Annotated in this window: 51 protein-coding genes and 3 pseudogenes; 25 read left to right on the top strand and 29 right to left on the bottom strand. The window is 62.4% G+C overall.

Translation table 11 applies throughout. The annotated features are described in order from the left end of the window. The 3 genes and pseudogenes from GWG65_RS36185 to GWG65_RS36175 all read left to right on the top strand — a co-directional run. A pseudogene (locus tag GWG65_RS36185) lies at positions 1-121 on the top strand (ISAs1 family transposase); the annotation flags it as partial. 56 nt (positions 122-177) lie between these two features. Next, a complete protein-coding gene (locus tag GWG65_RS36180) occupies positions 178-642 on the top strand; it encodes a group II intron maturase-specific domain-containing protein (protein WP_275200215.1) in 465 nt (154 codons plus the stop codon). Positions 643-1,154: 512 nt separating this feature from the next. Next, a complete protein-coding gene (locus GWG65_RS36175; protein ID WP_275200214.1) occupies positions 1,155-1,895 on the top strand; it encodes a methyltransferase domain-containing protein in 741 nt (246 codons plus the stop codon). 284 nt (positions 1,896-2,179) lie between these two features. On the opposite strand, the gene GWG65_RS36170 is transcribed toward GWG65_RS36175, so the two are convergent. From GWG65_RS36170 to GWG65_RS36155, 4 genes are all read right to left on the bottom strand, one after another. Next, positions 2,180-3,175 carry a catalase family peroxidase gene (locus tag GWG65_RS36170; protein WP_275200213.1) on the bottom strand — a complete coding sequence of 332 codons (996 nt, stop codon included), beginning with the start codon at positions 3,173-3,175 and terminating at the stop codon, positions 2,180-2,182. 198 nt (positions 3,176-3,373) lie between these two features. Beyond that, on the bottom strand, positions 3,374-3,964 hold the full coding sequence (locus GWG65_RS36165) for a malonic semialdehyde reductase (protein WP_275200212.1): 591 nt from the start codon (positions 3,962-3,964) through the stop codon (positions 3,374-3,376). A gap of 66 nt (positions 3,965-4,030) precedes the next feature. Continuing rightward, positions 4,031-4,390 (bottom strand): GYD domain-containing protein, encoded by a 360-nt coding sequence (locus GWG65_RS36160; protein WP_275200211.1) that lies wholly within the window; start codon positions 4,388-4,390, stop codon positions 4,031-4,033. An 82-nt stretch (positions 4,391-4,472) separates the two neighbouring features. Then, positions 4,473-4,700 (bottom strand): hypothetical protein, encoded by a 228-nt coding sequence (locus tag GWG65_RS36155; RefSeq protein ID WP_275200210.1) that lies wholly within the window; start codon positions 4,698-4,700, stop codon positions 4,473-4,475. Positions 4,701-5,440: 740 nt separating this feature from the next. Here GWG65_RS36155 and GWG65_RS36150 point away from each other — a divergent pair. Together GWG65_RS36150 and GWG65_RS36145 are read left to right on the top strand one after the other, a co-directional pair. Then, positions 5,441-6,367, top strand: coding sequence for a glutamate cyclase domain-containing protein (locus GWG65_RS36150; RefSeq protein ID WP_275200209.1), 927 nt, complete (start codon positions 5,441-5,443; stop codon positions 6,365-6,367). Between the two features lie 346 nt (positions 6,368-6,713). Then, a complete protein-coding gene (locus tag GWG65_RS36145) occupies positions 6,714-7,199 on the top strand; it encodes an adenosine-specific kinase (RefSeq protein ID WP_275200208.1) in 486 nt (161 codons plus the stop codon). A gap of 147 nt (positions 7,200-7,346) precedes the next feature. Here the strand turns inward: GWG65_RS36145 and GWG65_RS36140 are convergent, their stop codons facing one another. Next, positions 7,347-7,718, bottom strand: a complete 372-nt coding sequence (locus tag GWG65_RS36140; protein ID WP_275200207.1) for a hypothetical protein — start codon at positions 7,716-7,718, stop codon at positions 7,347-7,349. A 172-nt stretch (positions 7,719-7,890) separates the two neighbouring features. Here GWG65_RS36140 and GWG65_RS36135 point away from each other — a divergent pair. Continuing rightward, positions 7,891-8,723, top strand: a pseudogene (locus GWG65_RS36135) (NAD(P)-dependent oxidoreductase). 138 nt (positions 8,724-8,861) lie between these two features. On the opposite strand, the gene GWG65_RS36130 reads toward GWG65_RS36135, so the two are convergent. Then, entirely contained in the window at positions 8,862-9,602 is a 741-nt protein-coding gene (locus GWG65_RS36130) for a YbhB/YbcL family Raf kinase inhibitor-like protein (protein ID WP_275200206.1), read from the bottom strand. 141 nt (positions 9,603-9,743) lie between these two features. Here GWG65_RS36130 and GWG65_RS36125 point away from each other — a divergent pair, with 141 nt between their 5' ends. Further along, complete coding sequence (locus GWG65_RS36125; protein ID WP_275200205.1) at positions 9,744-10,748, top strand: MBL fold metallo-hydrolase; 1,005 nt, start codon at positions 9,744-9,746, stop codon at positions 10,746-10,748. A gap of 94 nt (positions 10,749-10,842) precedes the next feature. Beyond that, positions 10,843-11,919, top strand: a complete 1,077-nt coding sequence (locus tag GWG65_RS36120; protein ID WP_275200204.1) for a CapA family protein — start codon at positions 10,843-10,845, stop codon at positions 11,917-11,919. 406 nt (positions 11,920-12,325) lie between these two features. On the opposite strand, the gene GWG65_RS36115 is transcribed toward GWG65_RS36120, so the two are convergent. Continuing rightward, the gene (locus GWG65_RS36115) at positions 12,326-13,066 is read right to left on the bottom strand and encodes a protein-L-isoaspartate(D-aspartate) O-methyltransferase (protein WP_275200203.1); all 741 of its coding nucleotides are present in this window, start codon (positions 13,064-13,066) and stop codon (positions 12,326-12,328) included. A gap of 302 nt (positions 13,067-13,368) precedes the next feature. Here GWG65_RS36115 and GWG65_RS36110 point away from each other — a divergent pair, with 302 nt between their 5' ends. The 3 genes from GWG65_RS36110 (at position 13,369) to groL (ending at position 16,405) form a co-directional block, all read left to right on the top strand. Beyond that, complete coding sequence (locus tag GWG65_RS36110; RefSeq protein WP_275200202.1) at positions 13,369-14,121, top strand: cupin domain-containing protein; 753 nt, start codon at positions 13,369-13,371, stop codon at positions 14,119-14,121. A gap of 225 nt (positions 14,122-14,346) precedes the next feature. Then, the gene (groES, locus tag GWG65_RS36105) at positions 14,347-14,661 is read left to right on the top strand and encodes a co-chaperone GroES (RefSeq protein WP_275200201.1); all 315 of its coding nucleotides are present in this window, start codon (positions 14,347-14,349) and stop codon (positions 14,659-14,661) included. A gap of 91 nt (positions 14,662-14,752) precedes the next feature. Further along, positions 14,753-16,405 carry a chaperonin GroEL gene (gene groL, locus GWG65_RS36100; protein WP_275200200.1) on the top strand — a complete coding sequence of 551 codons (1,653 nt, stop codon included), beginning with the start codon at positions 14,753-14,755 and terminating at the stop codon, positions 16,403-16,405. A 474-nt stretch (positions 16,406-16,879) separates the two neighbouring features. Here the strand turns inward: groL and GWG65_RS36095 are convergent, their stop codons facing one another. Next, the gene (locus GWG65_RS36095; RefSeq protein WP_275200199.1) at positions 16,880-17,698 is read right to left on the bottom strand and encodes a DUF2066 domain-containing protein; all 819 of its coding nucleotides are present in this window, start codon (positions 17,696-17,698) and stop codon (positions 16,880-16,882) included. 730 nt (positions 17,699-18,428) lie between these two features. On the opposite strand from GWG65_RS36095, the gene GWG65_RS36090 reads away from it, so the two are divergent. Further along, entirely contained in the window at positions 18,429-19,937 is a 1,509-nt protein-coding gene (locus GWG65_RS36090; RefSeq protein ID WP_275200198.1) for an amidohydrolase family protein, read from the top strand. A gap of 549 nt (positions 19,938-20,486) precedes the next feature. Here GWG65_RS36090 and GWG65_RS36085 read toward each other — a convergent pair. The 3 genes from GWG65_RS36085 to GWG65_RS36075 form a co-directional block, all read right to left on the bottom strand. Next, positions 20,487-20,693 carry a hypothetical protein gene (locus GWG65_RS36085; protein ID WP_275200218.1) on the bottom strand — a complete coding sequence of 69 codons (207 nt, stop codon included), beginning with the start codon at positions 20,691-20,693 and terminating at the stop codon, positions 20,487-20,489. 39 nt (positions 20,694-20,732) lie between these two features. Beyond that, positions 20,733-20,942, bottom strand: coding sequence for a response regulator (locus GWG65_RS36080; protein ID WP_275200197.1), 210 nt, complete (start codon positions 20,940-20,942; stop codon positions 20,733-20,735). A 241-nt stretch (positions 20,943-21,183) separates the two neighbouring features. After that, entirely contained in the window at positions 21,184-21,372 is a 189-nt protein-coding gene (locus GWG65_RS36075) for a hypothetical protein (RefSeq protein ID WP_275200196.1), read from the bottom strand. A 139-nt stretch (positions 21,373-21,511) separates the two neighbouring features. Between GWG65_RS36075 and GWG65_RS36070 the strand changes: the two genes are divergently transcribed. Continuing rightward, positions 21,512-21,769 carry a hypothetical protein gene (locus tag GWG65_RS36070; RefSeq protein WP_275200195.1) on the top strand — a complete coding sequence of 86 codons (258 nt, stop codon included), beginning with the start codon at positions 21,512-21,514 and terminating at the stop codon, positions 21,767-21,769. Between the two features lie 662 nt (positions 21,770-22,431). Here the strand turns inward: GWG65_RS36070 and GWG65_RS36065 are convergent. Both GWG65_RS36065 and GWG65_RS36060 read right to left on the bottom strand, forming a co-directional pair. Continuing rightward, entirely contained in the window at positions 22,432-22,854 is a 423-nt protein-coding gene (locus tag GWG65_RS36065) for a TetR/AcrR family transcriptional regulator (RefSeq protein ID WP_275200194.1), read from the bottom strand. A 57-nt stretch (positions 22,855-22,911) separates the two neighbouring features. Continuing rightward, a pseudogene (locus GWG65_RS36060) lies at positions 22,912-22,968 on the bottom strand (hypothetical protein); the annotation flags it as partial. 11 nt (positions 22,969-22,979) lie between these two features. Here GWG65_RS36060 and GWG65_RS36055 point away from each other — a divergent pair. Next, positions 22,980-23,711, top strand: a complete 732-nt coding sequence (locus GWG65_RS36055; protein WP_275200193.1) for an alpha/beta fold hydrolase — start codon at positions 22,980-22,982, stop codon at positions 23,709-23,711. A 121-nt stretch (positions 23,712-23,832) separates the two neighbouring features. Here GWG65_RS36055 and GWG65_RS36050 read toward each other — a convergent pair whose 3' ends face one another. Then, positions 23,833-24,072 carry a hypothetical protein gene (locus GWG65_RS36050; protein WP_187435815.1) on the bottom strand — a complete coding sequence of 80 codons (240 nt, stop codon included), beginning with the start codon at positions 24,070-24,072 and terminating at the stop codon, positions 23,833-23,835. 328 nt (positions 24,073-24,400) lie between these two features. On the opposite strand from GWG65_RS36050, the gene GWG65_RS36045 reads away from it, so the two are divergent. From GWG65_RS36045 to GWG65_RS36035, 3 genes are all read left to right on the top strand, one after another. Further along, complete coding sequence (locus tag GWG65_RS36045; RefSeq protein ID WP_275200192.1) at positions 24,401-25,309, top strand: dihydrodipicolinate synthase family protein; 909 nt, start codon at positions 24,401-24,403, stop codon at positions 25,307-25,309. 145 nt (positions 25,310-25,454) lie between these two features. Continuing rightward, complete coding sequence (locus GWG65_RS36040; protein WP_275200191.1) at positions 25,455-26,426, top strand: SDR family NAD(P)-dependent oxidoreductase; 972 nt, start codon at positions 25,455-25,457, stop codon at positions 26,424-26,426. Between the two features lie 252 nt (positions 26,427-26,678). Beyond that, positions 26,679-27,791 carry an alpha/beta hydrolase gene (locus tag GWG65_RS36035; RefSeq protein ID WP_275200190.1) on the top strand — a complete coding sequence of 371 codons (1,113 nt, stop codon included), beginning with the start codon at positions 26,679-26,681 and terminating at the stop codon, positions 27,789-27,791. A 10-nt stretch (positions 27,792-27,801) separates the two neighbouring features. On the opposite strand, the gene GWG65_RS36030 is transcribed toward GWG65_RS36035, so the two are convergent. Beyond that, complete coding sequence (locus GWG65_RS36030) at positions 27,802-28,308, bottom strand: MarR family transcriptional regulator (protein ID WP_275200189.1); 507 nt, start codon at positions 28,306-28,308, stop codon at positions 27,802-27,804. A 408-nt stretch (positions 28,309-28,716) separates the two neighbouring features. Between GWG65_RS36030 and GWG65_RS36025 the strand changes: the two genes are divergently transcribed. Continuing rightward, entirely contained in the window at positions 28,717-30,195 is a 1,479-nt protein-coding gene (locus tag GWG65_RS36025) for a porin (protein ID WP_275200188.1), read from the top strand. A gap of 275 nt (positions 30,196-30,470) precedes the next feature. On the opposite strand, the gene GWG65_RS36020 is transcribed toward GWG65_RS36025, so the two are convergent. From GWG65_RS36020 to GWG65_RS36010, 3 genes are all read right to left on the bottom strand, one after another. After that, positions 30,471-30,938 (bottom strand): GcrA family cell cycle regulator, encoded by a 468-nt coding sequence (locus GWG65_RS36020; RefSeq protein WP_275200187.1) that lies wholly within the window; start codon positions 30,936-30,938, stop codon positions 30,471-30,473. A 71-nt stretch (positions 30,939-31,009) separates the two neighbouring features. Next, complete coding sequence (locus GWG65_RS36015) at positions 31,010-31,207, bottom strand: hypothetical protein (protein ID WP_275200186.1); 198 nt, start codon at positions 31,205-31,207, stop codon at positions 31,010-31,012. 224 nt (positions 31,208-31,431) lie between these two features. Then, positions 31,432-32,373, bottom strand: a complete 942-nt coding sequence (locus tag GWG65_RS36010; protein WP_275200185.1) for an acetamidase/formamidase family protein — start codon at positions 32,371-32,373, stop codon at positions 31,432-31,434. Between the two features lie 192 nt (positions 32,374-32,565). On the opposite strand from GWG65_RS36010, the gene GWG65_RS36005 reads away from it, so the two are divergent. Genes GWG65_RS36005 through GWG65_RS35995 form a run of 3 tightly spaced genes read left to right on the top strand, consistent with a single transcriptional unit; the run spans position 32,566 to position 35,358 of the window. Beyond that, entirely contained in the window at positions 32,566-33,333 is a 768-nt protein-coding gene (locus tag GWG65_RS36005; protein WP_275200184.1) for a YdcF family protein, read from the top strand. A gap of 54 nt (positions 33,334-33,387) precedes the next feature. Then, complete coding sequence (locus GWG65_RS36000) at positions 33,388-34,170, top strand: DUF169 domain-containing protein (protein WP_275200183.1); 783 nt, start codon at positions 33,388-33,390, stop codon at positions 34,168-34,170. A gap of 9 nt (positions 34,171-34,179) precedes the next feature. Then, the gene (locus GWG65_RS35995; protein ID WP_275200182.1) at positions 34,180-35,358 is read left to right on the top strand and encodes a saccharopine dehydrogenase NADP-binding domain-containing protein; all 1,179 of its coding nucleotides are present in this window, start codon (positions 34,180-34,182) and stop codon (positions 35,356-35,358) included. A gap of 133 nt (positions 35,359-35,491) precedes the next feature. On the opposite strand, the gene GWG65_RS35990 is transcribed toward GWG65_RS35995, so the two are convergent. Next, positions 35,492-36,688, bottom strand: coding sequence for an FAD-dependent monooxygenase (locus GWG65_RS35990; RefSeq protein WP_275200181.1), 1,197 nt, complete (start codon positions 36,686-36,688; stop codon positions 35,492-35,494). 147 nt (positions 36,689-36,835) lie between these two features. Here GWG65_RS35990 and GWG65_RS35985 point away from each other — a divergent pair, with 147 nt between their 5' ends. Continuing rightward, complete coding sequence (locus tag GWG65_RS35985) at positions 36,836-37,306, top strand: MarR family transcriptional regulator (protein WP_275200217.1); 471 nt, start codon at positions 36,836-36,838, stop codon at positions 37,304-37,306. Here GWG65_RS35985 and GWG65_RS35980 read toward each other — a convergent pair. The 3 genes from GWG65_RS35980 to GWG65_RS35970 form a co-directional block, all read right to left on the bottom strand. Further along, positions 37,281-38,534, bottom strand: coding sequence for an O-antigen ligase family protein (locus tag GWG65_RS35980; protein WP_275200180.1), 1,254 nt, complete (start codon positions 38,532-38,534; stop codon positions 37,281-37,283). The two genes, GWG65_RS35985 and GWG65_RS35980, sit on opposite strands and share 26 nt — an antisense overlap. A 160-nt stretch (positions 38,535-38,694) precedes the next feature. Beyond that, positions 38,695-40,242 (bottom strand): undecaprenyl-phosphate glucose phosphotransferase, encoded by a 1,548-nt coding sequence (locus tag GWG65_RS35975; RefSeq protein ID WP_275200179.1) that lies wholly within the window; start codon positions 40,240-40,242, stop codon positions 38,695-38,697. Between the two features lie 117 nt (positions 40,243-40,359). Continuing rightward, positions 40,360-41,493 (bottom strand): glycosyltransferase family 4 protein, encoded by a 1,134-nt coding sequence (locus GWG65_RS35970; protein WP_275200178.1) that lies wholly within the window; start codon positions 41,491-41,493, stop codon positions 40,360-40,362. Between the two features lie 202 nt (positions 41,494-41,695). Here GWG65_RS35970 and GWG65_RS35965 point away from each other — a divergent pair, with 202 nt between their 5' ends. Then, entirely contained in the window at positions 41,696-43,939 is a 2,244-nt protein-coding gene (locus tag GWG65_RS35965) for an exopolysaccharide transport family protein (RefSeq protein ID WP_275200177.1), read from the top strand. A gap of 189 nt (positions 43,940-44,128) precedes the next feature. Here the strand turns inward: GWG65_RS35965 and GWG65_RS35960 are convergent, their stop codons facing one another. Then, positions 44,129-45,310, bottom strand: coding sequence for a GNAT family N-acetyltransferase (locus tag GWG65_RS35960; RefSeq protein WP_275200176.1), 1,182 nt, complete (start codon positions 45,308-45,310; stop codon positions 44,129-44,131). 131 nt (positions 45,311-45,441) lie between these two features. Here GWG65_RS35960 and GWG65_RS35955 point away from each other — a divergent pair, with 131 nt between their 5' ends. Beyond that, complete coding sequence (locus GWG65_RS35955) at positions 45,442-46,485, top strand: polysaccharide deacetylase family protein (protein WP_275200175.1); 1,044 nt, start codon at positions 45,442-45,444, stop codon at positions 46,483-46,485. Here GWG65_RS35955 and GWG65_RS35950 read toward each other — a convergent pair. After that, entirely contained in the window at positions 46,475-46,696 is a 222-nt protein-coding gene (locus tag GWG65_RS35950; protein ID WP_027529931.1) for a DUF2842 domain-containing protein, read from the bottom strand. The genes GWG65_RS35955 and GWG65_RS35950 overlap by 11 nt on opposite strands. 124 nt (positions 46,697-46,820) lie before the next feature. On the opposite strand from GWG65_RS35950, the gene GWG65_RS35945 reads away from it, so the two are divergent. Continuing rightward, positions 46,821-47,903, top strand: coding sequence for a COX15/CtaA family protein (locus GWG65_RS35945; protein ID WP_275200174.1), 1,083 nt, complete (start codon positions 46,821-46,823; stop codon positions 47,901-47,903). 24 nt (positions 47,904-47,927) lie between these two features. Here the strand turns inward: GWG65_RS35945 and GWG65_RS35940 are convergent, their stop codons facing one another. From GWG65_RS35940 to GWG65_RS35920, 5 genes are all read right to left on the bottom strand, one after another. Beyond that, positions 47,928-48,782 carry a DUF3800 domain-containing protein gene (locus GWG65_RS35940; RefSeq protein ID WP_275200173.1) on the bottom strand — a complete coding sequence of 285 codons (855 nt, stop codon included), beginning with the start codon at positions 48,780-48,782 and terminating at the stop codon, positions 47,928-47,930. A gap of 101 nt (positions 48,783-48,883) precedes the next feature. Next, positions 48,884-49,225 (bottom strand): hypothetical protein, encoded by a 342-nt coding sequence (locus GWG65_RS35935; RefSeq protein WP_275200172.1) that lies wholly within the window; start codon positions 49,223-49,225, stop codon positions 48,884-48,886. A 111-nt stretch (positions 49,226-49,336) separates the two neighbouring features. Further along, entirely contained in the window at positions 49,337-50,617 is a 1,281-nt protein-coding gene (locus tag GWG65_RS35930; protein WP_275200171.1) for an O-acetylhomoserine aminocarboxypropyltransferase, read from the bottom strand. A gap of 138 nt (positions 50,618-50,755) precedes the next feature. Beyond that, positions 50,756-51,340: a CoA-binding protein gene (locus tag GWG65_RS35925; RefSeq protein WP_275200170.1), complete on the bottom strand. Its 585-nt coding sequence runs from the start codon at positions 51,338-51,340 to the stop codon at positions 50,756-50,758. Positions 51,341-51,446: 106 nt separating this feature from the next. Then, positions 51,447-52,250 (bottom strand): enoyl-CoA hydratase, encoded by an 804-nt coding sequence (locus tag GWG65_RS35920; protein WP_275200216.1) that lies wholly within the window; start codon positions 52,248-52,250, stop codon positions 51,447-51,449. Positions 52,251-52,255 lie beyond the last annotated feature (5 nt).

Raw genomic sequence — 52,255 nt, 5'->3', positions numbered from 1 at the left:
CCGACTTGCCCTCAATATTGCTCGCGCTCATCCCGACACAAAAACCTCTTTGCGGGGCAAGCTCAAACGGGCCGCTTGGGACGACAGCTTCCTCGTCGACATGCTTCTGAACATGCGATAGCCCTGCTGTGCAGGCGGGGCAAGGCTGAAGAAGCCTTGCGACAATTGCGCGTGATCATGGGAAAGCTGAAGCTGACGGTCAATGAGGAGAAGACACGAATCTGTAAGGTGCCGGAAGGAGAGTTTGACTTCCTGGGATACTCGTTCGGGCGGATGTACTCAGCGAGAACCGGCCAGGCGCGCCTGGGGTACCGGCCATCGAAGAAAAGCATCAAGCGCATGGTGGAAACCATTCATGTGCTGACGGCCCGAACCGGATCAGGGCAAGACACCACAGAGCTGGTGGCGAAGTTGAACCGCACGCTGCGCGGATGGGCGAACTACTTCAATGTGGGCACCGTCATCAAAGCGTATCGGGCGATCGACAACTACACCGCTGTGCGGTTGCGCCGGTGGTTGCGCATCAAGCACAAGGTCAGGCGACGCAGGGGCGGGACCTATCCACTCTCGCACCTCTACGGGCATTTCGGGCTTGTACGCCTAACCGCGCTTGGGCGCGACCTGCCGTGGGTGAAGGCGTGAGGTCTTGTCCGAGAGCCGGATGCGGGAGATCTGCCTGTCCGGTTCGACGAGCGGGATGTGGAAACGGAGTCATGGCTACACCACTAAGGCACCGCCAGACGAAAGAGGCGGAAACAGATATGTGCAGCCTAAAGCCGCCGCGCCACATCTCGACTCCACCACAAACGGTCTTGAACAAGCGATAGTTTAATGTCTGCTGTTCCTTCTCAAGTCGACATACCAAGTTCACAATGGGTCGGCGAGTGGAGGCCTGATGGTACAAGGACAATTCTATCACCAGTTCCGGCAAAGCCCTGAACCGGCGCTATTTCCAAAGGGCAATGTACGTCCTCTCCTGACTGGTTACATTCCAGCATCCTCACTTAAGCTCCGTTGGGTGCTTCAGCGCAAGGCGACTGATGGAGTTGCCTCTGACGTTCAACCTCGTTGACATCACGGTGGGCCCACATCTTGAGCTCACAAAAACTGGACGACCGCGCCTAAACCGGCTGAGAATGCTTGGCAGGCCCGTGATGGCACTGGCCCGTGCAGCGACGCTACTTGTGGCGTTTTCCGCAACTCGCGCATACGCCGCTGACATTGGTTATCTGGCTCCTCCCGGAGTCGCTGCAAACGAGTTTCCCTCACCTCAGCGCCCTGTTGCGCAGATTGTCAGCCCACGCCGCTCCGCCGAAGAGCAGCGCGACGCCCGGAATGAGGCCGGTCAAATTGCCCGTCTTCTTGAACTGAAGCAAGGTATGACGGTCGGCGACATTGGTGCAGGCAGTGGCTACCACACGGTGAGGCTCTCGCACCTCGTCGGGCCCGCCGGCTCTGTCGTTGCCCAGGACGTCACGCGGGATTACCTCATCGAGCTCGCCAGGCGAACAGAACTCCTGAAGTTGACGAACGTCAAATTCGCGCTCGGCGAACCACACGACCCGCGCCTGCCCGCTTCCTCGCTGGATGCCGCAATCCTTGTGCACATGTATCACGAGATAGCCCAACCCTATGCCTTCCTCTACAATCTCGCGCCCGCCTTGAAGCGGGGTGCGCGGGTCGGAATTGTCGACCTTGAGCTTCCGACGTCGAAACATGGCACGCCAATTGAGCTCTTGCGTTGCGAATTGACCGCGGTCGGCTATCGCGCGGTCGCCACATATAAGCTCGCAGGGGATGGCGGATACCTGGCGGTGTTCTCTCCCCCGGAGGGAGCGGGTCGAAAATCTCCCCGCGATATCGTTGCTTGTGGGGATCGTGCCGGCAGGCGCTGACCACCTGATGGGCGCCGGCAGTCCCCCCAAGAAGCCACGATTTGGGACATGAGCGTGGAGGACATGGCTTCAACCTCGGCATTTACAAAGCACGCGTACGAGGCGCAACTCGCCCATATTTATCGTATCCAGAACAAGCAGTTTCGTGACATCGTCCAGGAATTCGTCCGCAACCCCAAAATCGGCCGCGTTCGGGTAACTAGCCACGCAATCATGGTTGGCCTCTCCCGGCAGCGCGTCGAAGAGCCATCATGCCTATCCCGGCGGCCTGTCGGTCCATAGGCCTATTTGGTACGGCGGCCGAACGATTCCGCATAGGCCTCGGCGCGCGTGTTGATGATCGGGTCATCCGAGGCCTCAATGCCGCTGGTCAGATTGGTCGGCAAGAACAGCAACTCGTTCTCGACCTTCTTCGTGTCCAACGCTGTGATGACCGCGATTTCGCCGAGCTCCACCGTCGGCCGGCTGTCCGGCCAGACCTTCGTGGCATCCGTGATTGAATCATCGGCGGCGGCAACCTGCACCAGGAGGCGGAACTTGACTGGCTCTTTTTCGAGCGAGGCCCGCAGGTTGTCGGCTAGTGCATTGGGAGGACGCTTCGCAGCCTCCTCGTCGCTCACGTAGGCGGGCCCGCTCTCGGGCACGATGCGGTAGCGGCCGAACTTGCTTGTTCCTTGCGCATTGGTGAACTTGAACGCGTTGACGCCGAAGAACGGCTGCGCGCCGTAGCTGACCGCCACAGGCCGCGGCGCCGTAACAAAAGCGAGTGCGGCCGGGTGGGTGGACAAGAATTTATCAACCGGCGTCGGCTTGGGCACGTCGGCACCGCTTGCGCCGACCGCCTGGAGCAGAGCCAGAAAGTCTTCGCCGGTCGCCACCGGAAACCCGTTTGCCGATATGCAAACTAGGTCGGCCTCGCTCCCATCCGAGAGACGGAACTTGATTGCCATGCCGCGGATACGGTCGGTCGAAGGGTGGGTGTCGGGTGCGTCCGGTATGCCGCCCGCATTGGAAAAGCGAATGACCAGCGGCGTGGGAGCACCTTTAAGAAAGACAGCCGAGCTGAGCGCATCGGCGCCTTGTGCCGGCGTGAACATGCCTTCGAACACGGCGCCCTTGGCGTGGTTCGCTCGAACGCCAGGATGCGCGCCGTAAAGCGCGTTCATTTGATCGACCAGCCGCACGCCGAGCGGCGCGTCTTCGGCACGGGCGTAGGTCGCGCTTGCCGCCATCAGCGCCGAGAGTGCGATACTCACAGCAATGCTTTGAAACGATCGCATGACCATCCTCCTGCTTTACGAGGGGCGGGCGCATACGGAGCTATTTCAGGCTGTCGAAGAAATCGCGCCCACTGTCATCAATCTAAACTAAAACTCGCCCCCGACGTCCCTTTTGCGCGCCGACACAGGGTCCCACCGCCGATTGACACTCAAACGGGTCTGCATGGTGGCCGCGATCGCGCTGCACACGCAGATCGGTTACACGAACGAGCACACCTCGTTGATATCCGGACGCGGCAGACGCTCAAACAAGCCCGCCGGATCGCCATAGCCGATGGCACAGATAAAGTTCGATTTGATCTGGCCACCGGGGAAGAATTCTCGATCGACGGCCTCATTGTCGAACCCGGACATCGGTCCGCAGTCGAGCCCGATGGCCCGCGCCGCCATGATAAAATAGGCGCCTTGCAGGCTGCTGTTGCGGAAGGCTGTTGTTTCGGCAAAACCGGGCTTGTCGATAAACCAGGATCTGGCATCAACGTGCGGAAACAGGCGCGGCAGCCAGTCGTAGAACCTGGTATCGTAACCGATGATCGCCGTCACCGGCGCGTCTGTCACTTTTTGCCGATTACCCTCAAGGACGAGGGGCTTTAGACGCTCCTTCGCCGCCGGCGTCGTCACGAATACGATGCGCACGGGGAAGCAGTTCGCACTCGTCGGGCCCCAGCGCATCAGATCGTACAGGGCAGCGAGTTGCTCACGCAAAACCGGCTTATCGAACCATTTGTTTTGACTACGCGCTTTGCGAAAGATCGTATCAAGCGCAGAATCATCGAGCGGCGTCACCATAAGATGCCTCCTCGCTCTTAAAGCTATCCTTTTGATTCAAGTTGCAGCTCACTACTCGTCGAGGCGTCACGCGCTGCGATACACGCCAAAGTACGGAACTTCGCTAGGCGGCGGCGTGTATCCTGCGTCCTTGGCCTTCTTGAGAGCATCAAGCCCTTCGTCGAAGGTCACGAGTGGCGTGGTCTTCACGCTCTTGACCGCCCCACCGGCTGAGATCGCCATGGACAGCGCCGTGGCGCTCACATTGTCCGGCAGCTGGCAGATCACCAGCACGTCGTAATCGCCAAATGTCAGCCAGCCGTCGACGACATTGCCGCCGAGCCGTTGAACAACGGGTTTGACGGCCTCCATGCGGTTCTGAGGATCTTTGAGCAGGGCTGCCCACCCGACAGGGGCGTAAGCCGTCTGCAAGGCATAAAGAGCCATGGAGGGTCTCCTTTCAGAGTTTGCCGCCCCCTCGCTCACGCGCAAAACGCATTGCCGCGCTGGGATATCTTAGTCTATCCCCTCACAACGGCACGCTCACGGCACCAGTGTTGATATTGAAAATAGTGTAGCACTTCGCGCGACTCCCGTGAAGCACGCTCGCGCTGGTTACTTGGCTAAACGGCCTCGACGCCATCCAGCGGCGCTGGGGCAGATACGCGTCGAATTTAACCTGCATCCGCTCTTCGGCCCGGTGAAACAGCGTGTCGATTACACCTTCATGGCCACTCCGCGCGCGCTGGCGGATCATCCACGAATTTCACCTTCGTGGACGGCATCGTAACCGAGTTCACCGACATTCGGCCATTTGCTTGACGAACTCTTCCGGGGCGGACCGATGTCTGAAATGGGGTCGGACAGCAAGCAGGTCCCGCCGATGATCCACGAGCATCAGATTGACGAGCAAGATCGGATGACGGTCCTGACCTGATCAAGCTCGGTGATGTTTTGCGCATCCCACCGCGCCGCACTGCAGCATTCTGTTCTCGCAAACCGGCCGGCCCGGTCTCGCGCCTTTTGACGATCAGGGCTATCTTTCTCCCCGATTGTGCTTTCGGCGAACTGCATGAAGCTCGGCCCCGGTGGTGGCTCCTGGGGGCAAGAAATGAGCCGCACGCGTTCGTTGGTGATCAAATGACGCATGGTGGCCAAAAGGGTTTCGGCATGACCAAGCACGGCCGATCAGGACACGCGACTCGATCGCCGCGCTTCCGGTTCCTGCAGAACCTCGAGGCACACAAGAACGATCGCAAGGACCGCTCTCGGATCAAGGATCCGAAACAGTCCGTCGAAGAGCTATTCCATCCCCGCAAGCCAACACGAACCTGACGAACGATCCTTGGATGACTTCCGGGGTAGGCACATTCGGAAATTCGGGTGCTTGTGCTCGGTACGCGAACGGAGCAGAAGGACCGATGCCATTGCAGGGAGACCGGAAAAACCCGCCAGAACCAACCGGCTTCTTCGAGAAGCCAAGTCGAGGTGGATACAGTGAACGAGTCGGTAGCCCGGATCGAGGCGATCATCGGGCGCAAAGTCAAACGCGATATCGACCAGATGACCGAGTGGGCAAAAGGCAATCTTGCCCGCGCCGCAGAGGCCATCATGAACACGCCCAACGCGCATGTCGGCATCGTTACCGGCTTCTACATCCAGCACGCGGAGCCGCCTTCTCCAGAAACGGACGGGCTCGGCGGGATGGCCCACTTAGCCGCTGGCCTCGCAAATGCAGGCATCCCGGTCACGGTCATTACCGATACACCATGTGCAAAGGCGGTATGGGCCGTGGTCGATGCGCTGCCGATGCCCGTCAATCTTGAGGTCGTGTCGACGACGGAGAGTTCGGTTCTCCGCCTGCGGCAGTACCTGGAGACAGGCGATCGGCCGATCACTCATCTGATCGCAATAGAGCGGGTTTCTCCGGCTTCGGATGGAAAGCCCCACAGGGAGCACGGATGGGACATGTCGCACGAAACAGCGCCGCTCCATCTTCTCTTTGACGACCCCGCCGCGAAGCGTCGCTGGTACACGATCGGCATCGGGGACGGGGGCAATGAGATTGGGATGGGATCCCTGCCCAAGGAAATCATCGAAAGCGGAATTCCCAATGGCAGGGCGATCGCCGCGACGACTCCGGTCGATTCGCTCATCGTCGCTGGTGTGTCGAACTGGGGAGGGTATGGGCTCCTTGCTGCAATGGCCTGCACGAAGCCAGCGTTACGGGAAGTTCTCCTGCGTTATTTCAATCGCGACATGGATCACCGGATCCTTTCGGCGGCGGTGGAAACCGGGCAGGCGGTCGATGACAGCCGGGTCGATCATCCCGGGCGACCGCGGATGAGTGTCGACAGCATACCCTGGGAGCAGCACGCGGCTCTTGAGGAGATCTCCGCCGTGGTGACCTCGCAGGGGCGCTGATCGCCTTGAACTGATAGGCCATTCTAGCGATCAAGGGCGAAGCCGTTCCCCTCGAGAGCCTCCGATCGCCGACTCCCCGCCCACGGTCACGCATTCACGTAGAGTGGATCTTTGTCCCAACGAACCATCTTGTAACCCGCCGGTTCTGAAGGAGGCCAAGGCGCTATTGGAGCAGTTCAGGGGTGACGCCTACTGTATGCACTAAGTGGTGCGGAACATCCGCACAGGCCAGCATTGCCGCATCGCCAGCGCTGCTCAACCGGCGAAATGGGCCGCTTCTGGCGACTTGCAATCGCCTTCCGGTGGCCTACCATGTTTTGCGTGTCTACCTTGAAGGAGCGCTGCCATGGAACTCACCGTGGTGCCCATCGTCAAGCCGGACGCCGCCAACTTCATCTTCGGCCAGTCGCATTTCATCAAGACCGTGGAAGACCTCCACGAGGCCCTGGTGGGCGCGGTTCCCGGCATCCGCTTCGGGCTGGCCTTCTGCGAGGCCTCCGGCAAGCGGCTGGTGCGCTGGTCGGGCAATGACGACGCCGCTCTCGCGCTCGCACGCGACAACGCATTGGCCATCAGCGCCGGCCACACTTTCCTGATCTTCCTGGGCGATGGATTCTTTCCCGTCAACGTGCTGGCTGCGGTGCGCGCGGTGCCGGAGGTCTGCCGCATCTACTGCGCGACGGCCAACCCCACACAGGTGATCGTTGCGCAAACGGAGCTCGGCCGCGGCGTGCTCGGCGTGGTGGATGGCGCCTCACCGCTGGGTGTCGAGATCGACGCGGACATCGCGTGGCGGAAAGAGCTGCTAAGAAAGATTGGCTACAAGCTGTAGTGGCTGGATGAAGCGACGAAGCACGCGCCAGGATCGCGGCGAAGATCGCAGAGCGTCAGGTCTGCTTTCAATGATCCTCGAGCAGGCCCTTGAATGAGCTATGCCGGAGGTAGCCTTCCGCAGTGACGTCGCGGTATTCCACGTCCGCTACATATTTCGGCTCGACCACGTTGCCTTCAGCGTTCTCACCGGCTTTGTCAGCGGCGACTTTGCGGTCGTGATCGCGTCGAGCTTCCGACGAATCTCAATCGAGCTCTTGCGTGTGAATCCGGTCCCGGCCTTGCCGGTATAACGCAGCTCGTCGGCCTCGCGCTGGCCCAGGTGCAGGGCCGCGACGCCGGCTGGATCCTTCACGAAGCCGACGATCCGAAACTTCCCTCGTTGCACGCATTTGATCTTCAGCCAGGATTCGTTGTGGCCCGACCGGTTTGGCGCCGCGACGTTCTTGGAGACGATGCCTTCCATCTGCATCACGCAGAGTTTCGGCGGTCGATCGTAGGAACGAATAGTTCGTCTCATGCCCTTCTCCTTCAAGATAAGCGTGCACTAGACTATTATCTATCTCCCCTTGTGGGGTGGTGGGTGAGGGAGGGGATAGTCTTGAGGCCGGCGCTTGTGGTACCTCCCAACCCACCCTCACCCGCAACGGGGAGTGAGCCCAACGCGGCGTGTCCCATACAGGAGTCCTCCGATGTCATCCCTCAAAGGTAAGACGCTGTTTATCTCCGGCGCGAGCCGCGGCATTGGGCTTGCGATCGCGCTGCGCGCCGCACGCGACGGCGCCAACGTCGCGATCGCCGCGAAGACCGCGGAGCCGCATCCGAAGCTGAGGGGCACCATCTTTACCGCCGCCGACGAGGTGCGCGCGGCCGGCGGCAACGCGCTGCCAGTCATCTGCGATATTCGCGATGAGGCCCAGGTGATCGCAGCTGTTGATAAGACCGTCGCCGAATTCGGTGGCATCGATATCTGCGTCAACAACGCCAGCGCCATTAGCTTGACCAACTCCCAAGCAACACCCGCGGCACTTTTATGGTGTCGAAGTATTGTATCCCGCACCTCACGAAGGCCGAAAACCCGCACATCCTGATGCTGTCGCCGCCGCTCGACATGGAGGCGAAATGGTTCGAGCACTCCACCGCCTATACCATGGCGAAGTTCGGCATGAGCATGTGCGTCCTGGGACTATCGGCCGAGCTTAAGAGTGCGGGCGTCGCGGTCAACGCGCTGTGGCCGCGCACTACGATCGCTACCGCCGCGGTCGGCAATCTCCTGGGGGGCGATGCCATGATGCGCGCGAGCCGCACGCCCGAGATCATGGGAGATGCGGCTTATGTGATCTTCACGAAGCCGTCGCGCGAGTTCACCGGGCAGTTCTGTATCGATGACAAGCTGCTCTATGCCAGCGGAGTGCGTGATTTCGACCGCTATCGCGTCGATGCCGCGGTCCCACTGGCGTCGGACTTCTTCGTGCCCGACGATGACGTGCCGCCGCCCGGCGTCACGGTAATGCCCCTCCGCTAGGCCGGCGCGTTTGCCAAGCATCAACGTCGGCTCGGGGTCAAAACCCGACCTCTAGGAGGCAGCCGCTCTCAGCGTCTAGGGGGGACCAGCCGGGATTACGTGCTCCCTTCATGCACCGGTCCCGGCCTTTCGCCGGCCCTATCTCTCATACCAACCGACGAGGATCGCTTCCGCGATGACGTGCTTGCGTGCCTCTCGCTCAATGTCACGGCAGGACGCATTGGCCTTCGCCGGAAGATCCTCCATCGAGAGGGCAAGCACCCGGAAGTGATAGTGATGAGGCCCATGGCCATGCGGTGGACATGGACCGCCATATCCTACTTTCCGAAAATCGTTGACCGCCTGCTTCATTCTGGTGTTCTGCGCGGCGTTGTCCGGGAATTCCGTTACGGCTGGCGGAATATCGTAAACCGCCCAATGATGCCATGTGCCGCCGGGAGCATCGGGATCGTCGCAGAGCAGGGCAAAACTCCGCGATCCCTCCGGCGCGCCGGACCATTGCAGAGGCGGCGAACGATTTTCTCCATCACAGGTAAACCGTCGCGGAATTGCGGCACCATCGGCGAAGGCGCTTGAAACGAGTTTCATGGCTCTCTCCTCAGGCTGCAGGAAACATCGGCTCGGGCTTGACGAGCTCTCCCAAATTCGGCTTGCGGCAGAGAGCATCGATTGCCGCACCTGGTCACGCAGCCAAACGGCGGATCGAATGTCGCTGCCCTTGCGCGCGAGCGGATCGCCGATCTCAATACCAATCGCGCTCTGGCTCTGGCGAGGAACCAATGGTGCTGCGCAATACCGTCCGTGTGCCCTTGATACTGCCTGGCACGAGCCGATCCGATTAGGGTATTCTAGCTCGATCTTGCCCGGTGCGGAATCCATCGACTTTGCCTAGATACGGGAAATCCATCAGGCATTGACCAAAATCAACCTGGTGTACAAAGGGGGGTGGTGCCTCGCGCAGTGAAGGGAGAGTCTTGCCCCAAGATGCGCGAAAGCCTCGTTGCAGCAGAATAGTTTGCCATGCGACCGCTTTTCCATCCGAGCCTAGTCAACGGTCGCTACGGCGACCCGACGGTCTATGTAGAAACGCTCTTCGAAAGGCGAAGTCTGCTGTTCGATGTCGGAGAGATTGCTTCACTGTCGCCGCGGAGGATACGACGCATTGACCAAATCTTTGTCTCGCATGCGCATATCGATCATTTCGTTGGCTTCGACCATCTGCTTCGTTTGCTCGTCGGGCACGAGAAATCGGTGCAGCTCTTCGGTCCGTCCGGCTTTGCCGAGCGCGTCTTTCACAAGCTTCAGGCCTATCGTTGGAACTTGGTCGAAAGCCATCCCTGCGATCTTGTTTTCGTTGTGAGCGAACTCGGAACGACAGATTCCATCTCTACCACGCGGTTCCGACTAAGGACGGCTTTCGCAGCAGAGCCACCAGTCTCTCATAAAACCTTTGCCGGCGTACTCTGCGATGAACCGACCCATCGCGTGTCAGCCGCGATCCTTGAACACGGCACGCCCTGCCTTGCCTTTGCGCTGCAGGAGGCGGCACATGTCAACGTATGGAAGAACCGGCTGTTACAGCGCGGGCTGCCCGTCGGTCCCTGGTTGCACTCGCTCAAGAAGGCGGTCGTCGAGCGTCGCGCGGACGATCATTTAATCCATATCGATGAAGCGGCAACTTCGGATCGCCTCGTTCCACTCGCCAGCCTGCGCGATCTCCTGACGGTCACTGCCGGCCAGAAAATTGCCTATGTGACCGACGTTGCCGACACGCTGGCCAATCGTGCCGCCATCGTGGCGCTGATTCGGAATGCAGACATCCTCTTCATCGAGGCGGCGTTTGCGGGGGCAGACGCCGCATTGGCGAGGGAGCGGGCCCATCTTACAACCACGGTGGCCGGAGAAATCGCGCGGGAAGCCAATGTACGCCGCGTCGAGCCTTTTCACTTCTCTCCGCGCTATGCGGGAGAGCATGAGCGGATTCTGGCCGAGGTGATGGCGGCGTTCAGGGCATCTCACGCCTGACGCAAAGACCTGAGCGGTAAGTCATGGCCGAGGAAAGACATTTGCCGGCTGGGCATCGGAAATCGGTGCGGCTCTTCCTATGCGGAGATGTCATGTGCGGGGCGGCATCGATCAGGTGTTGGTGCACCCTTGCAGCCCCGCGATTTACGAGGATTGCATGCGATCGGCGGGGAGCTACGTGCTGCTCGCTGAGCAGGCGAACGGGCCTATTCCGCGGCGCAACGGGTCGTCCTACGTTTGGGGCGCTGCACTGGACCAATTGGAGCACATGCAGCCGGAGGCGCGCATCATCAATCTCGAAACGGCTGTGACACGCAGCAACGACCGCGCGAACAAGGGCATCAACTACCGCATGAGCCCCGAGAATGCAGAATGTCTCACGGCAGCCAGGATCGACTGCTGTCTATTGGCCAACAACCACGTGCTCGATTGGGGTCGCGCCGGCCTGCTTGAGACGCTGACGACTTTGCAGAAACTCAACGTCAAAGTGGCGGGCGCAGGCCGCAACGATCGCGAAGCGCGCGCACCCGCAGTGCTGAACGTTGCCAACGCCCGGCTCCTGATCTTTTCGTTCGGATCGACATCGAGCGGCATCCCGTTCGAGTGGGCTGCGACATCCGACGCTCCGGGCGTCAACTTGCTGCCTGACCTGTGCGAGGCGAGCGCGTTCGAGGTCGCTGACCAGATCATGGCGGTCAGGAGGCCGAGCGATCTCACTGTCGTTTCAATCCATTGGGGATCCAATTGGGGATATCACATTCCCAATGAGCAGAGGAGTTTTGCCCGGGCCCTGGTCGACAAGGCAGGCGTGTCGATCGTTCACGGGCATTCTTCGCATCATCCGAGAGCGTTCGAAATCTATAGAGACCGACTCATACTCTACGGCTGCGGTGATCTTGTGAACGACTATGAAGGGATCCGTGGTTACGAGCGCTACCACGATGACTTGACGTTGATGTATTTTGCTGACCTGGATCCAACCAGCGGAAGCCTCCGAGCTCTCAAACTGGTTCCCCTGCAGATCAAGAACTTTCGTCTCTCCATTCCATCGCGGCAGGACATTGAATGGATCCGGCGGACACTGGATGGGGAATGTCGGCAGTTCGGAACAAGGGTCATTTTTGATTCCGAACGGCAGCTTGTTGTTATCCTGCCAGGGGCGAGGAGCTAACTCTGCTCACCTCCTCTGGCTCGTTTTTCACACTGGGCGGATATGCGCAACAACAGTGGTTTCAGCTACGGGTCAAGAGCCACATTTGAGGAAAGGTCCGGCAGCGCAAAACGGACATTCAACAGACGACCGACGTCAGCTAAGTGCAAGAAACGAAGCGGCCAGAAAACAGACACTCAGCTTCCCAGCGTGTTAATTGGCGCGGGGTCCCGACGCCGATCGGCGAGCTAAGCTATTGATCTACCGAGCGGTGGAGGGGTTAATCTCGGACGCCTGTTCACAGGTAAGCCGCACAAGCGACGAGAAGTGCCAATTGCCGTCGTTCCAAACGTGCATTCCCGCAAAGCTCCAGCCACCCAGGCGAGCCCCCAGTCCTGCTCTCCAAGAACTGGACCGTTACCGGCTTTTAATCTCGTGAACGCGTAAAGGGCACAAAACGCACGAGGGCGACGGCGCGCGTTGTCGTCTTGTCATGGGCGAGTTTTTCGACGACCGTCAGCTGCTGAGTGGTGTAAGCCGGGCCCACCGGCATGACGAGCCGGCCACCCACTTTAAGCTGCTCAATCAGCGGCGGCGGTAGCTGCCCGAGCGCGGCGGTCACGACGATGGCGTCAAAAGGACCGCATTCGGGCCAGCCATCATAGCCGTCACCACGCCTGACGCTCACGTTGTCATACGCGAGGTCTTTGAGTGTTTTCGCTGCGGCCTCGGCCAATGGCGGGATAATCTCGATGGTGCAGACCTTTCGCGCGAGGCGCGCAAGAATGGCGGCCTGATAGCCCGAACCCGTACCGACTTCGAGCACAACATGATCGGGCGCGACCTCGGCCAGCTGGGTCATCAAGGCCACGATGAACGGCTGCGATATGGTCTGGCCGTGGCCGATCGGAATCGGCCCGTCCGCGTATGCAATGGAGCAAGATCGCTCAGGCTCAGGGATGAACAGATGACGTTTCGTTTGCCCCATGGCCTCAAGGACCCTCTCCGACAGGCCCTGCTGCCCCAAAACACTGGCGTCGGACCGGGCGTAGGCCCGCATGGTTTCGACCATGGCGGCGCGTTCGCGAGCGCATTGTGCGTCCTCCTGTGCAGTCGCTTCCCGCGCGGCGGCAACCATGGAAAGTACGAGCAGCAGCAAGGTCTTCATGATCGTGCGGTCTCGGTTCACGATTTTGCGTCGACCGCTTGAGCGAGGATTCGACCGATCAGCCGTTAAGCGAAACACGGCGTCCAGCGAATGACCGCAATGCGTCAGGCGGTTCTCCAGCAAGTCTTGATACCATGACTGCACCTGCCCGGTAAGCCGATCTCTCCGCGCACATTGCCGCAAGTTCGCTCGGCGTTTGCTCCCGGTTTCCGTCCGTTGGCAACTCGAAGCGACCTGTCATTCCAAGAGGCTTTGGGAGAGCGTATGGTGCTCCGATTATCCGCTGAACCTGGGAGGCAATCATGCAATTCAGGACAACCGGACTACTCTTGCTCGGCGCGATGGCGCTTCCCGCCTCCGGGACCGCACAAACCACCCCCGCTCCACCGGCAATTACGCGAACAGTGATCGCCGCAACCAAACTGCCGACCGTCGCAGACGTGCCGCTCCATTTCAAAGCGGTGAGCATCACTCTTCAGCCGGACGAGAAGAGCAGCGTCTCGGCGGCCAACGGCATCCTCTACCAGATGTCAGGATCGACCGAGGTCTCGCTCGGTGGCGAGGCCAAAATGCTCAATGCCGGAGACGGGCTGTTCATCGCCAGCGGAGAGACGGCGGTGCTAACGGCGGGTAGCGGAGGGCCGTCAACGTTTCTCCACTTCTTCCTGGCCCCCGCTGTGGACTTGGGTCGGCCTGTCGAGACGGCACCTGCCGCCGTGGGAGAGCTCTATCGCACTGCAACTCCAATCCCCGACCTGAAGCCAGGCGGTTATGATCTCAATCTCACGCGGGTCACATTTCCGGCGCAGATGCCCTCCAACCCGCCGCACCATCGGTCAGGCGCGGCTCTGTACTATATTATTTCTGGCACCGGAGCGAACACGGTCGACGGTAAGACGGAAGCGAGGGGACCAGGTTCCCTGATCTATGAACCGTACGCTCTCTTGCACCAATGGGGAAACCCGGGCAACGAGCCGTTGGTATTCCTGGCCTTCAACATCAATCCGGAAGGAGTGGCAGCCGTGCTTCCGGGCGCGCCAGCAAAAAATCAATAGCTGACGCGGGGCGGCCCACCGCCCCGCCGGACGTTCGATTCCAGCATGTGCTAACGGCCCATCCATCCTTCAGTGCAGAAGTTTTCGCAATCCTTCGCGGCTTAATATCGCTCGGCTTTGTCTTGTATGCCGGCCAGGACGGCTTATTTCCGGAGTGATTAGCACTCGCTGGCTTCGACTGCTATTACATCTAACACAACAGCAACTAGAAAATAGGAGGAGAGCATGAAGTTCCGTCCGCTTCACGACCGCGTCGTGGTCAAGCGCATCGACGCAGATGAGAAGACCGCTGGCGGCATCATCATTCCCGACACGGCCAAGGAGAAGCCCTCCCAGGGCGAAGTCATCGCAGTTGGCCCCGGCGGCCGCGATGAGAGCGGCAAGCTGATCCCGATCGACGTTCAGGTCGGCGACCGCGTGCTGTTCGGCAAGTGGTCGGGCACCGAGGTCAAGATCGACGGCCAGGAGCTGTTGATCATGAAGGAGAGCGACATCATGGGCGTTCTCACCGACGCGGCGTCCAAGAAGAAGGCCGCCTAATCCACTGCCCGCACCGCTCACCCCTGAGGAGCGCCTGCCGGGCGCCTCGCCAAGGGTGAGATGAGACCAAGTCAACTCAGGGGAAACCAATATGTCAGCCAAAGAAGTCAAATTCGGCGTAGACGCCCGCGACCGCATGTTGCGCGGTGTCGACATCCTCCACAATGCGGTAAAAGTGACGCTCGGTCCGAAGGGCCGCAACGTCGTCCTCGACAAGTCGTTCGGCGCTCCCCGCATCACCAAGGACGGCGTCACCGTCGCCAAGGAAATCGAGCTCGAGGACAAGTTCGAGAACATGGGCGCGCAGATGGTGCGCGAAGTCGCCTCCAAGTCCGCTGACGCGGCCGGCGACGGCACCACCACCGCAACCGTGCTCGCGGCTGCGATCGTCCGCGAGGGCGCCAAGTCGGTTGCGGCCGGCATGAACCCGATGGATCTGAAGCGCGGTATCGACATGGCTGTGGAAGCCGTGGTCGCCGACCTCGTCAAGAATTCCAAGAAGGTCACCTCGAACGAGGAAATCGCCCAGGTCGGCACGATTTCGGCCAATGGCGATGCTGAGATCGGCAAGTTCATCTCCGACGCCATGAAGAAGGTCGGCAACGAGGGTGTCATCACCGTTGAGGAAGCCAAGTCGCTCGAGACCGAACTCGAGGTCGTCGAAGGCATGCAATTCGACCGCGGCTATATCTCGCCCTACTTCGTCACCAACGCCGACAAGATGCGCGTTGAAATGGAAGATGCCTACGTCCTCATCAATGAGAAAAAGCTATCTCAGTTGAATGAATTGCTTCCATTATTGGAAGCCGTGGTGCAGAGCAGCAAGCCACTTGTGATTATCGCCGAAGACGTCGAAGGCGAAGCGCTCGCTACCCTCGTCGTCAACCGCCTCCGCGGTGGTCTGAAGGTCGCGGCCGTCAAGGCTCCGGGTTTCGGCGACCGCCGCAAGGCCATGCTGCAGGACATCGCGATCCTGACCGGCGGCCAGGCGATCTCGGAAGACCTCGGCATCAAGCTCGAGAACGTCACGCTCAACATGCTCGGTCGCGCCAAGAAGGTGATGATCGACAAGGAGAACACCACGATCGTCAGCGGCGCCGGCAAGAAGGCCGACATCGAGGGGCGCGTGGCCCAAATCAAGGCGCAGATCGAGGAGACCACCTCGGACTACGACCGTGAGAAGCTCCAGGAGCGTCTCGCCAAGCTCGCGGGCGGCGTCGCGGTGATCCGCGTCGGCGGCGCGACCGAGGTTGAGGTCAAGGAGCGCAAGGATCGCGTAGACGACGCGATGCATGCGACCCGTGCGGCGGTTGAAGAAGGCATTCTGCCGGGCGGCGGCGTCGCCCTTCTCCGTGCCTCCGAGCACCTCAAGGGCATTCGCACCAAGAACGACGACCAGAAGACCGGCGTCGAGATCGTGCGCAAGGCGTTGTCCTACCCGGCCCGCCAGATCGCAATCAACGCGGGCGAGGACGGGTCGGTGATCGTCGGCAAGATCCTCGAGAAGGATCAATACGCCTACGGCTTCGACTCGCAGACCGGCGAATACGGCAACCTGGTCTCCAAGGGCATCATCGATCCGACCAAGGTGGTTCGTGTGGCGATCCAGAACGCAGCGTCGGTCGCGGCGCTCCTGATCACCACCGAAGCAATGGTGGCCGAAGTGCCGAAGAAGAACACCGGCGCGAGCGGCATGCCTCCGGGTGGAGGCGGCATGGGTGGCATGGGTGGTATGGACTTTTAAATCCAACATTCAGAGCTCAACAGTAAGAAGGCTCGGCAGCGATGCCGGGCTTTTGCTGATTTCCTGGCGATCAGGGGGCTCCGGGGTCCAACACTGGCGCACCTGGGACGATTTCCCGTCAGCGTGGCTACCCTACAAAAAACGGGGAAGGGGGGCCGACAATCGCGAAGGACGGTCGGTATCCGCATCCCACAAACACTTCTCACCGCAGCCGACGAAGTCGTCGACCGGATTTGTTTTGTTAATCGGCGTGGGGTCCCGACGTCGATCGGCGTTCTAAGCTATTGATTTAGCGAACAGCGGACGGGTCAATCTTGGACGCTTATTCACACTTTTAAGCAATATTGGCTAAGCTGGGCCGCCACGTGTGCGTCCGCCCTGCGTAGACCAGCGGCCTTTGTGATCGCGAGGCAGTAGGTGAGCCGGTTATAGAACGCGCATACGCGCGGCCCACTATCCGGGCAGTCTGTCCGCCTATCCTGGATCGCCGTTGCCTGAGAGGATTTGGGCGGCGCCGCCGATGCCGCGTCGGAAGGCCTCATCAAACGTAACGCCGCGAAGCTGCCATCGGTGCGTGCGGCCATGATGGTCCATCCGCCACTCCGTGGCCCATCCGAGCTCAGAGTCGTCCCACTTTAGCCGCCCGACCAGGACGACTTCGCCACCCTGCTCGGCCGCCAAGGACGCCAATCTCCGGGGTGGCGTCGTCAAGAGCTCCGCAGCATTGATGTTCGCTTTCGCCAATGCTGCGACATCAGGCAGCACGATCGTCGTACCCCACTTTAAGGCTGCGGCGAGCAGTGAGTCACGCTGCAGGTCGGATTGCTTTGCATCTGACGTTGCGATGTATTGCCTTGAGCCCTGCTCCATCCTGACAAAAACGGCAAGGACCGGGCGGCGCGAAAGCCAGGGCTTGAGGCCGAATGACTTAAGAATGTCGTCGATCTTCTTGTCATCGAAGTCGACAACCAAATCGTACGGTCGATCGCGGGTGCCCTGCTCATCGCGCTTCGGTGTGCCGGACATCTGGTCGTGGTAGCTATAGCCACTTACGAAATCAGCCGAGCGCGATTTGTACACATCCAATCGAGGATCGCCTGTGAGCTTCAGCGCACCGGACGCCTTGATGAGAACGTCCTCGAGACAAGCGGCGAAGCCGATGATGCGGTTGGCCTCACCCTGGCCCGTCACGATTGCCTGCGCGCGATAGAGACTGTCCGCCGCGGCGGTAAGCGTGCCGGCCCAGCACGCCAGCGCGGCAATCAGCGATATCCTGATGACGGGGGTGGCCATACCTGGACCTATCAAGTGCCGCAGGCGTTTTGTCATATGCCGAGTAAGCACAATCATGTCCCGATTCCCCGATCTCAACGAAACGCAGTTCCGGTAGCAGGATCAAGCCCAGACAGTGTACGCTGCGCCGGGGTAGTGGCGGCGGCATGTACACAAGGAAAGCGTACGCGACACGGGAAGCCCGATGGCGCGGTCAGCGATGACCAAGCGAACGCCCGCGAGGGACAGGTCGGGCGCCATGGGGTGGCGGCGAGGTTCGTATTACCGCTGAAGCCGGGTAACGCCAGGGGAGGGAAGGAACCTCAGTTCAAGACAGACGCAACAAGTGGTGAGGGATTTGGAGATTGGGCAACCTATCAACTCCGAAACTGTTCAGAAACTGCAGAAGGCGTTGCACGCGAAAGCGAAGGCAGAAGCCGGCTATCGCTTTTGCGCGCTGTACGATTCGGACAGCGTGACTGTCGGATTGCATCGCTTGCGCCAATGGAAGTTTGAGCATTGAATTCGGCGAAGAGACGCCACTACCGCAAGTGGTTTTTCTAGTGTGCCTGCGTCTCGCGGGATAAAGCGATGAAGAGAGTCGCTTGGGCGTGAGGCGAGTGTGATGGCTTCATCCGTAGCTAAACAGGAAGGTACGTCTCGTTGTCCGCCTAACTGATCGGGAGTGGCCAATCTCGCACCCTCATGCGCGCACCGACCAGCACCGTCGACGCCAAAAAGGAGGAGAACAATGAGCACTTGGCTTAGTGAGCGAGAACAGCGTCTCGTCGCGGGCGCGGAGGCGGCATCGGCGGCAATGCCGATTCCCACTCAGATCGTTTCCAACGGCGAGTATCTCCCGCCCCCGCAGAGCGCTACGCAGAAGAAGGTCGAGGCACGGATCAACGAGCTCGCCGACGTGAACGGCAAGCGCCTCGGCTTGAGCCGCAGGCAGTTCCTGCACACGAGCTGCGGCATGGCGGCGGCATTTCTCGCAATGAACGACATCTACGGCCATGTTTTCCAGGTCGCGCCCGCGGAGGCCCGGGAGCCCGAATTGATGCTGGCGCGCGCGCAAGGTCTCGCGGACCAGTTCATCTTCGACGTCCAGACCCATTTCGTGCGCGACGACTTCGATCACAAGGAGCTCTTGGGGCTGGCGGACTTTGCGAGCCAGCACTGGAATCCCAAGATGAAGGAGGAAGGCGTCTCCTCCCTCGCGCGCTACAAGTTCCAGAACTATGTGAAAGAGGTCTACTACGACAGCGACACCAACATGGCGTTACTGAGCGGCGCGCCGTTCGACGACCCGAGCTGGTGGCTCCTGTCCAACGAACAGATCGTCAAGGCGCGCCAGATGATCAACGACTTCGCGGGCTCGCGCCGCCTGCTGGCGCACAGCGTCATCACCCCCAAACAGCCTGGCTGGATGGAGGAAGTCGACAAGGCAATCGCGGTCTACAAGCCGGATTCCTGGAAGTCCTACACGATTGGCGATCCCCTGGCGCCCTCCAAGTTCCCATGGCGGCTCGACGACGAGCAGGTGATGTATCCGTTCTACGAAAAGGCGGCGAAGGCCGGCATCAACACGCTGTGTATCCACAAGGGGCTGCTGCCGCCTGATTACGAGAAGTCGTTCGCCGGCGTGTGGGAATACGCAACTGCGTGGGACATCGGAAAGGCTGCCAAGGATTGGCCGCAAATGAACTTCGTGATCTATCACTCGGCGCTACGACCGTTCCTCGAACTGCCGGACAAGGCGTGGGCGGAGTTCGAGCAGACCGGCCGCATTCAGTGGGCCTCGGATCTCGCGGAAATCCCGCAGAAGTTCGGCGTCACGAATGTCTATGCTGAGCTCGGCACGTCCTTTGCCAACTCGGCGGTGGCGCATCCGAAATTTTGCGCCGCTCTCGTCGGCACGTTGATCAAGGGCATGGGGGTCGACCACTTGATGTGGGGTACTGACTCGGTCTGGTACGGCTCACCGCAGTGGCAGATCGAGGCGCTGCGCCGGCTCGAAATCCCGGAGGACATGCAGAAGAAATACGGCTTTGCTCCGCTTGGCGACGCCAACAGCGCTACCAAGCAGTTGATCTTCGCGGGCAACGCAACCAGGTTTTACAAGATTAAGCTGAAGGCGGCCGAGAACACCAGGATGCCGACCTTTTCCGAGGACCGCCTCGCCGCGCTCAAGAACCAGTACACACAAGCTGCGAAGCAACCCTCGAACCTCCGGTATGGTTACGTTCGCGCCGCCTAAGTGCCGACCGCTGCGCGGCGCACCGGCCAAGTTTCGCCGGCGCAGCGAACGCCGCGAAATCTGCGGCACATCTTGATAGGAAAGCCCGCCGAGCAGCGCCGGCGGGCCAGTTCAATGCGATTGTCCTCCTAACCGTCATCATTCACTGACGCGTTGCCGCCTACTTTTCTTGCGGCTTTCCGAGCGGACCAACGCGCTCGCAACCGCTTCAAAGCGCGAAGTGTTATGGGGGTGACCGCTTGAAGCGCTAGGGAAGCACCTACGCACGGCCGGACCATACATGTGGGTCAATATCGTCGTTCTGATGATCGTGAGCCGATCACTTCCGGTCTTCTTCGATAAGCGGTCATGTTCCGAGCCGGTCGACACGTCGGTTTCGTGCCACAAGCCGAAGTTCGCCGCCTTATACGAAGTTCGACGAAAGCCGATGTGGCTGCGGATCCACAATAGACTCAATTGCGTACCACTTCTGTCAGGCCGCAAAGCGAGGACAGAAAATCCTGTGTCGGCATGGAACCGTTCCGTTCGTCCTGACTGCACCGCCCTTCGTCATGCCTCGCCCGGCCCCGAGAAGATCGATGCCGGCGGCGCGGTGCGCACCGGCAGCTCCGCGATCCTCGGGGAGCGCGACGGACCGCCCGCCTTTGCGTCGTATCGGCCGACCAGCGCCAGCAGGCGGCGCCTGGTGAAGGGATCGGCCCGCTCGGCCAGACCACGAATGCGCTGCGCCTGTTCTCTGCAGAAGTCCTCGTCCATCACGCTCACCTCACTCACGCAAGTTTTCGTCGAATGATGTCATCGCGGCGGCTTCAGTTCGCCGGCGAGCCAGCCGACCGCGTCCGTCTTCATCGGATCCACCACAAAGGAGACCGTTTCGGTGCGCTCGCAGGTCGAGCATTCGAAAGTGCGCTCTTCGAATCCCGGTTGGCCGGGAGAGATGCGCGCCAACGCCATCCGGTGCTTGCATACCGGACACATGGGCCGCTCGTTGATCGAGGCAGTCATCCCTGAAATCCCCGCAGCGGATAATACGCCGCCGGCAGCCGGAGTCTTCAATTTTCATGATCGGAATCCTCCCGTCCCCCAACGTGAGGAACGAGCGCGCTCGATCCGGATTGATTCCTCGGGTCCGCGCGCAAATGCGTGGCCTGCGTGGCTCCGCCCCAAGCCCCCCAAAAGCCCCCAAAAGGCGGGGCTGCGCCCGTCCGCACATAAGCGTTTCCGTCGATATCGCTGCCCGGCCAGCTCAGCCGAGCGCCACCCGACCGGCGTCAGTGAGCCGGTATTCGATCTCTCCCGATTGGTGCGGCTCGCTCTCGACCAGACCGAGTTCGATGATCCGCGCGACGATCTCATGGTCGAACGTTGGCGGGCTGATCCAGGGGCCGCCCAGAAGGCTCCTCAGGAAATCGCGCTCCAGCTCGGTGAGCTCCATGCTCGAACTCCGCTTGCGGCCTCTGGAAGCCTGACCAAGCAAACGGAAATCGGCCCCGGCCTCCGATGGGAGGGCCGAGGCCGATTGTTCACTACGTCCGTTTCCCGGGGCTGTGAGATCGCAGCAGCTGGAGGGCTACGTGAAGGCGGTCAGTTCCGGCGCCCTGGGCCGCCTGGGCGCGAAAGCCAATCCGATGAAAGAGCTCAGTTCCGAGCTCGTCGTCGAGGGCATTACGACCAAGTTCTTTGCTACCGGCCAGGCGGCCTTCTGTGGGCAGAAGTGGTGCAGCCGGCTGCCAGTCCGTTGGACCTCGAACGGCGGGAACTGGTTTACAATGAAAACCAATAGTCCTTACGAATCAATGGGGTCAAAATCACCCAGTTTCCAAAATAGCTGAATGATTTCAACGCGCCGCCCGTGCCTGGGAGACTAGGGGTCGGAGGTTCAAATCCTCTCGCTCCGACCAATTTCATCTGAGATGGACCAAATTCCTGCGCGATCGCGGATCGGCAGGCGAATTCCTGTTTTGGAACGGGCCGATGCCAGCGGCGGGCAGTCAGCAGGGGTTGCTTGGACACTGCTGCTCCGCAAGAGTTTTGCCGCGGGCCCGCGTCCGAACGGCGTCGGCGCGTTGATGCAGTCCCATCGCGTCCGCAATAGACGCCTGCGCGCTCTCGAGGCGTTTGGCGAACCCACTGGCGTTCAGGTCCAGGACCGCGTCGGCCGCCAAAAGGGATACTGAGACGAACGCAACCGCTGCGGCGACGGTCATTCCTTTCCATTCTGATGACTGCATCAGTTAACTTTCTCAGGGATTCACCCACTTGCCCGGATAGATGGGGCTTTTGCGTGTGGTTCAACCCCCGAACAGGCTCACGCACGTAATCTTGATGTGCGACAGAGCCGTAACTTGGCTGCGCATGCCGTCCTTACGGCTGCAGTCCGACCCGCCGCTTGTCGAATTCCGTCTTGAAGTTATTTCGTGGCCCGGGCGGCTACTTTCGATTGGCGCAGGTCTTCGATGATGCCCAACATCGAGCCCCTGCTAACCAAAGAATGCTAGGCAACCGGTCGCAAGAGTCCCACCACCATCCGCGTCGTCTCGTCCACCAGCGTCCTCACCATCTTCTCCGACAGCATTTCGGCCTGGTTCAGCACCGTGTTGTGAGCAACCGCCTCGATCGCGCTGACGCAGATGAAGGTGGCGAGCCCCGGATCGATCTTGCGCATCTCTTTGCGCCGGCTCTCGAGATAGGCGCGCACGAGGGTGTGGACTTCGCGGTTGAAGGCTTCGACGTCCTTGAGCTGTCCGGTGCGCGGGATTTGCTCAGCGAGTACGCGGTGCAGTTTTGGGTCGATGCGATGGGCTTCGATCGCAACCGTGACGAGCTTGCGCACGGCCGTCTCGATCGGCATGTCCGTGACTTCGGTGAGCGCGGCGCGGACGAGCCCCATGATCTCCTGATTGTGGCGCTCAATCACGGCGGCGACGAGCGCCTCTTTGCCGGGGAAATACTGGTACAGCGAGCCGACGCTGACGCCGGCGACCTCGGCGATCCGGTTGGTGCTGGCCTTCTCAAAACCTTCCCGGACCAGAATGCGAGCGGTTGCCTCGACCAGCGCGTCGGCCAGTTTACTACACGGCGCCGTCTTCCGGCCACGAAGGCTGCAACTACGTCATGTTCCTGCATGGCGGCGGCTACATCAACGAGATCGTGGCTGCGCATTGGCGCTTCATTGGCCGGATGACGCGCGAGGCGCGCGTCGTTTGCGTCGTGCCGATCTATCCGCTTGCGCCACGCGCCACCGCCAAGGACGTCGTACCTGCGACGGCCGAGCTGCTGCGGATGCTGCTGGAAGATGCAGGGCCCGCGAAGGTCACGGTGGTCGGCAATTCAGCCGGCGCTGGCCTCGCGCTCGCGGCATGTCAGTGGCTGCGCGATCGCGGGCATCGGCAGCCGAATCGGCTGGTACTGATCTCGCCCGCGGCCGATGCATCGGTCAGCCGTCCCGAGCAGGTGGGAATCGCGGCCAGCGATCCCATCCAGGACATTCCGGGGATCCTCGAGGCGGGGCGGCTCTATGCCGGCGAGCTTGATGTTGGCCATCCCTTCGTCAGCCCGCTGAACGGCGCCTTCCGCTCGCTCGCGCCGATGCTGATCTTCTCCGGGACGCGCGATCTGCTCTATCCCGACAGCGTCGATCTCGCCGCAAGGGCGAGGGCGGCGGGCGTGCCGGTCGAGCTGCATCTCCTGCGTGACCAGCCGCACAATTACGCGTTGATGCCGACGCCGGAAGGGAGGGAGGCACGGGCGATGATTGTTGATGCTGTGGCTTGAGGGAGCGGTGTGATCGTTGTCACACAGCGCGACGCTGCAATGATTCTGGCGCTGTGCAGCCCGCGCGGACGAAATAGGCAGTCCCCGGGGCGTTTCCTCGATAACGTAGTTTTGCGGGGCCTTAGGCGTGGCCCTTGATCTCGTAGTGACCCGGCACGCATTTGTAGCGCTCGAGGCGCCAGTTGGCGTGATAGATCGGATGCTCGCCCATCCATTTCGCAAGAGGGGCCTGTGCGCCGACCGCGCACTGCATCATCGACATCTCGGGCGTCATGTTGCTGTCGGTCACGATTTCCTCGACGCAACTGCCTGAGCTGGCTGCGCTAAGCCGGCAGAGCACGGCAACGACGGTCACGAACATTCCTGTCACCTCATCGGTAGTTTCTGACCACGAAGAGGATGCAAGCGGAGTGCCAGAGCCTGTGACGCAAACAACACGCTGGCCTGGCCGACTCGACCCAGCGTCCGGATTCCATTTGACGATTCGGATTGTAAAAAAATTACCCTTAACCCGAAGCCGGACAAATACGGGGAACCGGCAGGGATGAGCGCAGGGATGTGTGATCGTTAGGGCAGCGCCGCGCCGACGGACCTTCACAAGCCCCGCGCAGCCGATAGGCTCGCAAGCCGTGGACACCCGCCAAAAGAGCGGAGCCGCCACAAGGGGTATGGAAACGCGAGGGCAGAACATGAAGGTACGACCGACCGGCGTAATCCCGCCGATGACGACGCCGTTCCGGAAAGACGGCGAGATCGACTTCAAGCTCGTGGTGCCCCAGGTCGACTGGATGATCGGTGCCGGCGCTCACGGCGTTGCGGCCGGCGGCTCGACCGGCGAGGGGCATACGCTCGACCACGAGGAATATGGCGACCTGATCGCGGCGACCGTGGACGCCTTGAACGGACGCATCCCCGTGATCGCCGGCATCATCGTGGACTCCACCCGCGATGCGATCCGCCGCGGCCGCCTGGTGCGCGACATGAATGTCGCAGCTCTCCAGGTCACACCGGTGCACTATCTGTTCAAGCCGGACGACGAGGCGATGGTGGCGCACTTCCGCGCCATGGCCGACGAGACCGGCATGCCCATCATCATCTACAACGTCGTGCCGTGGTCCTATCTGTCGCCGGCGCTGCTGACGCGGATCATGACCGAGGTGCCGCTGGTCGTCGGCGTCAAGCAGAGCGCGGGCGATCTCAAGCTGTTCGCGGACCTCATGATGATGGCGCCGGACAAGCTGATCTACAGCGCGGTCGATGCCCTGATGTATCCGTCCTACACGCTCGGTGCCCATGGTTCGATCGCCGCGATCCTGACCGCCGCACCGCATGCCTCCGTCGCGCTGTGGGACGCGGTGAAGGCGGGCGACCATCCGCGCGCGCTCGATCTGCACAAGAAGCTACTGACGCTTTGGAACGCGATCATCGCGGACAATCTGCCGGCCTGCACGCGCTACGCGCAGACGCTCCAGGGGCTGCCCAAGACATATCCGCGCGCGCCGATGCCGGAGGCCTCGCCTGCCCAGCAGGCCGCCACCCGCAAGGCGCTGGAGGCCCTCGGCGCATTGAGCGGACAGCGCGTCGAAGCCGCGGAATAGCCCGTCAGCCGAAATAACTGACGTTGAGCATGGCAGGGCCGAGCCGCTTTTACCTGCGGATGCGGCGCTGCTACATTTTGCGCGCGACCGGCACGCCGGCGCACCGACGAAGAAACATACCGGCAAGGGGAGGGGCTGAAGTCCCATGAAGGATTTTGCAGGAAAGATCGCCGTCATCACCGGCGGCGGCACAGGGATGGGGCGCGAGCTCGCGCGGCAGCTGGTTGCCGAGGGGTGCAATGTGGCGATGTGCGACGTCTCGGAGGCCGCGATGGCGGAGACCAAGCGGCTGTGCGAGGCCGAGAAGCTGCCGCAGGGCCTGCGCGTCACCACCCATGTCGCGGACGTCTCGATCGAGGATCATCTCAAGCGCTTCCGCGACGAGCTCGCCGAGCAGCAGAAGACGGACAGGATCCATCTTCTGTTCAACAATGCCGGCATCGGCGGCGGCGGCAGCCTGTTTAGCAACACCCGCGAGCAGTGGGAGCGCACCTTCAACATCTGCTGGGGCGGCGTCTATCTCGGCGTGCGCACCTTCCTGCCGATGCTGGTCGCGGCGGACGAGGCCCACATCGTCAACACCGCGAGCGTCAACGGCTTCTGGGCCTCGATCGGCATGAACCAGCCCCACACCGCCTACAGCTCAGCCAAGTTCGCGGTGAAGGGATTTACCGAAGCGCTGATCAACGATCTCCGTCTGCACGCCCCGCACGTCAAGTGCTCGGTGGTGATGCCCGGTCACATCGGCACCTCGATCATCTCCAATTCGCGTAAGGTGCAGAGCAGTGACGGGTCGGACCGCCTCAATGCCGACGAGGTTACGCTGACCCGCAAGCGCATGGTGGCGGCCGGCGTGCCAGATGCTGACAAAATGTCGGACGACGACATCCAGGCGGCCTTCGCCGAGCGCGCCCGCAGCTTTCTCGAGGATGCGCCGACTTCGGCTGCGCAGGCCGCGAAGATCATTCTCGACGGCGTGAAAGCCGAGCGATGGCGCATCCTGGTCGGCGAGGACGCGGTGCGACTCGATGAGCGCGTCCGCGCTACGCCCGAACAGGCCTATGACCGCGCCTTCTACGAAAGTTTTACCCAGGAGGTCGGCTGGCGGCTTGGCTGAGACTGTCAGCGAACGCGCGCGGATATAGGTATGACGTCCATCATGGCAAGAGGCGCGCTGGTAATTTTTGCGTGCCGTCTCTCGCGTGTTCGTGCCCGTATGACAAAATCGAATGTCACGCATGCGACATGATGGGTGCGTTCAAGCGATGGTGATCTCGAACGGGTCTCATTCGGCGCACGCCAGCTTGGTTGGCGAACTAAAATAGTTTAGTCAATCACGGGTAATGCCAGCGATGAAGCGTAGCTCCCGATGATACCCGCATGCCTCTCCGACGACTGGATCCTCTGCCCGGAGAGAGAGGACGTCTCCGCTGAGTTCACGCGGCTGCTGACCGCGGCCCAGGATGGCGGCGCCACCATTGCCGAATGCCTCATGATCGCACGGCAACTGAAGCGCGGCGACGAGCTGTCTTGGCATCGCGAGTGGAAGAAGCTTGCACAGGCCAACCGCCAGCGCGCCGAGGCTGCGTTCGCGGAAGGGCACAAGGCGACCGCACAACGCAACTGGCTGCGTGCGATGAGCTACTACGGCGCGGCCGCAATGCCGCTCGATCAGGCCGATGAGCGCCGCTGGGTCGCGGTGCTCGCGATGCAGGATTGCGCCCGGCGCTTCCTCGGCGCGCGCGGTCCGGCCGGCGAGGTCGTGACGGTGCCCTGGATCGACGGCCATTCCTTGCAGGCCTATTTCCTGCCTGCGCCCTCGGCGAACGGGCGGGCGCCCACCGTGATCTGCATCGGCGAGCCCGGGCACCGCAAAGAGGAATTCCTGTTCAAGCTCGCGCCGCATGCGCGCGAGCGCGGATTCTCGATGTTGGCGCTGGACCTTTTTGGCGACCAGCGCGACGATTATCTGGACGTACTGCTTCAGCGCCGCGATCTCGAGAGCTCGATCGCCAGCGTCATGGATTATCTGGAAACGCGCAGCGACGTCGATTTCGAGCGCGTCGGGGTCCTCGCCGATGGCTGGGGCTCCTCGTTCGTGGCGCGTGCGGTGTTGCAGGAGCCGCGGCTCGCCGCGGCCGTCTGCGACGGCGGCCTGTGGGACCTGCACGAGCGCGCCTTCTTTGCCAGCCGTTTCGCAATGAGTGACGTCAGCATCGTTCCTGTGCCGCATTCGCCGCTGATGGCAAGCAGCATCGACTGCCCTGTGCTCATTACGCTGGGTGAGGACGGCTGGCTCAAGGCCGATCGCGCCCGTCAGATCGTGCAGAACTCCCGGTTTGGCAGCTCCGAGATCATGCTGAAGGTGTTCACCGCGGCGGAAACCGGCGCGGCGCAGTCGCACGCGGACAATCCGAGCCTTGCCAACGAATACATCTTCGACTGGCTCGAATCGCGGCTCGGCGCTGGCGGGCGGGCCTAGAGGGGCCGGGTCAGAAGTCGAGGGTCAGGCGGACGCAGGCCTTTTCGAGACGGGTTTTCAACGTCGCGAGTTTGGTGGTGAACTCCGTCAGCTCGCGCTCGTCGAACTCCTGGAAGACGAATTCCTTGATCGTCTTGTACTGTTCGTTGAGGCTTGTCAGGTGCTTTTGCGTCTTCTCGGTCAGGGACAGCCGGACCACCCTGGCGTCGGTCGGCGAGGGCCGTCGGCGCAACAAGCCCTTCTTCTCCAGCAGCTTCGACTGGGTTGTGACGAACGAGGGATCGACGTGGAGCAGCTTGGAGACGACGTTGACCGGGATGCCGTCGTCCTTGTCGAGGTCGGAGATTGCCATCAAGATCAGCCATTGCGGGCCGCTGATGCCGAGCGTCCTGGCCCAGAACTGGCGCAGCTCCTCGAGATACATGTTGATCGACGATATCTCCCAGGTGAAGCGCTTGATGATATCCAGATTGCCGATGGAGCGCAGGCGCGCTCCCTCTTTCCTCGTCGCGGACACAGCGTCACTCCCGTGAACAGATTCTTCAGGCAGGCGTTCTGGCAGCTCATAGTCCACGCAAGCCTGCCTTGACGCAAGTGCCGAGCAGGGTAATTTTGTCAGTAATATTACAAAGGTAATGACGTCAGCCATATTGGCCCAGCCCTGGGGTGTTGCGCCCAAGGCACAGGTTTAGTGAAACCACAATGCTTATCCAATAAACTATTTTGATTAACAGAACGGCGCAGGCATATTGATCCGTGACGGTGGGGGGGTTCTCGATCGTCCCGTTGCAGGTGGTTCGCTCACGTTCCTCGCGTTCAAGCAGGTGCGTCCGAAAGCGCGAAGCGGCCGAGCGGATTTGAAGAGACGGAGATTGGGGGGCCTCACGGTCCGGTCTCCGCAAAATGAGCAACTTGGAGATTTTAAATGAAAATGGTGAAGAGCCTATTGCTCGGCACTGCGGCGGGTCTGATCGCCGTGAGTGGAGCCCAGGCGGCCGATCTTCCGGTCAAGGCCAAGGCGGTCGAGTACGTCAAGATCTGCTCCCTGTATGGTGCCGGATTCTACTATATGCCGGGCACCGACACCTGCATCAAGCTGGGCGGTTATCTGCGCGCTGACGCGATTCTTGGCGGCGCTGGCGACTACGGTTTCCAGCAAGGCGCGAACGCGGGGACGAACAACCGTTTGACCAACTACTATACCGGCCGCGCTCGTTTCGACTTCAACGTCGACACGCGCACGGCGACCGAGTACGGCGTGGTGCGAACCTACGCCGATATGGTCTTCACCTGGGATTCTCAGACGGTCACCGGCAGCAATCCCTCGACGTTCTCGACCGGATCCGCCTCGCTCGGCCTCTACCACGCGTTCATCCAGTTCGCTGGCTTCACCTTCGGCCGCACGGTCTCGATCTTCGACGCCCCCTGGCAGAGCTATCCGGCTGGCGGTCCCGACACCATTCCGGGCGGCAGCAATCATACCAACGGCGTGAACCAGGTTGCCTACACGGCTGACTTCGGCCAGGGCATCACCGCTTCACTCGCATTGCAGGACGAGACGTCGGCGAACAACGGCCAGTCAAACCTCTGGAACGTGTCGTCGGGTACGGCCGCTCAGTTCGTGACGGGCGTCTACGGTGCCAACGATTGGGGTGGCACGCGTTCTCCTGACATCATCGGTCAGGTCCGCGTCGACCAAGCCTGGGGTCTGGCCCAGATCTCGGTTGCCGCGCATGACCTCCATCCTGCCTACTACGGCGCGACGGAAGTCACCGGTCATCCCTCCGACAAATGGGGTTGGGCTGTGCAGGGCGCTTTGTCGATCAAGAATATCCCGACCGGTGCGGGCGACAACATCAACCTGCAGGCCGTCTACACGGATGGCGCGACTCGCTACAACTTCCAGAGCTTGTTCCCGCAGAGCTTCTTCATGTTCAGCGGTAGCGGCGCCGGCGCGTATCAGAGCACCGGTTTCGCCGGTCTTTCTGACGGCGTCTTCGGTGTCGGTACCGGCATCGATACCGTCAAGACCTGGGGCCTCCGTGGTGGCTATACCCACAACTGGAGCCCGAACTGGGCGAGCGCCGTCTACGGTGGCTATGCCCAGTTGAAGTACGGCACTGCCGGCAAGGCCCTGATCTGCGGCAACTTCGCTGCTATCGCGCTCGCGGGTGCTACTTGTAATCCGGACTTCAACTTCGCGGTCATCGGTGTCAACACGGTGTGGACTCCGGTCAAGGGCCTGGCGTTCACTGCTGACGTGAGCTGGTCGCATCTGGACCAGAAGTACTCTGGCACCATCGCGAGCCCGGGCATTGCCACCGCTGCGAAGCCAGCGGCCGTGTACGAGCTGAAGGACCAGAACTCGGTCAGCATGCTCCTCCGCGCTCAGCGCAACTTCTAAGATCGATCTCGCAGATCGATCAGAGAACCCCGGCGGGACACCGCCGGGGCTTCTTGCGGGATGGGCTCTCGGAAAATCCGGGCAGCCCGTGCAGGCGACGAAGACGAGCCATGCGGTTGGATCGGCCTCAATCTTATTTACTTACCTGAGTTACTAAGCTATATAGCTGTCAGCCGATTTCGAAAGTTACGGCTCTTAGTTTGATGCTAAGCCTCCAGAGACCTCCGGCAATGCCCTGCCGGAGGTTTTTCATTTTAGCAGAAGCCGAAGCGGCCTCAGCCGCGCATGACACGCGCGCGGGAATTCGGCCGGTAAGCGAGGCGGCTGTGGCCGGCGCAATAGGACTGGCCGTCGGGCGCGGTGTTGCCGCAAAAGCAGAAATCCTCGGCACCCGGCGTCGAGATTGGCCAGCGACAGCGATTCTCGGCGAGGTCCAGCAATGAGCAGCGATTGGCGTCGTCGATCGGCCCCATGACCGGGGCGCCGGTCTCGCCATAGAGCGTCGCAAGCATTTCATATTGCAGCCGCGGCACCGCCTTGGGCGCGCGGGCGAAGCTTCTGTCGTGCTTGCGCTCGTCGGTGGACCTGCCGCGCGTCAGATTGAGCCGCGATAGCTTGCCGATTACGGCGTTGCGGCTGACGCCAATGTCGGCGGCGATCTCGCGGCAGGACAGGCCGGCCTCGAAGTGCTGCTTCAGAAGTTCGATTCGCTCGTCGGTCCAGGTTGGTGAGAGAACAGGCATTTGTAACGGTCCCAGGTTGCAGATGTCGGCCATCCGCCTTTCGAGATCCGTCCGCCTCACGTTGCGCGCGTTCACGTCCTGCCATTGTCGCGAATCGACAGAAGCCCGTCCTTGATGGCGAGACGGATGCCTTCCTCGATCAATGTCCGCGCAACGCCGGGAACGCTGGTGCCGTGGGTGCCCTGTCTCACCAGCTTTTCGAGAAAGGTGATGGTCGAGAGCGCCAAGGTTACGGGAATGCGGTCAGTCTCGGCTTTTTCGGTGGCCATGGCCCGAACGCTAGCCTCTTACTCAGGTACATAAAAGTAACGATTAAGACTCTATTTAGGTTCAGTGACGGATGTCAAATCCAGATTGCGGCTGTTCTTGAGGTTGTTGGAATCGCTGGAGAAAATATCCATGATGCCGTGCGCCGCGCCGGTATCCCGTGCGGCGGCGGAGTTGGACCGGAGAATGGCGGTGGAGCTGGACCGGAGAAGAGAGACAGGCCGATCTAGCCGTGCACGATCGCCTTTTCGATCATGCAGTGAATGCCCTTGGAGCCGTTGACGGTCTGCGTCACCCGCAAATCGGCGGCCAGGCTGCACAGCGTGTAGGCGTCCTCGCGCGACAGGTTTCGCTTTTCGCCGAGCAGCACGATCATGTCGCGCAACGCCCGCACCACGCACTGGTCGAGGTCGGGGTCCATCGCCATCGTCATGTAGTGCGACGGCGTCTCGGCGCGGGGATAATCGAGCCGCAGGTCCTTGCGCAGCGTCAGGCGGAAGCGGCCTTGCAGCGCCGTTTCGATCGCGGTGACGCAGACCTCGCCGTCGCCCTGCACGCCATGGCCGTCGCCGCAGGAGAACTGCGCGCCCGGCACGAACACCGGCAGATGGAGTGTCGCACCCGCACCGAGCTCCTTGTTGTCGAGATTGCCGCCCATGGCTCGCGGAATCAGCGAGGAGATGCGGCCCCAGGCCGACGGCGGTGAAACGCCCATCACGCCGAAGAATGGTTTGAGGGGGAGGTCGAGGCCCCACGGCATGCGGCCGACCATCCGCGCCCGATCCAGGGGGATGTTGAGGATGCGCGTCTCGTGGAAATCGTCGGGCAGGGTGCCGGACAACGGCTTGATCAGATTCCAGCCCCAATCCTGCCGCAGCTCGACGTCGAGGATCGCGACCTCCAGCACATCGCCGGGCTCAGCGCCGTTAACGGCGACCGGACCGGTGAGGATATGGCCGGGCAGCATCCGCTCGGATTTCGCATGCACCTCGAACAGCTCGGGCGGAACGTGAAACTGGTTGCGGTCCGGCACCACGTCCGGCCCGCCGCTAATAGTGTCGATCGTAACCTCGTCGCCGCTTTCGATTGTCAGCACAGGCTTGAGCCTGGCTTCGAAGAAGCCCCAGTGGCAGGTTTCCGGGCTCGAATGCAGGTGGTGATGGGTCATTGGCCACGTCCGGTCGGCTGCATCTGAACTTGCCATGAGAACCTGCAATGGCCGGGCTTGACCAGGCAATCGATCCTCTTCCAAGAAGACTTCCGAAGATGGACCGGCGGGTCAAGCCCACGCGCAAGCAAGCACGATCATTCCAGCGAGGCTCCCCTGCTTTTTGTCCTCTCCAAGACCCTCGGCGCCGCGTTGCTGCCGATCAACCTCCTGGTCGAGCTCGGGATCCTGTCGCTCGTGCTGATGGTGACGCGCTTTGCTGCGGTCGGCCGCAAGCTCGCAGCGGCCACGCTGATCCTGCTGGCATTGGCTGCGTTTTCTCCACTTGGCAATCTCTTGCTCTATCCCCTGGAGTCGCGTTTTCCGCCATGGGATCCGTCGCACGGTCCGCCGGACGGCATCATCGTGCTCGGCGGCTCCGTCGACACCGACCTGTCGGCGGCGCGCCACACGCCCGTCGTTTCGCATGCGGCGGATCGTTTGTTTGCGCCGGCCGAGCTCGCGCGCCGTTATCCCAATGCGCGCATCATCTTCACCGGAGGAACCGCGAACCTGGTCTCGACCGATGCCAGGGAAGCCGACTACTCTGCGCCGATCCTGGAAAATCTGGGGGTACCGAAGGAGCGCCTGATCCTGGAGCGGAATTCGCGCAACACCTACGAGAATGCAATCTTCACGAAACAGCTGGTGACGCCGAGGCCGGGGGAGCGCTGGATTCTGGTCACGTCGGCCTTTCACATGCCGCGCTCGATGGGGATTTTTCGCAAGGCCGGATTCAATGTCGAAGCTTATCCCGTCGACTGGCGGATGGGCGGGCGTGACGACCTTTTCTCCTTCACCAACATCGGTGCCGATGGGCTCGGCAGAACCGACGTGGCCGTGCGCGAATGGATCGGTCTCGTCGCCTACCGCCTCATGGGCAGGACCGACGAGTTGCTTCCGGGACCTTCCAAGGACTAGAACGAGGCTAAGAAACAGCAACGCCCGCGCGTGATCGCCGGCCGGGAGGACGCCATGCCGCAGCAAAGCGCAGACACGATCGATCTTGCCGGCCTCGTTGCCGATCTCAACAGCCTGTTGCGGCTGAAGACGACGGTGATCGGCATGAAGCTGTTCGCGCACATCGCGGAGATGGAAGCGATCCCGAAGATCAGACGGCCGAACGCGATCCATACCACCGATCAGATCGTCAGCATGGCCGCGCGTTTGGGCTGGACCGTCGGTATCACCGCCGACGATCTCGTCGGCGCGCAGTGCCGCGCGGTGATTGGCCTTGCCCCGCAGGACGACAAATGGCTGGCCGGCGAAAACTATGTCGGCGTCTGGCACGGCACGGCCGAGGATGCGCGCAAGCGCCAGGAGGCACTGGATGTGGTTCCGTTCGGCCAGTACCAGGCGCTCGCGGTGAGCCCGCTTGCGAGCGGCCGGCTCGATCCGCCCGACATCTGCCTCGTTTATGCAACGCCGGGGCAGATGATCATCCTGATCAACGGCCTGCAATATACCGGCTACAAGAAGTTCGAATGGGGCGTGGTCGGCGAGACGGCTTGCGCGGATTCGTGGGGGCGGGCGCTCAAGACCGGCGAGCCCAGCCTGTCCTTGCCATGCTATGCCGAACGGCGCTATGGCGGCGTGCCGGACGAGGAGATGCTGATGGCCCTGAAGCCTCGGCACTTGGCCAAGGCGATCGAGGGCATGAAGGCGCTGGCCAAAAACGGCCTGCGTTACCCGATCCCGCCCTATGGAATTCAAAGTGACGTCCGTGCCGGCATGGGCGTGAGCTACGCGAAGAAGTAAAGGTCGACCATGAGCTCAACGAAATTCGATATCGTCGTCTATGGCGCGACCGGCTTCACCGGCCAGCTCGTCGCCGAATACCTGACGACGCACTACAAGAACGATAACGCGCTCAAATGGGCGATGGCCGGCCGTAGCCTCGGCAAGCTGAAATCGGTCCGCGATGCGATCGGTGCGCCAGGGAACACGCCGCTGCTCGTGGCGGATGCGTCGGATGCGGCCTCGCTGAGGGCGATGGCGGAACAGACAATGTCGGTGATCAGCACCGTTGGGCCGTATCAACTCTATGGTGAAGAACTGCTCGCGGCCTGCGTGGCCACCGGCACGGATTACTTCGATCTCTGCGGCGAGCCGGTGTGGATGCGGCAGATGATCGACAAGTACGAGGCGGAAGCCAAGGCGAGCGGTGCGCGCATCGTGTTCTCCTGCGGCTTCGATTCCGTCCCGTTCGAGCTCGGCGCGTTCTTCGTGCAGGAAGAGGCCAAGCGCGCGTTCGGTGCGCCGGCCCCGCGCGTGAAGGGCCGCGTGCGCGACATGCGCGGCACGCTGTCAGGCGGCACCGCGGCGAGCGCAAAGGCGACCTTCGATGCGGTCGCCAAGGATCTCAGCCTTGTCGCTATTCTCAACGACCACTTTGCGCTGACGCCCGGGTTCACCGGTCCGAAGCAGCCGAAGGGCAACAGGGCGGCCTTCGAGGAGGACCTGCAGTCCTGGGCCGCGCCGTTCATGATGGCGCTGATCAACACGCGCAACGTTCACCGTTCCAACATGCTGATGGGATTCCCTTACGGCCAGGACTTCATCTACGACGAAATGGTCCTGACCGGTCCCGGCGAGAAGGGCGAGGCCAACGCAAAGCGCGTGATGGCGGCGAATGCCGAGAAGACCGGCCCTAACGCGCCCAAGCCGGGCGAGGGCCCTTCGAAGGAAGAGCGCGAGAACGGCCGCTTCGATCTGCTCTATGTCGCGATCGCGCCCGACGGCCGCCAGGTCCGCGCCGGCGTCACCGGCGATCGCGATCCAGGCTACGGCTCGACCTCGAAAATGATCTCCGAATGCGCGATGTGCATGCTGCGCGATGCAACGGATGTCCCGGCCGGCTTCTGGACCCCGGGCGCAGCGATGCAGCACAAGCTCATCAAGCGACTGCAGGAGCATGCGGGACTGACGTTCGGGGTGGAGGAGTAGGCGGCCGCATCAAAGACGCTGTCATGCTCCGCGAAGGCGGGGCATCCAGTACTCCGAGCCAGCACGGCTAGAAGCGAGCCGCCGCGGCATACTGGATCGCCCGCCTTCGCGGGCGATGACACTGAGATCGCAGTTACACCGCCCGCGCATCATACGCGTACATGAAGTCCATACCCTTGGCGCCGAGCGGCAACAGCCATTTCATCATCTGATTTCTGACCCAGGCGCCGGTGGCGCTGAATTCGCGCTTGCTGTTGCCGTTGCGGCGCGCCATTGCCACGATCTTCTCGGCGCGCGGGCGCCGTTCGGCCTCGAATGCCTGGAAGGTGGCACTGAGTTCCTCGCCATCCTGCATCAGCCGAGCGAGCCGCATCGCATCCTCCAGCGCCAGCGAGGCGCCTTGCCCGGCATGCGGGCTGGTCGCATGCGCGGCGTCGCCGATCAACAGCGAGCGCTTGCGCGACCAGGTGGGCAATGTCGCCACGTCGAGCGTGTCGGTCACGACGATGTTCTCGGCGGCCTCGATAATATCAGGGATCGGATCGTGCCAGCCGCGATGGAAGCCGCGCAGATGCTGTTTCAGCGTCCTCTCATCGAGCGCGCGGAACGTCGCGGCATCCATGCCGTGCGCCGGCTGCGTACTCCACCACATCACGCCCTCGCTCGGATCCGGGCTGCAATAGCCGTAACCGAAGAAGCCACTCTGGCCGAAGGTAGTCTCGACGTGCCCGCCGATCGGTCTGCCGTCGAGGACTGCGTGCGGCACGAACCCGCCAAAGCCGATCAGCCCGGTGTTGAACGGCACGGGCCCATCCGGGATCACCTGGCGTCGGACCACCGAATGCACCCCGTCCGCGCCGATCAGGAAGTCGCCCTCGGCGGTGGTGCCGTCGGCGAAATAGGCGATGATCGGCTGGTCGCCGCGGTCCTCGATCTTGATCAGGCGCTTGTCGAAATAAAGTGAGACGCAGGCGCACCAGGCCTTGTCGATCAGGATCTCGTTGAGCGTCGCACGGCAGACGTTGACCGCGGGCTGCCCGAAGCGCCGCTCCAGGTCGCGATTGATCGAGCCGAGCCTCTCGCCGCCTTGCGAATAGAAGTCGAAGGACTCCGCGATCGAGCCGCGGCTGATCAACTCGCCGGCGAGCCCGATCTCGTCCATGACATGCATGCCGTTGGGCGCGATCTGGAGACCGCCGCCGATGCCCTTGGAATAGGGCCAGGCCTCGTAGATCGCGGACTCGATGCCGGCGCGGCGCAGCAGGATCGCAGCGACGGGCCCGGCGATGCCCGCGCCGATGATCAGCGCCTTGCGGGGACGGTAAGGCATGGCTTGCTCCCGACGTTTCCGTGGTGCTAGGAGAAATTAAGGTCGCTAATTCTCTTAGTGGCTAAGATATATATTGGCTAAGATATGAGGTCGGCCTTGTCAAGGGCAAAGGCGCGCACGGCGTTGTTGCAGCAACTCGAGGAAGCGATGCGGCGGTCCTCCGCGCAGGGCGTGCTCTATGGGCAGACCGTTGCGAATGTGGCGGGAATTGCCAATTCCGACCTCGAATGCATGGACATCCTCTATCTCGAAGGGCGCGTCACCGCAGGCCGGCTCGCCGAGGTGACAGGCCTCACGACGGGCGCCATCACGGGCGTGGTCGACCGGCTCGAGAAGGCGGGGCTGGTGCGCCGCGAGCGGGATGAAAACGACCGGCGCAAAGTCTTCATTGCTGTCGTGCCGGAAGCAGCCATGAAGATCGGCCAGTTCTACGTGCCGATGCAGCAGGCGATGGAGAAGGTGTTCAATACCTATTCCGACGAGGAGCTGCGGCTGCTGCTGCGCTTCGCGATAGAGGGCTACAAGGGCGTGCTCGCGGCGACCGAGGCGCTGAAGGGACTGCTCGACACGCCGCCGGAGAAGCGTCCCGATCTCAAGCTGAAGAAGCTTCGTCGTTAATCTTCTTGTAGACCTGCGCGGCCGCGATCATGCCCCACATGGTCCCGAGCATCATCCAGAAGTGCCGCCAATGGTCGGTGTCGATCACAAAGCTCTCGCCGACTGTGCCGACGAACGCAGAGAAGACGGCGAGATAGGCGCGCTGCCAGGGCACGCGCACGAAGATGTGCCGAAAACCCATGATCACGGTGGTGAAGACCAGCGCGGGATAGCAGACGCCGGAGAGCCAGCCGCCGGACATGAAGGCGTTGAGATAGGAGTTGTGGGTGTCCTCGGGAAAGAACCGGTGGAATTGCAGCGGCCCAATGCCGAACGGCAGGTCGAGCGCCATCTCCGCGCCGAGAATGTGCCGGCCGAACCGGCCGAAGCGGCCTTCGTCATAGCTCTGGTCGAAGCTCGCGCGCTGCTTGAACATCTCCGCGATGGGGTCGAACGACAGCAGCACCGCGATCAGCGCCAGCCCCAGCACCGCGGCGACGATCGTCATGATGATGATGCGCGAGCGCTGCGCGTTGGTTCGGCTGGTCAGGACCATCAGCGCCAGCATGAAGGCGGAGGTCAGGACCAGGCCGCCCCAGGCCGCGCGGGAGAAGGCGAGCAGGATCGCCAGCGCCATGATGCCGAACGCAATGACATTGCGAAACGCCTTGCCCAGCCGGTCGGAGACCGCGCTCTGCAGGCAAAACAGCGCCGGCAGGATCAGGAAGGCGCCGAGCACGTTGGGATCCTTGAAGGTGCCGCGCGCACGCTCGTACAGCGTCAGCAGGTCGCGTCCGCCGGGAACGAGGTTGAAATAGCCCGCGATCGCCGAGATAGCAGCGATCATCGCGCCGACCACGAGGCCACGGCGCAACATGTCGAGCCGCGCCGTCGTGTCCTCCGAAATCACCATGGCGAAGAACACAACGGTCACTGCCATGTACCAGGAGGTTGCGATCCAGCTTGCGACCTCGGACTGCTCGAGCAGCGGGATCGCGGAAATGGTGTAGCCCACGTTGAGCAGGACCAGCAGCAGCAGCAGCGGTATCAGCACCAGCCTCAGGCGCAGGCCGGTGGCGAAGAAGGTGACGGTGGCAAGCAGCGTCACGATCTCGTAGGGGCTCGGCTCGATGAAGACGATCGCGCCGGCGGCGCCGACCAGCCACACCAGCGCGCGCTGCAATGCCAGCACGCCGGGTGCAGCGCGAGCCGCTGCACTTAAATCATCAGCTGTTGCCGCATACGCCATCAAACGCTCACGCTACTCGTACACACAACTTCCGCCGTCATGCCCCGCGAAGGCGGGGCATCCAGTACTCCGAGCTGTCCGTGGCAGTTTCCGCTGCCGGCGATTACTGGATCGCCCGGTCAAGCCGGGCGATGACAGTAGGGCTCGGGCACAACAAATCTCAATACGCGTTCTCGTTCTTGGTCAGCAGCGAGATCGGCGTCTTCAGGAGGATATAGAGGTCGAACAGCACGGACCAGTTCTCGATGTAATAGAGATCGAACTCGACGCGCTTCTGGATCTTCTCCTCGTTGTCGATCTCGCCGCGCCAGCCGTTGACCTGGGCCCAGCCGGTGATGCCGGGCTTTACGCGGTGGCGGGCGAAATAGCCGTCGACGGCTTCGTCGAACAGGCGGCTTTGAAGCTTGCCCTGCACCGCATGCGGTCGCGGGCCGACCAGGGAGAGATTGCCGGAGAAGATCACGTTGAAGAGCTGCGGCAACTCGTCGAGGCTGGCCTTACGGATGAAGCGGCCGACGCGGGTAACACGCGGATCGTTCTTGGTCACGACCTTTGAAGCCAGCGGGTCGGCCTGATCGTGATACATCGAGCGAAACTTGTAGACATCGATGCGCTCGTTGTTGAAGCCAAAACGCTTCTGGCGGAACAGCACCGGGCCGCAGCTGTCGAGCTTGATCGCGACCGCTACCAGTGCCATCACCGGAAGTGCGGCGATCAGGGCGAGACTGCCGACCACGCGGTCGAACAGCCATTTCATCACCAGGTCCCAGTCGGTGATCGGCGCCTCGAACACGTCGAGCGTCGGCACCTCGCCGAGATAGGAGTAGGAGCGGGGACGAAAGCGCAGCTTGTTGGTGTGGGCGGACAGGCGGATATCGACCGGCAGCACCCATAGCTTCTTCAGCATCTCCAGGATGCGCGTCTCGGCCGAGATCGGCAGCGCGAACAGCACGAGGTCGACGCGGGTGCGGCGGGCGAACTCGACGATGTCGTCGACCTTGCCGAGCTTGCGCGCGCCGGCGCAGGTGTCGAGCGCGCGGCTGTCGTTGCGGTCGTCGAACACGCCGAGCACGTGGATGTCGGTATCCTCCTGCGCCTTCAGCGCCTCGACGAGTTGCTCGCCGCTGCGGTCGGAGCCGACGATGATGGTGCGGCGGTCGAGCCGGCCCTGACGGGCCCAGGCGCGCACCAGAGAACGCAGCACAAGACGCTCGGTAAGCAGTGCGGCGAGCCCGAGGAAGTAGAACGCGGCAAGCCACAGCCGCGACACCTCGCCCCCGAGCTTGGCGAAGAAAGACGCGCCGATGAACAGCAGGAAAACGAACGACCAAGACGAGATCATTCGCGTCATCTGCCGAAGCTGCCCGCGGAACAGCTGCACCTGATAAATGTCGGCGGCCTGGAAGCAAATCACGGCGGCGATGGCCACCGCGAAGATGGACGCGAGATAGTCCCAGCGAAAATCGGTGAGCGGCATGACATAGCCGACATAGATCGCGGTGCCGACGAGGCTCAGCACGACAAAATCAACCGCACGCACGGCGCCGGCGATCACGATCGGCGAATAGGCGCGAGCGACCTTCTGGTTGACGACGTCGAGCGCAGCCGGCGTCAGGCGGCGGCGGCGTTCGACAAAGGGCTGGTCAGCCGGCTTGGCCGCGGCGCTGGTCGCGGCATCGAGCATCGAGCGTGCGTTGAGCGGTTCCACGGGCGTCCCTGTCCATTCCAAGAACCGGCGGCGCAGCCTCTGCGCCCCGGGCGAGAATCCCCTGGCTCACCGGATAACGGACAAATCGGAAGATTCTCTAAAGCGTCTTAAGGATGGTTAATGATTGGCAAATGCGTCGCGGTAGCCCGCGAGCACGCCGTCGACCATCGCCTGCTGGGAGAAATGCGCCGAGATGCGCTGGCGCAGCGACACCGCACGCTGGATGGTCGCTTGCGGGTTTTCGAGCGCAGCCGCAATCGCCTCGGCCATCGCTTCCGCGTTGCTGGCGGCGAACAGGGCAGGGCTTTCGGCGCCGAAAATCTCGGGGATACCGCCGACGCGGGCCGCAATCATGGGAATGCCGGCAGCTCCGGCCTCGATGACCACATAAGGCATGGAATCGCCGCGGGAGGGGACGACCAGAAGCCGGCCCTTGGAAAAGCCGTAGCGGGCCTTGACGTGGCCGATGAAACGGATGGCGCCGCCAAGGCCGAGCCTCTCGACCTGCGCCTTCAACGCCGCCGTCTCTTCGCCGTCGCCGCCAAGCGTCAGTGTGACCTTCCTGCCGTTCGCGTGCAGACGCGCGACTGCATCGACCAGGAGGTCGGCGCCCTTGATGTGCCGGAACTCGCCGACATAGGCGAGGTCGGTGACATCCTCGGTGGTGACGACCGGCTCGAATTCCTCGGGCGCGACGCCGTTGAAGACGCAATGCACCACGCCCTTCGGCGTGCCGACGATGCGCTGATAGGTGTCGCGCGCAAACGCGCTCTCGAACAGGAACAGGTCCGTCGAGCCCATCAGCGCCCGCTCGAGCCGCGCGTAAAACTCGCCCTTGACGGTATTGAGAGGATAGTGCAGCGAGCCGCCATGCGGGGTGTAGATGCGGATGGTGTCGTCGGAGCGCCGCCGCATGCGGACAAAGGCGCCGGCCTTGGCGCCGTGGCCATGGAGGACGTCGGGCTTAAGCCTGGCGATCAGCTGCCGCATCCGGAGCCACACCAGAAAATCATCCGGCGATGGATCGCGGCGGATCGCCATCCTGTGTACGCCGAGCGTCAGCCGCGGTGCGAGCTCGGCCAGCGCCTTGTCCGCGCGCTCGCCACCGGTGAGGCTGTCGGCGAGAATGCCGACATGATGGCCGCGGTCGACCTGCCCGTCGGCGACGTCGAGGATGTGCCGGAAGATGCCGCCTACGGGTGCGCGCACGGCGTGCAGGATGCGAAGCGGCTGGTCGGGAGAGGGGGGCATGATCAAAACCAGCGCTCGACGGCGAATGCCGAACAAAGTTCTCGAAATATTGAGATGGATTAAGGGGCCTCGTGGTTAACAAACAGTGTGTCGGCGCTAGCGCGACACGCGACAGGGTGCGATTAACCCAGCAGCAACCTTAATGGAGTGTAATCGGCCCGGTCGAGGTAGAGTTGCGGCATTGCCCTGCGGGAGTGTTCCGATGCGTTTAGCGTTCTGGCGTGCCGGCAAGGACAAGGCGGTGATCGAGCGGGCTGTTTCCAAGGCCAAAGCCGAATCCAAGCCGAAGATCGAGGCACAGCCCGCGCCCGTCGCGGTGAAGCCGGCGCCACTCGAATCCGGTGACATCGATCTGCATGCGCTCGGGGGCGCGCTCGCCCGCAAGCGCGGCTGGATCATCGTGCCGACGGTACTGGCGCTCGTCGCCTCGGTCTCCGTCGTCAACCTGGTGACGCCGCGCTACAAGTCCGAATCGCGGATTCTGATCGACGGCCGCGAGAACGTGTTCCTGCGGCCGAGCAGCGACCGCAGCATTGAGGAGCGGCAGGCGCTCGACCCCGAGGCCGTGACGAGCCAGGTGCAACTGGTGCTGTCGCGCGATCTCGCGCGCGACATCATCAAGAAGAACAAGCTTGCCGAGCGGCCCGAATTCGATCCGGTGCTCCAGGGAATTTCACCGCTGAAGTCGCTTGCGGCCCTCGTCGGCATCGGCCGCGACCCGTTCTCGATGACGCCGGAAGAGCGCGTGCTGGACGCCTATTACGACCGCCTCCAGGCCTACGCCGTCGACAAGTCGCGCGTGATCGTCGTCGAATTCCAGTCGGCCGATCCCGAGCTTGCCGTGCGCGTCGCCAATTCGATCGCCGACGGCTATCTCGTGCTCCAGCAGAATGCGCGCCAGGACCAGGCGCGCAACGCGAGCCAGTGGCTTGCGGGCGAGATCGAAAACCTGCGCAAGAAGGTCTCCGACGCCGAGACGAAGGCGGAGGATTTCCGCTCCAAGTCGAGCCTGTTCGTCGGCACCAACAACACCACGCTGTCGAACCAGCAGATGGGCGAGGTCAATACCCAGCTCAACAATGCGCGCGCGATGAAGGCGGACGCCGAATCCAAGGCGCGGCTGATCCGCGAGATGCTCCAGAGCGGCAAGCCGATCGAAGCCTCCGAGGTGGTGAACTCCGAACTGATGCGGCGGCTATTGGAGCAGCGGGTGACGCTGCGTGCGCAGCTCGCCGAACAATCATCCACGCTGCTCGGCAATCACCCGCGCATCAAGGAGCTGAAGGCGCAGCTCGGCGATCTCGACAATCAGATTCGCGACGAAGCGGCCAAGATCTCGCGGTCGCTTGAAAACGACGCCCGCATCGCCAGCGGCCGGGTCGACGGCCTGACCGCGAGCCTCGAGCAACTGAAGAAGCAGGCGACTTCGACCAACGGCCAGGACGTCCAGCTCCGTGCGCTGGATCGCGAGGCCAAGGCGCAGCGCGACCTGCTCGAGACTTATCTCGCCAAGTATCGCGAGGCCAGCACCCGCGAGAGCATCGATACAGCGCCAGCGGAGGGTCGCATCATCTCGCGCGCCGTCGTCTCGAACACGCCGGCCTATCCGAAGAAGCTGCCGATCGTGCTGATCGCGACACTGGCGACGCTGCTGCTCTCATCCGGTGTCGTCGTCACCGGCGAGCTCCTGCGCCAGACAGCGCCACGAGCCGTCCCTGCGAACATGCCGGTCCAGGCGCCGGTTCGACGTGAGCCGGCCGCCCACGAGGTGGTCATGGAGTCGGCGCCGATCCAACCGGGGATGACAGCCGATGTCGATGTCGAGGTCGATGCTGGAGTCAGTGAATTCGCCGAGATCGGGCAACTGGCCGATAGCTTACGCGCCGCGGGTGCGGCGGCGAAGAAGGTCACGGTGCTCGGCACCGCGTCGGGCGATGCCATCACGCTGTCGGCGCTGACGCTCGCCCGCCATTTGGCGCGCGACGCCCGTGTCGTCGTGGTCGATCTCGCCGCATCCTCGCCGACGATCGCCGCGGTGTCCGTCGATGCCTCGGCGCCCGGTCTTGCCGAGCTGATGCAGGGCGAGGCGTCGTTCGCGCAAGTCATCACAAGGGACAAGCTCTCGCGGCTGCATCTGGTCATGGCCGGCCGTTCCGGCTTCGATCGCAGCCTGCTTCAATCGCCGCGGGTGACGCTCGCGATCGATGCCCTGCTGCGCGCCTATGATTACGTGCTGATCGACGCCGGCGGCGCCTCGGACCTTCCGGCGGAGCTACTGACGGCGAATGCCCGCGCCGTCGTGGTGCCCGATGCGTCCATGACCGCCGAAGCGCGGGCGCTGACGTGCGAGCAGCTCAGGGCGGTCGGCTTCAGCGAAGTGACGATGCTGAGCAGGCCCGTGCAGCCGTCGGATGCGGTGGAAGCGCCGCGCGTCGTAGCGGCGTAGCTTTTCCCTCTCCCCTTGTGGGAGAGGGTGGCTCGCTGCGATAGCGGCGGGACGGGTGAGGGGTCTCCCTCCGCGAGTCCATCTCTCTAATAGCGCTCGCGGATAAATACCCCTCATCCGGCGCTTCGCGCCACCTTCTCCCACAAGGGGAGAAGGGAAGGCAGCTTGCTAGTGGATAGGCGGGAACTTCTACCCGAACGTTCGCCGCAGCCTCTGCGCGAGCTCGAACAGCATCTGGTTCTGCTTCACCAGGCGCTTGCCATGGCTCAACGATGACATCGCCATCGCAGCCAGTTTTCCGCGTGCGGTCAACGGGACGAAACTGTCGAAGATGTCTTCATCGTCCTTGCAGAACATCCGCTTGTATTCATCCGAGCCGATGCCGAGGTCGAGCGAGTCGTAGCCGCGCTCGGCGTAGCGGTCGATGATGTAGCGCATCAGGATCAGGCCGGGGCTGTAGCGCGCGTGCTCCGACATCGTGTAGGTGTTGAACATCATCGAGAAGCGCTGGCCGTCGGCAACGCCGGCGAAGATCGCGATCACCTCGTCGTCGCATTCGAGCGCATGGATGTCGATGATGCGGCCGTCGCCGCGCGGCGATAGGCAGGCGCCGCGGACGAACTGCTCGACACCCGGCTCTGCGAACACGTTCGGCAGTTTCTGTTCCGCCATCCGCGCCGGCTTGACGCGGAAAAACCAGTCGAGCAGGCGGGTGACGTCCGCGTCGGTGGCGGCGAGGTGATAGCGATAACCGGCGAGCGACTGGAGCTTCTTTTCCTTGCTCTTCAGCCGGCGCCGGAACGAATGGCTGATCCGCGAAGCGGGCGGACCGCCGGGCTCCATCACCAGCAGCGGGCAGCCATTGATCGAGCTCTGCTGCGGCAGAAGCGCAAAGGGGTTCTGCTGGTCGTGCCAGCGCAGCGGCTGCTGCGTCAGCGCCAGCACGTCGGCGTGCTCGCGCAACGGCGCGAAGAGCGCGTCGAGATCCGACGCAGCGGCGTGCGCGGCAAACTCGGCATTCCACAGTCCCATGTTGAAGGTCGTATGCTTGCCGCCCATGAAGCAAGCCGTGCGCACGCCGTGGCTCTGGCGCAGCACGAGCGGCAGCAGCGCGAGCGGCCTGTGCTCGGCATCGCGGGCAATGACGATGAAGGGGCGGGCGCCTTCGTGGTGACCGACCAGCCGCAGCCATGGACTCAACAGGTCGAAGCGCTGATAGGGCGTGGAGAGGTGGCCGGGCTCTTCGAGCGCCCGCCAGACCGCCTCGGCCTCGCCGGGATCGCTGACGATGTCGACCTGCGCGATGCAGCTCGCTTTCGACCGCGCTGGCGCTTCTGCCGTCCGGCTTTGCATCGCCGCAGCCATGGTCATTCGCGAAACCTGTCGAGAAAGCAAAAATTTAGCTATTTCGGCCTGTGGCCGACCTTTGCAAACAAGTGTCAACAAAGGGTAAGGACAAGAAGACAGGGACGGACCGCCGGGCTAACGCAAAGGTGGGGATATTGGCATCGGACGACAGATGGCTGGAGCGGCTGCGGCTCGAACTGGCCTGGTTCACCGGCCAGCCATTGTTGCGCAGTCGCGGCGCCGGCGCGATCCTGCGCTTCGGGGCCGTGCGGCCGCGGCGGAGCGGCTCGTTCCAGCCGCTGCGCGAGAACGAGATCACGCCCCAATTCCTCGGCCGCGCCCTTCGCGCGTTGAGGCGGTGGAAGTACGATTTCCTCGGCATGGACGAGGTCTGCCGGCGCGCGGTGACGCTGCCGGAGAAGCGGCGCTTCGTGGCGCTCACCTTCGACGGCGCTGGCAAGGACCTGATCAGCTTTGCGTACCCGGTGCTGGCGCACCACGGGGTGCCCTTCACGCTCTACGTTCCCACCGCCTTTCCCGACGGCGTGGGCGAAGCCTGGTGGCTCGGGCTCGAACAGGTGATTGCGCGCGCGAGCCGCATCAGCCTGATGATGGGTGACAGGGAGCAGCGCTTCACCGTCGCCGGCAATGCCGAGAAGCAGGCGCTGTTTTCGTTCCTGGAGAGCTGGTTGCGCTCGCTGCCGCCGGCGGATCTATCTGCGGCGATCAACGATCTCTGCACGCGCTACCGGATCGATCTTGCTTCCATCTCGCGCGAGGCGTCGATGAACTGGGAGGATCTGGCGAAGTTAGCTGCCGATCCGCTCGTCACGATCGGCAGCGCGACCGTGAACTATCCCGTTCTCGCCAACATGAAAGATGCCGCCGCGCTGCGCGAAATGACAATGGGCAAGGCGGTGGCGGAAGCGGCCTTTCACCGCGAAATCCGGCACCTGGCGTTTCCGTTCGGCGATCGCTCCTCGTTTCGGCGCGCTCACGTCCTGATGGCAGAGGAGGCGGGCTTTGTCAGCGCGGTGTCGACGATACCAGGCATCGTCGATGCGGAGGGGCGGACCAATTTGCGGGCGCTGCCGCGGATATCGTGGGACGGCCGGGGGCGTTCGCTGCGCATGATGCGCGTGTTGGTCTCGGGCATCGCCTTTGCGCCAGTGAAGCCGACGGGCGGAGTTATGAACTAGATTTCGCGCGGTCGGGCCGCTGCATCCAGCTCACGATCGGCATCGCCGGCAGCACCCACCCCATGCCGACGACCACGTAATAGATCGCCTGCCGCCAGCCGGACTCGGCGATCCACGGCATCTGCGCGAGCGCCATGCCCAGCAGGGCCCAGACAGTGGCGAGCACCAGGAGCAGGATGGCGCCGAGGAACTTGCGGGTGCGGATCGTCATGGCGGTGCTTGCGGCTTTCGCGTAACTTGCGCTGCGGGAGCGGGGGACTATAAGGGGCACGCAGTCCGGTTCAAGCCTCATTGGTTTAAGTTTCTCAGATAGAAGTTCTGGCTTCGCCTCCGAAATGACGACGATTTCCGCCCCGTCCGAGCCGCATCGCGCCATGCGCTGGTGGTTGATTTCCGTGGCCGCACTGATCGCGCTGATGGTGCTGGTCGGCGGCGCGACCCGGCTGACGGAATCCGGACTCTCGATCGTCGAATGGAAACCCATGACGGGCAGCGTTCCACCGCTCTCGGAGACACAGTGGACCGAGGCGTTCGAGGCCTACAAGAAGATCCCGCAATATCGCGAGCTCAATGCCGGCATGAGCCTGTCCGAGTTCAAGGAGATTTTCTGGTGGGAATGGAGCCACCGACTGCTCGGCCGCTTCATCGGCGTCGCATATCTGCTGCCGTTTCTTTTCTTCCTGTGGCGGGGCGGACTGCCCCGTGAATTGAAGCGCAGGTTGTGGCTGTTGTTCGCGCTTGGCGCTCTGCAGGGCGCGGTCGGCTGGTGGATGGTGGCCTCGGGCCTCACGGAGCGTGTCGAGGTATCGCAGTATCGGCTGGCGACGCATCTCGTGCTCGCGCTTCTGATCTTCGCCGGCATCGTCTGGACGGTACGGCGGCTGTCCGAGCGGCCTCCGATCGCCGCGCCTGCGCGGCTGCGGCTGACGAGTGGGCTGCTGCTCGGGCTGACCCTCCTGCAGATCTATTTCGGCGCGCTGGTCGCCGGCTTGCGAGCCGGGCGTGCCTACAACACCTGGCCGACGATCGATGGTGCGTTCATTCCGTCGGCGGATCGGCTGTGGTTCGAGACGCCATGGTGGCGCAACATGTTCGACAATGTGCTGACTGTGCAGTTCGAGCACCGCATGACAGCCTATGCGCTGTTCGTGCTGGCGGCGCTTCACGCGTTCGATGCGGTGCGGTCGCGCGCGGGGGCGGCGGCAAGCGGCGCGCTCTGGCTGTTCGCGGCGGTGAGCCTGCAAGCGGTGCTCGGCATCCTCACCTTGCTCAACCAAGTGCCGCTTGATTTCGCGCTCGCGCACCAGGCGGTCGCGATCGTGGTGCTGACGCTGGCGGTAATGCAGGCGGAACGGCTGGCCTCGCGGCAGTCTGCCCAGGCGCGGCCGCGGGCGGTTCCGGTCGGTCAGGCCGGCTGATCGCCGAAGCATTCGTGAAGGTGTTTAGGCCACTTGTACCCGCCAGACCGGCAAAAACCGACACTTAGGCTCGTAGCGTCGTAGGTGACCGAAGAATAATCCTCCGGACGCCGGCCCTGTCCAATCCTCTTTTATTAGATCGGTACCAAGAACTGCGCGAACGAACTCATCACCATGCTTCTGTTCTGAGAAATATCTCCTAAAAGCGAACGCGCAGGCATCGGCAAGTTGGAGCAATGGGCCATCTTGCTTCGATACAAAATGGACCGTATCCCTGATGCGTTCTACTTTGTTGACGTGCTCTTGCAAGTAAACGCCGCGCCATCTTTCCTCGGCGGTGAGATGAACTTGGTCCTGAGACAGGGTCATTGACGCTGAGAATTCGGGGTCTTTCAGCAATTTGACCATCGCTCTGAGGTGCTCTTTCACGCCGTCAACATCTTCAGCGACAACCGTGGCGACCTCGGATCGGTGTGCATGATCGCGGATGTACTTGTCCGCTCGACCGATGCAGTAAAAGAATGCCATAACATGCTGGAATTTCTCTTTCGATTGCACCCCCGCAGGCACTGAGGAATCTCGCCGAACGATCCCGAGCGCGATCGGGATTCCAATTTTGCGGGGAATTGCCATCACTTCCTTGAGGAAGTTAAGCCGATCCTCAAAGGACCAGACGTTCCTATAAGCCCGATCGCTCCAGATTGACTTCGCGTGGAATATGAATCCTTCCCGGAACTGCTCCGGAACCGATTGGAAGACTTCCCGCAAACGGTCTTCCGCTACGACGTATTGATGGTCAGCGTGGATGATCACGCCGACGACAACAGAAACAGGTTCTTTGGCAGACGTTCCCGCCTCATCCAGGTAGATGTAGCGCACCGGTCTCCAGCCCTTTAACGGCCCCAAAGATCGCTTTCTGGCCCGACTCACAAGAGAGCATAGTTCCGCTCCGCTGGGTACCCGCGAGCACAGTATTCGCCTTAGCAATAGCCGTAGATGCCGCAGGAGTAGGGCAGCCGCCAGAAATAATCGACCTGCTTCCCGCCGTAATACGAGCCCTGATAGTCGTAGTCCCAGGGACGGCCGTAGTAGCCCGGCAGCGTGTGCGAGCCGGGCAGAAGTGGCGTGCCCGGCAGATTGCGGATGTAGCTGCCGATGCCGTAGGCCGGCGAGATCAGCGCATCCGGGTCCGTTTCGACATAGACCTTCGGAGGTTCCGGCGGCGCCGTTGCCCGCCGCTTTGGCGTGGCAGGAAGATCGGCGGCGACGGCGGCCGAGATGGTCAGCGTCGCGGCAAGGGCAGGCATCATCCAGCGCAGCATCGTCGGCTCCGAATCAACAGGGCGATCCAAAGACGATGTATGCGGCATGTATGGTTAATGACTGTTAACCGGGGCTGTCATTCCGGGGCGCACCGCCCCGGAATAAGAGAGCTAAGCGCCCAGCGCCTGTTCCAGATCCGCAATCAGGTCTTCCTTGTCCTCGATGCCGATCGAGAGCCGCACCACGTCGGGACCGGCGCCGGACCTGACCTTGGCGGCGTCGTCGAGCTGGCTGTGCGTGGTCGAGGCCGGATGGATGACGAGCGAGCGGGTGTCGCCGACATTCGCAAGGTGCGAAAACAGCTGCAATTTCTCGACCAGGCTGACGCCGGCGTCGTAGCCGCCCTTCAGGCTGAAGGTGAACACGGCGCCCGCGCCCTTCGGCGCGTATTTGCGCGCCAGCTGGTTGTACTTGTCGCTGGCAAGGCCGGCATAGCTGACCGAGGCCACGGCCGGATGGCCGGCGAGGAATTCGGCGACCGCCTTTGCGTTGTCGCAGTGCTTCTGCATGCGCAGCGGCAGCGTCTCGATGCCGGTCAGAATCATGAAGGCGTTGAACGGCGACAAGGCGGGCCCAAGGTCGCGCAGGCCGAGCACGCGGCAGGCGATCGCGAAGGCGAAATTGCCGAAGGTCTCTTGCAGTCTGATGCCGTGATATTCCGGCCGCGGCTCCGAGAGCATCGGATATTTGCCGCCCGTGGACCAGTCGAACGTGCCGGCATCGACGATGATGCCGCCGATCGAATTGCCATGGCCGCCCAAGAACTTCGTCAGCGAGTGCACGACGATGTCGGCGCCGTGGTCGATCGGGCGGATCAGATAGGGCGAGGCCAGCGTGTTGTCGACGATCAGCGGAACGCCCGCCTTGCGCGCCACGGTCGAGATCGCCTCGATATCGGTGATGCTGCCGCCGGGATTGGCGATGGATTCAATGAAGATCGTTTTGGTGCGCGGGGTTACCGCGCGCTCGAAGCTCGCGATGTCGTCGGTATCGGCCCACACCACGTTCCAGCCAAAGCTCTTGAAGGCGTGCGTGAACTGGTTGATCGAGCCGCCATAGAGTTTTCGCGCGGCGATGAACTCGTCGCCGGGCTGGAGCAATTGCTGCAACACCACGACCTGCGCAGCATGGCCCGAGGCGACTGCGAGCGCGGCGGTGCCGCCTTCAAGCGCGGCGACGCGCTCTTCCAGCACGGCGTTGGTGGGATTGCCGATGCGCGTATAGATATTGCCGAACGCCTGCAAGCCGAACAGCGAGGCGGCGTGGTCGGCGTCGTTGAAGACGAAAGACGTCGTTTGATAAATCGGCGTCGCGCGCGCACCGGTGGTGGGATCGGGCTGTGCGCCGGCATGCACGGCGAGGGTCGAAAATCCCGGAAGGCGATCGCTCATTGAGGGCGTCCTGTACTTGTGGTCTGAAATGGCGCGGCATGCTGGTCGTCACAGCGCCTGCCGTCAAGGCGCCGGTTCACATCAGAGCGATCGTGCTAGGCCTGGCCGCGTTCGAGAAATGAATCGCTCGCAATTGCGTCAGCTTTGCTCGCTCTTGTTTTTGGCGGCGCGATCCGATGCCGCGGTGTCGCCGCCGCCGACACTCATCCGATTGAGGGATAAGCGCATGCCTTGCGTCGGCGCGGGCGCACGCTTGGAGCTCAGCGTGCGCGAATTGACGCCCATCCAGGAGATTTCCGACGACAACCGGCCGTACTCGATCTTGGGGCAGCGGTTCATCACGACCTTGATGCCAACAGCCTCGGCCTTTTCCGCCGCCGCATCGTCGCGCGCCCCTAACTGCATCCAGATCACCTTCGGCAGCGGGTCGAGCGTCAGCGCCTCCTCGACCACGGGCATGATGTGGCTGGAGTTGCGGAAGATGTCGATCATGTCGATGGGACGGCCGATGTCGGCAAGCGAGGCGACGAAGGGTTGGCCGAGCAGATCCTTGCCGACATGTCCGGGATTGACCGGGATCATATCGTAGCCGCGCTGCGCCAGATATTTGAACGCAAAATAGCTCGGCCGCACATTCACCGGCGAGGCGCCGACCATCGCGATCGACTTCACGCTGTTGAGGATGCCGCGGATGTAATTGTCGGGATAAGCGTCGTGGTTCATTGGTTCATCTTCTTGCTGTCATTGCGAGGAGCGAAGCGACGAAACAATCCCGTCTGTTTTCGCGGAGGGATTTCTGGATTGCTTCGCTTCGCTCGCAATGACGAAATTACTCGTCTCGCCAGGTCGGCGTGCGCTTCTCGATGAAGGCCTTGATGCCTTCCTCGGCGTCGCGCGCCATCATGTTCTCGGTCATCACCTCTGCCGCATAGCGATAGGCCTCGGCAAGGCTCATTTCGGCCTGGCGGTAGAACGCCTCCTTGCCGAGCTTGACGGTATAGGCCGATTTCAGCGCGACCTTGTCCGCAAGCGCAATCGCGGCATCGCGTTCGGTGCCCGCGGCGACCACCCGGTTGACGAGGCCGATCTCGCGGGCGCGCTCGGCCGGGATCGGCTCGCCGGTCAGCAGCATCTCCATGGCCTGCTTGCGCGGCACGTTGCGTGACAGCGCCACCATCGGCGTCGAGCAGAACAGGCCGATGTTGACGCCGGGTGTGGCGAAGCTGGCAGCTTCGGAGGCGATCGCAAGATCGCAGCTTGCCACGAGCTGGCAGCCGGCTGCGGTCGCGATGCCCTGGACGGCAGCGACCACCGGCTTCGGCAGATGCACGATCGCCTGCATCATCGCGCTGCAGGCATTCATGAGTTTGGCGAAATAGGCGCGGCCGCCATCGGGATCGCTGCGGCGCGCGGTCAATTCCTTCATGTCGTGGCCGGCGGAAAAGGCCGGGCCGTTGGCGGCGATGACGGCGGCGCGGATGCGCTTGTCCTCGGCAATCGCGTTGAAGCTCGCATGCAGCTGGCCGATCATAGTCTCCGACAGGCTGTTGCGCGCGGCGGGGCGGTTCAGCGTCAACACGGCGACACTGCCGACGATCTCCCGCAGCAGGATCGGCGGTTCCGGGGAGGGGATGCGGG

The sequence above is a fragment of the Bradyrhizobium sp. CSA207 genome (assembly GCF_029051685.1).
In the GTDB taxonomy this organism is placed as follows: Bacteria; Pseudomonadota; Alphaproteobacteria; order Rhizobiales; family Xanthobacteraceae; genus Bradyrhizobium.
The sequence above is the reverse complement of the archived record's forward strand: the minus strand, read 5'-3'. Positions and strand labels throughout refer to the sequence as shown.

Bases quoted from the DNA above. Each gene is read 5' to 3' on its own strand.
- GWG65_RS36180 (WP_275200215.1), top strand. From the start codon at position 178: ATGGGAAAGCTGAAGCTGACGGTCAATGAGGAGAAGACACGAATCTGT.
- GWG65_RS36175 (WP_275200214.1), top strand. From the start codon at position 1,155: ATGGCACTGGCCCGTGCAGCGACGCTACTTGTGGCGTTTTCCGCAACT.
- GWG65_RS36170 (WP_275200213.1), bottom strand. From the start codon at position 3,175: ATGCGATCGTTTCAAAGCATTGCTGTGAGTATCGCACTCTCGGCGCTG.
- GWG65_RS36165 (WP_275200212.1), bottom strand. From the start codon at position 3,964: ATGGTGACGCCGCTCGATGATTCTGCGCTTGATACGATCTTTCGCAAA.
- GWG65_RS36160 (WP_275200211.1), bottom strand. From the start codon at position 4,390: ATGGCTCTTTATGCCTTGCAGACGGCTTACGCCCCTGTCGGGTGGGCA.
- GWG65_RS36155 (WP_275200210.1), bottom strand. From the start codon at position 4,700: ATGATCCGCCAGCGCGCGCGGAGTGGCCATGAAGGTGTAATCGACACG.
- GWG65_RS36145 (WP_275200208.1), top strand. From the start codon at position 6,714: ATGGAACTCACCGTGGTGCCCATCGTCAAGCCGGACGCCGCCAACTTC.
- GWG65_RS36140 (WP_275200207.1), bottom strand. From the start codon at position 7,718: ATGAGACGAACTATTCGTTCCTACGATCGACCGCCGAAACTCTGCGTG.
- GWG65_RS36130 (WP_275200206.1), bottom strand. From the start codon at position 9,602: ATGGATTCCGCACCGGGCAAGATCGAGCTAGAATACCCTAATCGGATC.
- GWG65_RS36125 (WP_275200205.1), top strand. From the start codon at position 9,744: ATGCGACCGCTTTTCCATCCGAGCCTAGTCAACGGTCGCTACGGCGAC.
- GWG65_RS36115 (WP_275200203.1), bottom strand. From the start codon at position 13,066: ATGAAGACCTTGCTGCTGCTCGTACTTTCCATGGTTGCCGCCGCGCGG.
- GWG65_RS36110 (WP_275200202.1), top strand. From the start codon at position 13,369: ATGCAATTCAGGACAACCGGACTACTCTTGCTCGGCGCGATGGCGCTT.
- groES (WP_275200201.1), top strand. From the start codon at position 14,347: ATGAAGTTCCGTCCGCTTCACGACCGCGTCGTGGTCAAGCGCATCGAC.
- groL (WP_275200200.1), top strand. From the start codon at position 14,753: ATGTCAGCCAAAGAAGTCAAATTCGGCGTAGACGCCCGCGACCGCATG.
- GWG65_RS36095 (WP_275200199.1), bottom strand. From the start codon at position 17,698: ATGGCCACCCCCGTCATCAGGATATCGCTGATTGCCGCGCTGGCGTGC.
- GWG65_RS36090 (WP_275200198.1), top strand. From the start codon at position 18,429: ATGAGCACTTGGCTTAGTGAGCGAGAACAGCGTCTCGTCGCGGGCGCG.
- GWG65_RS36085 (WP_275200218.1), bottom strand. From the start codon at position 20,693: ATGGACGAGGACTTCTGCAGAGAACAGGCGCAGCGCATTCGTGGTCTG.
- GWG65_RS36080 (WP_275200197.1), bottom strand. From the start codon at position 20,942: ATGACTGCCTCGATCAACGAGCGGCCCATGTGTCCGGTATGCAAGCAC.
- GWG65_RS36075 (WP_275200196.1), bottom strand. From the start codon at position 21,372: ATGGAGCTCACCGAGCTGGAGCGCGATTTCCTGAGGAGCCTTCTGGGC.
- GWG65_RS36050 (WP_187435815.1), bottom strand. From the start codon at position 24,072: ATGTTCGTGACCGTCGTTGCCGTGCTCTGCCGGCTTAGCGCAGCCAGC.
- GWG65_RS36045 (WP_275200192.1), top strand. From the start codon at position 24,401: ATGAAGGTACGACCGACCGGCGTAATCCCGCCGATGACGACGCCGTTC.
- GWG65_RS36040 (WP_275200191.1), top strand. From the start codon at position 25,455: ATGAAGGATTTTGCAGGAAAGATCGCCGTCATCACCGGCGGCGGCACA.
- GWG65_RS36035 (WP_275200190.1), top strand. From the start codon at position 26,679: ATGATACCCGCATGCCTCTCCGACGACTGGATCCTCTGCCCGGAGAGA.
- GWG65_RS36025 (WP_275200188.1), top strand. From the start codon at position 28,717: ATGAAAATGGTGAAGAGCCTATTGCTCGGCACTGCGGCGGGTCTGATC.
- GWG65_RS36020 (WP_275200187.1), bottom strand. From the start codon at position 30,938: ATGCCTGTTCTCTCACCAACCTGGACCGACGAGCGAATCGAACTTCTG.
- GWG65_RS36015 (WP_275200186.1), bottom strand. From the start codon at position 31,207: ATGGCCACCGAAAAAGCCGAGACTGACCGCATTCCCGTAACCTTGGCG.
- GWG65_RS36010 (WP_275200185.1), bottom strand. From the start codon at position 32,373: ATGACCCATCACCACCTGCATTCGAGCCCGGAAACCTGCCACTGGGGC.
- GWG65_RS36000 (WP_275200183.1), top strand. From the start codon at position 33,388: ATGCCGCAGCAAAGCGCAGACACGATCGATCTTGCCGGCCTCGTTGCC.
- GWG65_RS35995 (WP_275200182.1), top strand. From the start codon at position 34,180: ATGAGCTCAACGAAATTCGATATCGTCGTCTATGGCGCGACCGGCTTC.
- GWG65_RS35990 (WP_275200181.1), bottom strand. From the start codon at position 36,688: ATGCCTTACCGTCCCCGCAAGGCGCTGATCATCGGCGCGGGCATCGCC.
- GWG65_RS35985 (WP_275200217.1), top strand. From the start codon at position 36,836: ATGCGGCGGTCCTCCGCGCAGGGCGTGCTCTATGGGCAGACCGTTGCG.
- GWG65_RS35980 (WP_275200180.1), bottom strand. From the start codon at position 38,534: ATGGCGTATGCGGCAACAGCTGATGATTTAAGTGCAGCGGCTCGCGCT.
- GWG65_RS35970 (WP_275200178.1), bottom strand. From the start codon at position 41,493: ATGCCCCCCTCTCCCGACCAGCCGCTTCGCATCCTGCACGCCGTGCGC.
- GWG65_RS35965 (WP_275200177.1), top strand. From the start codon at position 41,696: ATGCGTTTAGCGTTCTGGCGTGCCGGCAAGGACAAGGCGGTGATCGAG.
- GWG65_RS35960 (WP_275200176.1), bottom strand. From the start codon at position 45,310: ATGACCATGGCTGCGGCGATGCAAAGCCGGACGGCAGAAGCGCCAGCG.
- GWG65_RS35950 (WP_027529931.1), bottom strand. From the start codon at position 46,696: ATGACGATCCGCACCCGCAAGTTCCTCGGCGCCATCCTGCTCCTGGTG.
- GWG65_RS35945 (WP_275200174.1), top strand. From the start codon at position 46,821: ATGACGACGATTTCCGCCCCGTCCGAGCCGCATCGCGCCATGCGCTGG.
- GWG65_RS35935 (WP_275200172.1), bottom strand. From the start codon at position 49,225: ATGCTGCGCTGGATGATGCCTGCCCTTGCCGCGACGCTGACCATCTCG.
- GWG65_RS35930 (WP_275200171.1), bottom strand. From the start codon at position 50,617: ATGAGCGATCGCCTTCCGGGATTTTCGACCCTCGCCGTGCATGCCGGC.
- GWG65_RS35925 (WP_275200170.1), bottom strand. From the start codon at position 51,340: ATGAACCACGACGCTTATCCCGACAATTACATCCGCGGCATCCTCAAC.